This window comes from Corynebacterium sp. c24Ua_83 (assembly GCF_039907245.1).
In the GTDB taxonomy this organism is placed as follows: domain Bacteria; phylum Actinomycetota; class Actinomycetes; order Mycobacteriales; family Mycobacteriaceae; genus Corynebacterium.
In genome coordinates, this window is the sequence record NZ_JASBOI010000011.1 from 1 (window position 1) to 56,963 (window position 56,963).

Consider the following 56,963-nt stretch of genomic DNA (forward strand, 5'->3'; position numbering starts at 1 on the left):
GTGTACGTTATCGACGTACACACTCCCTTTTTTCATGCTCATTTCCGTATTGCTAAAGTCTGATTCATGAATACACAGCCAGCCTCCGCCACGCCCCTACAACGCTGGCTGCTACTAGCCACAGTCGGCGTAGGCATCACCATCATTACGATCGACAACACCATCCTCTACACAGCGCTCCCTAGCCTCGTGGAGGACCTCGGCGCATCCAGCACGCAACAGCTCTGGATCGTCAACATCTACGCCATCGTCATCGCCGGCCTACTGCTCGGCACCGGCACCCTCGGGGACAAGATCGGCCATCGTCGCATGTTCGTCGCCGGCCTCATCATCTTTGGCCTCGCCTCACTAGTCGCGGCGTTCGCCCCCAACCCTGGGGTTCTTATCCTCGGCCGTGCCCTGCTTGCCGTAGGCGGCGCCACTATGATGCCGTCCACGCTATCGCTTATCCGTCTTACCTTCACAAACCCGGCTGAGCTGAATCTCGCCATCGGAATTTGGGGCAGCCTCTCAACCGTCTCGGCCGCCCTTGGCCCTATCGCCGGCGGCCTGCTTTTGGAACTGTTCTGGTGGGGTTCCTGCTTCCTGATTAACGTCCCGCTTGTCATCGCAGCGCTCATAGCCGTGCCCTTTGTCGCCCCGAAGGATCAGCCACGACCCGACAAGCACTGGGACTTCATCTCCTCCTTCTACGCGATGATCACCCTGGTCAGCGCAGTCCTGCTCATCAAGGAGGGCAGCCACTCCCCGCAGAACTGGCCAGTCATCGGCGTGGCAGCCGTGCTGCTCCTCCTGGGCGGCTGGGCCTTTACGCGGCGTCAGAACGGGCTCGAGCAACCCCTGATCACCTTTGATATCTTCCGCTTCCCCGCGTTCCGTGCCGGCGCCCTGGGAGCCGCCCTGTCCATGTTCGCCCTCGCTGGACTGCAGTACGTCATCACTCAGAAGCTGCAACTCGCCGACGGCCTATCCCCGCTGCACTCCGGCGTGTACGTGACCTTCGCAGCCGTGGGCGCCCTATTTACCTCCATCTACGCCGGTGCCCGCCTCACTCGCTTCGGCATCCGACGCCTGATCGCCGGCGGGTTCGGCCTTGCCACGATCGGTGCTCTATGCGTGTGCCTTTATGGCTATTTGGATTCGACGCCCCTTCTTCTCAGCGGCCTATTCATTAAGGGCATGGGGCTAGGCGCGGTGATGGCGGTAGCCTCCATCGCCATGATCTCAGGCGTGCCGAGCCATCGCGCAGGCATGGCCTCCTCGGTAGAGGAAGTCAGCTACGAGTTCGGATCTTTGACCTCCATCGCGGTCCTCGGCAGCCTGGTCACGGCCTTCTATTCTGCGCTGATCACCCTGCCGGCCGGAGCCCCAGCAGAAGCGACGGAGAGTCTGCATGCCGCGGTGCACATCGCCCATTTCTCGGACGCCAGCTGGGCCGAACCGCTGCTAGCCGCCGCAGATACGGCTTACTCCCATGCCTTCGCAATGATTACCGCCCTGGTCGTGGTGGTGTTGGCGGTCGGATGCCTCTACACGGCGCGAATCTTGCGCGGCGTCACCGTGGAGCTGCAGGACTGATCTAGCGCCAGCTAGAAGTGGCTGATGAACTCCCGCTCCTTGCCACTCAGTGGGTCAGGGAAGCGGAGATTCTTGGCGATTAGGCCCATGGGGGCGGCAAAGTCCTCGTCCTCCACGTAGACCGGTCGGGGCGTAGGGGCGTCTATAGAAAAGAGCGCGGCTTCCGTGAGATCGGTGTACAGAGGGTCGTTCAGGATCGGCAGCCCCAGTGAGCGCAGGACGACGCGCAGCTGGTGGGTCTTGCCGGTGCGGGGCTCCAGGCGCCAGACCAGAACCTCGCGGCCGTCTCGATATTCGGTGCGCAGACCCGTGACCAGGGTAAGAGCATTGGGCGGGTCGTCGGTGAGGATGGTGCTGAGGTGCCCGCGTGTCTTGGACATGCTGTGTTCCAGGCGCCACGGGCGCTCCGGCGTGGGCGACTCCCACGAACGCCAGGCGGCCAGCGGGGCGATGGGAGCGAAGGGGGCTTCCTCCGGCAGGGGAGTAAGCGCCTCGTAGACCTTGTGGGGGATGCGGCGCTCGAACATCGTCTGGTAGGCGCCGCGGACCTCCGGGCGGGCGGTCATCAGGAGCACTCCGCGGGTCAGGCGGTCAAGGCGGTGAGAGGGGGAAAGCTCCGGAATGCCGAGCTGCACTCGAGCCTTGACTAGCGCGGTCTCAGTAATGTGCTGGCCGCGGGGGAGGGTGGCCAGAAAGGGGGGCTTATCCACCACGACGATATCCGCATCCTGGTGCAGCACCGTGATCTCGCCGGGGACGGGACGCTCCGGGGCGGGGTAGCGATAGAAATTGATGAAGCTTCCGGGGCGCAGAACGTCATCCGGGGCGAGCGCTTCTCCGGAATCCAGGCGCACTTCACCGGCGGCGAAGCGCTCTAAAACGGCACTAAAATTATCATCTTCTGCGCGGTGACGCTGGGAGGAAATAAGATGCCACAGAAAATCTTTTGCCACCCACGGCGTGTCGGTAGCTGGGGGAACAAGAATCCGCGTAGGATTTAGGCCCCTTTTTACTGGTAAAGGTCCCATCAATCCGTTATGCTACCCGGCATGGATATTGCTGCAATCACAGGTTCCCTGTCTAACCTGCTCAAGACCGATCTCGGCGCTGTTCTGCTGAACATCTTCCGCACGCTGCTTGAGTTCTTCTCCCCGTCCAACGCACCCGCTGCCGACGACGTTCCGCTGCCCGACACCCAGGCCTAGTACCTCTAACTAGAATCTAAATTCCCACCCAAAGGGTGCCCAATTAGTCCCGAAAATAGGGGCAAAAGGGCGCCCTTTCTGCATTGATTAGCGCTTTTGAGGATAATGGGAAGTGGTAGAGGATCAATCAAATAATGCCCTTGCAAGGAAGGATCGTTTCCCATGGCTACCACGAGCGATAAGGAAATCATCGTCGCAGTTGATGGCTCTGACGCCAGCAACGAAGCCGTCAGGTGGGCCGCGAACGCCGCCCTGAAGCGCAAGCAGCCGTTGAAGCTGGTTAGCGCTTACACCATGCCCCAGTTCATGTACGCCGACGGAATGGTTCCGCCGCAGGAGCTCTACGACGAGCTCGAGAGCGAGGCCGGTGACAAGATCGAAAACGCCCGCAAGATCGTCACCGACTTCAGCGCCGACGTCGAGGTCAGCTACCTCGTCAAGGAAGGCGCCCCGATCGATACTCTCCTGGACCTCTCCGAGACTGCGGAGATGATCGTCATGGGCTCCCGCGGCCTGGGCGGCCTCTCCGGCCTGGTCATGGGCTCCGTCTCCAGCGCTGTTGTCGCCCACGCCGAATGCCCGGTGGTGGTTGTGCGCAAGGACAACGACGTGACCGTCGACAACAAGTACGGCCCCGTCGTGGTCGGCGTGGATGGCTCCGAGATCTCCCGCCAGGCACTGAAGATCGCCTTCCGCGAGGCCGAGGCACGTGGCGCCCTGCTGCGCGCCGTGCACTCCTGGACCGACACGCAGATCCACACCACCTACGTTGGCCTGGTGGATGCGCAGAACCAGATGGATCGCATGATCGTCGAGCGTCAGAACATGATGGAAGACGAGTTGAAGGAGCTCATCAAGGAGTACCCGAGCGTACAGGTCGAGGAGATCGTCGAGCGCGAGCGTCCGGTGCAGTCCCTCACCGAGGCAGCCAAGGACGCACAGCTGCTGATCGTTGGCTCCCACGGTCGTGGCGGCTTCAAGGGCATGCTGCTGGGCTCCACCTCCCGCACCCTGCTGCAGTACGCACCGTGCCCGATGATGGTTGTCCGCCCGAAGGACAAGAAGCGCAAGTAAGCACGCGCAAAACAATAGCGCAAGATAATACAGATCCTGTAGAGTCCAATGGGCTCTGCAGGATTTTGTAGACTTATGCGCGTAAGCGCGCTAAAGGCCGACAGTCAGAGATGACAAGGATGACAAAGATAAGGAGAGAAGTAGATGGCAACGGCAGAGGATAAATCCCGCACGGCGGGCTCCGCGGCCTCTACTGACTCCTCGGCCAAGGCAGACGGTGCAAAGGTAGCCAAGAAGACCGTAAAAAAGACTGCCAAGAAAACCGGAAAGGCCACCAAGCAGACGGCCCGCTCCAGCCGTCGCAACCGGCCCGGGCCGCGCCAGCGCCTGCTGGCAAGCGCGACGAATCTGTTTACCACGCAGGGCATCCGCGTGATCGGAATCGACCGAATTCTACGCGATGCAGATGTGGCGAAGGCCAGCCTGTACTCCCTGTTTGGATCGAAGGACAACCTAGTAGTTGCCTACCTGCAGGAGCTGGATCAGAAGTGGCGCGACGACTGGCACGCGCTGGCGGACCAGCGCGAAAAGCCGGAGGATCGCATCATCGCGTTCTTCGACCTGTGTATTCAGCAGGAGCCAGAAAACAACTTCCGCGGTTCGCACTTCCAGAACGCGGCCAGCGAATACCCGCGGCCCGAGACCGACTCGGAGCAGCGCATCCGCGACGCGGCGATGGAGTACCGCCGCTGGTGCCGCGACACGATGGCCGAGCTGCTTACGGAACGCTTCGGCTATGCCTCGCAGACGCTGGCCGACCAGCTCATGGTGTTCATGGACGGCGGGCTTAACGGGGCGAAGATGTCCCGCAACACCGTGCCGCTGGAAACCGCCCGCGGCCTGGCGAAGCAGCTGCTGCTAACGGCACCGATGAGCTACAACATCTAGCTATTTCGCTTGGCCTTACGAGCCTGCTTCTTTTTCTTCTTTTCCTTCTTCCGCTCCACCAGCTGATCCTTCATCAGCTTGTGGTGCTCCAAGAACTCCTCCGAGTAGGGGATTTTGCGGTCCAGGATCCGCTGAATGGTGATCGTCTGGGTGGTGGTCCACAGGTTGTTACCCACCCAGTAGATCATCAACGCAACCGGGCCGACCGCGCCCAGGGCAATAGTGAATGGGGCAATCAACACGATCGGGCCGATTAGCCACATCAACTTCAGCATTCCGCGGGCCAGGCCTGAGTTGTGATCCACCGTGAGGTAATTCCGGTACATGGAATAGCCCCAGTTAGAAGTGGTGAAAATCGCCGCCAGAATGGCCATGGGGAACACCACCCAAAAGACCTGCTCCTGCGTGGTGTGGATTTCCGCGAACTGCGAATCCGACATCTGCACGTAGGCGGCCATGGGCACCCCGAAGAGCTTTGCGGAAAGCAGTGACTGGACTTCCTCGGCATTCAGAGGGCCAAAGCCGTTGACGGAAGCGTTGATTTCCGGATCCGGACTGGTGACGTGGATGAGCATGCGGTACAGGCCAATCAGGACCGGAATTTGGATTAGCGCGGGAATGCAACCATCGGAGAAGCGATATTCGTGCTCCTTCTGTAGCTCGCGTCGCCTCTTTCCCAGCTCTTTGCGCCCTTCCGCCGTTTTATCATCGCTGTATTCCTGCTCCAGCCGAAAAACCTTTGGACGGATGTTAATCAAAATACGGCTGGAATAAGACTGCCGGTAGACGAAAGGCAAAAGCAGCGACCGAACGGTGACGATCAGAAGCACAAGTGCCAGCAACCAAGATTGCGCTGCATCCCAGCCAAAAATATCGGCAAAAAGGTAATGCCATGCCTTCAGGAATAGGGCAACGGGATACTCGACAATCTTCATGGAGGAGAGCTTACCCGCCATGAGAGATAGCTGCGGGATACGGTAGGGTAGCGTCCCAAAACGTAGTAGCATGTGACGCATGGCGCGACACCGACGACAGGCGGAAACACGACTCGACCCGATTAGTGTTTTCGGCGAGATCCTCATCACCTTTGGTGTTATCGCCCTGCTTTTCGGTTTCTGGGATGTTTTTTGGACGGATGTTCAATCCGGACGCGAACAGGCCGCAGTCGCCCAAGAGCTGGATGATCAGTGGGATGAGAAGAACCCCCGCCCGCTGACCGAGCCGGCCGAAGGCGCTGCCTTTGCTCGCCTGTATATCCCTTCTTTCGGCTCGGACTTTAACTTCTCTGTGGTCAAGGGCGTGGCCGACGAGGACCTAAGCAAGGGGCCGGGCCACTACCAGGAAACCCAAGCCCCAGGTAAGCCCGGTAACTTCGCCATGGCCGGTCACCGCGTGGGGCGTGGCTCCCCCTTCAACGACCTTGGGCTGCTGAAAACTTGCGATTCCGTCGTGGTGGAAACCGCCGGTAGCTGGAATATCTACCGCGTGCTGCCGATCGACGTGGCCCCGGGCGATCGCTTGGCAGAGGCCGAGAAGTGCATGCCCCCAGAGCTGGCGCAGAAGATCTCTAGCGGTGAATACGCGGGCGTCAATGGGCGCTACATCACCACCCCGAACGACATCAACGTGATCAACCCCGTCCCCGGCCAGGATCGCATCGAGGTGCACCCCAAGGATGATGCGGCGTTGCTGACGATGACGACCTGTCACCCGCAGTTTTCCAACAAGGAGCGCATGATTGTCCACGCGGCGCTCGTCCGTTCGGAGCCGAAGAAGGGCGGCGAGGTGCCCGAGGAATTGACGGAGGGAGCTTAAATGTACGCGCTGCTGTGGCGTAACCTGCCCGGGCCCTGGTGGGTCAAGCTACTGATCGTCCTGGTGCTGCTGGTGGGCATCTTCTTCCTGCTCATGGAGGTTGTGTTCCCTTGGGTCGGGCCGATGATGCCCTGGACCGATGTGGGGGTCTCGGAGGGACTGCTGCGGGTCGCTGCTTTAGCTTGAGCCCGCGCGCCGCTGAGAGCTTGAGCGCCGCTTAGAGCTTGAGGTTCTTGATCGTCTCTTCAGCGATCTTCTGCGCCTTCACGGACTGCTCCTGTGCTGTGGTGACCACCACGGCCGTTTCGTCCTTCCACACCGCGTACACTGCGCCGGATTCCCCGTCGCCACCACGGCGCCCGCCGCTCCACCCTTCTGGGTCAAGAGCCTTGAGCGTGGAATCGATCGGCGCGGCATGGTCGACCACCGCGATCGCATCGGAGTTGGTGCGCATGTGACGCACCATCACCGTGGCCTGCGGGTAGTCCTCGTAAGACCAGAAAACACAGGCGGGAGGGTCGAAGCGCTCGTCCGTGCCAGTGCCGGTGAGGCGCTGGCCGTTGGTGTTCTGTAACCACTCGCCGTCCAGGTAGGGGCAAACCTCCTGGCCGCCTTGCCCCACTGGCTCCGGGGTGGCGTCAATCGGCAGCTCCGTGCCCTTGACCGGGTCGACGGTGCGTTCTGCGGAGGTTTCCGAGGTCGGCTCGTCGTCCTCCGCGCCCCCACAGGCGCTGATGCTAAAGGCCAGCGCGGTGCCTGCCACCAGCGCTAGGGATGCTCTTTTTATCTTGTGACGCCCCAACTTCGAAAAACCTCGAATCTCTTAAAACGAAAAGCGTTTACTTGCCCTGAGCCTTCTCAAACTTTTCAATAACGTCGGCGGAAATGCGGCCGCGCTCGGAGACCGCAACGTTGTTCTCGCGTGCCCATTCGCGGATCATGCGGTTGCGCTCCGGGTTGGTGCTGCGGCCGGTGGTTCGGCGCCCGGCACCACCGCGGGTCTTGCGGCGGGCAACCTGAATGTAAGGAGCCAAAGCCTTTTCAAAAGCCGCACGGTTCTTGGCGGACAAATCCAGGGTGTAATCAATTCCGTTGACGCTGAAATCAACGACATTGACCTCCTCCTCGGAAAGTGGGGCATTGTCCAGATCGTCAAAGAACTGGGTAATTTCGCGGCGTGCCATCGGGGCATTCCTTTCTTCCAAGTGTTTGTTGCATATAGCTTTCGGGCTGCTACCTGCGCTACTTAGTTAATAGATTTTCAAACACTAGTCTAACCCATTAAAGGCAAGTATCAATGATGAGCTTTGTTTAAAGCTAAATGAACTGTAAAGGCGCTGGAAAGGGTGGCGTCATTAAGAAAAGAATAAATAAAAAATACCCCCAGGTGTGTACCTGAGGGTAATAAAGCGCTTTAAGGCTTTTAGCGGGCGGAGTGCTTAGCCGGTTCGATGCGCACGTTGGAGGTGTGGATGCCCTCGCCCCACTTGGTGGTGGCGGCCTTGCCGAAGTGCAGCGGCTGGTTCGGCTTCAGCTTGCCGTCCGGAGCCAGGAAGATCCAGTTCGCGTCTACGGCATCCTTCGTCACGCGCACGACGGTGTAGCCGTGGGAGTCGAAGTCCAGGTACTTCACGTGGCGGTTCATGTTGGTGAAGGCGTACTCGACTGTGTGGGACAGCGCGTTATCCTCCGGCAGCTTCAGAATGTCGTCGATGTTGGAGGAGGTAACGGAGGTGCAGACGATCTCCACGCCGGCGGTGCCGCCGTTCGGGTAGGTGCCCGGCTTGGCCGGAATGTCGTTGGCCCAGGAGGAGTGAATGTCTCCGGTCAGCCAGACCGTGTTGCGGATCTTGTTGTCCACCAGGTACTTGATCACTCGGCGACGTTCGGCGGCGTAGCCATCCCACTGGTCGAAGTTGTAGGGCATGCCCTCTTCCGGCAGCCCCAGCAGCTGGGTGACGGCTTTGGTGGCCTCTGGATCCAGCGGCGGGATTAGAACCGGGCTGAACATCACGGAGTTGCCGATGAAGTTCCAGCGGGCAGTCGAGGTGGACAGCTTCTTGGTCAGCCAGCCGAACTGCTCGGAGCCCAGCATGGTGCGGGACTCGTCGTCGGTCTTGCGGGCAGCGGTAAAGCCGGGCTTTTCGTTGCGGTAGGTGCGCAGATCCAGCATGTTCAGCTCGACCAGGTTGCCGAAGGACAGGTTGCGGTAGATGTGGCCCTTCTCGGACAGCGGGGTGGCGCGGATCGGCAGCCACTCCAGGTAGGCCTGCATGGCGGCGTTGCGGCGGGCGATGAAGTCGCCCTCCTTGTCTGCCTGGTGGTTCTCCGCGCCGTTGGACCAGTTATCGTTGGCGACCTCGTGGTCATCCCAGGTGACGATCCACGGGCACGCAGCGTGCGCGGCCTGCAGGTCCGGGTCGGTGTGGTGCTGAGCATAGCGCTGGCGGTAGTCGGCCAGGGAGACGATCTCGTTGGCCGGCTCGTGCAGGCGGACGGAGCCGGTCTTACCGGTGTACTCGCCGCGCGGGTACTCGTAGATGTAGTCGCCGACGTGCAGCGCGTAGTCGATGTCGCCGCGGTTCGCCATATCGCGGTAGGCGCTGAAGAAGCCGGCCTCCCAGTTGGAGCAGCTAAATAGCGCGAAGCGCAGTTCGGAGACGTCGGCGCCCTTGGCCGGTGCGGTGCGGGTCTTGCCGACCGGGGAGGTCTGGCCCTTGCGGGGGCCGTCGACGGTGGTGAAGCGGTAGAAGTAGCCGGTGTAGGGCTTCAGGCCGCGGGCCTCTACCTTCACGGTCATGTCGCCGGCGGGCTCCGCCTTCGCGGTGCCGGAGGTGACGATCTGGGTGAACTTTTCGTCGCTGGCGACTTCCCACTTCACGTTCGTGGTCTGGCCCTTGCCGTCACCCGGGTAGTCGTTTTCGTTGGAGGTCACGCGGGTCCACAGCAGCACGCTATCCGGGTAGGGGTCACCGGAGGCAACGCCGTGCTGGAAGGCTTCCTTGCCCATCTTCTTGTTGATGGGCGGGTTCGGCTGCTTGGCGGAGCCCAGCGGCGCGGCAGAGGCGGTGGAGTTGGCGGCAACGGTGCCGATGCCGACGGCAGCTGCGCCGGCCGCGCTGGTCTGTAGAACCTGGCGGCGGGTGAACTGGCCGGACTGGGCAGGGGTGGAGTTTTCCTGAGGCTTGTTCGTCATAGCCTAATAAAACCACGCGCAAACGGGTTTCGCTGGGTGAGATCCCCCCAGCCTGAGCTAGCTCGGCTTAGCGGCCGGCCAAGCCCAAGCCCTACTTGCGCTTGGCCTTAATCTGGGCTTCCACCAGATCCAGCTCGTTGGATACGGAACGCAGCACACGCTTCGCCTGGCCGTCGTTCATGGAGCGGGAGTTCTCGACGGCCGTATCCAGGTCGTCCATACGCTCGGAGATGTCCTTGGCAAAGCCGGTCGGCACGCCATCGTCCAGGGACTTGCGGATCTTCTTGATGCGCGCCTGCTGCAGGCCGCCATCGCCCGGGAACTGGGCGGTTGCCTTGGTAGCCAGGCCACTGCGGCGAGCTGCGGAGCTGTTGGAGGCCTCCTGCAGGGCGGTCGCGCCACGGTAGAACAGCGGGATTGCAAAGGGGGCGGCTACGCGGGCAGCGCCGGCGATCTTCAGCACCTTCTTGGCGTTGAAGCGACCGGCCTTGATCTGCTCCAGTGAGGCCTTCGCCATCTTCTCGTTGTGCTTGCGCTGCGCCTTGAGCTCCTTGGCATCCATCTTGCGCACCTGCTTGGCCGTCTTGCGCAGGTAGGCCTCCTTGCGCTTCTCCAGCTTCGAGTCGGCCTTTACCTGTGCCTTGGCGCGAACCTTCGCTGCCTTCTCGATGGCCTTCTTTTCCTGACGGCGCTTGCGCATACCGCTGAGCAGTCCCATGTCACTCCGATGCGAATTGATCTGTCTTGATCTGTCTTACTGTTCAACCAGATTACTTAAGAAACATCTTTACTGTACTTGCTTCACTGTACTCCGACACCCCGGGGCGGAGGCTTAACTATTTGGGCGCTCAACCTTCTGGGGAGGCGCGCTGCCTGTCCGGGGGACGCGCTAGGCTTAGAAACTATTGTGAGCCTGCCTGAAGATCTTCCGCCACTCGGCCCTAGCGACCTCGTGGGCTGCCGCCACCGTGCGGTATTGCGGCGTCACAAGGAACAGCAGGAACCACCCGTCACCCCGCGCATTCACATTGCGCAGGACCTCGAGGCCTACGTGGAGGCCGTCCAGCACAAAGCCAACGCTGCGCTCCGGCGGGAGCAGGTATTTCGGCGCCTGCCAAACAAGCCGCGGATCGGCGACAAAGTGTTCCCCACGAGGGTGGATATCGACCCTAGCGAGCCGGACACCGCCGTCGAGCAGACTCTGGAGGCGCTGGCTTCCGGTGCTCGGCTGATCACCCGCCCCGTGCTGGCCGAAGGGCCTTTCCGGGTAGAGCTGGACCTGCTCGTCCGCGCGGACCGCGGCAAGGGGGTCGACGAGTTTATGCAGTACACGCCCGTCGCGATCTCCTCGCACTCTGTGGCACGCCGCGCGCGAGCCACGCAGATGGCGGATTGCCGGGTGACGGACATTAGCGCCCTGGGGTTGGCGGTGCCGGCGCCGATTGACTTCCGCCATCGCGCCGCCGCCGGGGACGCCCAAAAGGTGGCCATCGCCCACGTCGTGCTGCGGCAATGGGGTTTCGCCGCCAGCACCGTCGCACTGATCGGTCGCGCCGGGCCGGGCAGGCCACGTTGTTTCTTTTTTGACGCCCCCTCCGTCCTCCCCGGCCTGCAGGCCGCGTTGGAGGAACCGATCCCGACCGGCCCGCGCAGGATCAAGGAATGCCAGACCTGCGAATTCCACAATCACTGCCGAGCCCAGTTGCTGCAGGCGCAGGAGATCAGCCTGCTGCTGCCGGGGGATAAAGCCCGCAAGTGGCGAGAGAGGGGAATCGAAACTCTCCCGCAGCTGGCGGCCTCTGGGAACGGGGAGCAGGCAGAGTTGGCGCAGGCCTGGATGGATGGGCAGGTGGCTTTGCGCCGCCCGAAGAAGAACTGGCAAGAGCAGCCGGAACTCTGGGGCGGTAGCGCACGCAACGCCGTCGGGGGCTTGCGCGACTGGGTGGAGATTGACGTGGATATGGAGGCCCACCCCAACCGCGGCACGTTCCTCTGGGGCACCTTCGACGGCTCGCGCTATATCGGGTTCGGAGACTTCAGCCGGGACGGCGACGAAGGCCAACACGTAGCCGAATTCTGGCACTGGATGCAATCGCAGAAGGACCGCGCCCTGGAGAACGGAAAGAACTTCCAGGTGTGGGTGTATGCCGCGCAAGGGGAAAACTACTGGCTGCGCCACGCCGCCGAGCGCTATGGCGGGCGCCGCTACGCGGTCGCGGGCACAAACGTGAAGGTGACCATGCCCACGCTGGAGGAGGTGAATGCCTTCATCGCCTCCGAGCACTGGTGCGACTGCTTCGGCCTGGTGAAGAAGGCGCTGGCGCCCACGGACTCGCTGGGGTTAAAGACGATCGCTCCGCTGGCGGGGTTCGAATTCAGCCAGGCGGGCATCAACGGCAAGGCGGCGGTGGAACTGTTTGAGCAGGCCATCGGCGGATCCCGCAGTACGGCGCAGGCGGCCAGGCGTAAGCTGGAGCGCTACAACGCCGACGACTGCGTGGCGACCTCGGCGGTTCGCGCGTGGCTGCGCAGGGGCGCGCCGGGCTTGCGGGCGCTGCGGCGTCACTAAGCAGTCAAGAAGAAAAAGGGACAAGACATGACGAACTTCTTCGAACGCATCATGGCGCTCAACAGTCAGGGGCCGTACCGGGCCGAAAGGGTCGGGCCGGAGGACGCGCTGAAGGGCGGACGCACGCCCGTGCTAGAGAATCCGCAGCCGAACGTGGTTCTGGGCACGCCGCTGACCGGCCTGGAGGATAGCTACTGGGCCGAGGCCGACGGGCTGGAGCAACCCGCGCAGATCGTCCTGGGTCTGGGCTGCTTCTGGGGTGTGGAGCGCATGTTCTGGGGCGTGGACGGAGTGTGGGGCACCTCCGTGGGCTACGCGGGCGGATACACTCCGAACCCCACCTACCGCGAGGTATGCACCGGGCGGACCGGCCACGCCGAGGTGGTGCGGGTTGTTTTCGACGCTGCCGCGGTGAGCTTGGAGCAACTGCTGCAGATCGCCTTCGAGAACCACGACCCGACGCAGGGCGACCGGCAGGGCAATGACGTGGGCACGCAGTACCGTTCGTGTGTGTACACGCAGGATGCCGAGCAGTTGGGGCGCGTGCGGCAGGCCATCACAGGCTGGCAGCAGCGCTTTAGCGACGCGGGCTTCGGGGAGATCACCACGGAGGTTGCCGAGCTAGCGGAGATTGGCGACGGGCAGTACTACCTGGCCGAGGACGAGCACCAGCAGTACTTACACAAGCACCCCGACGGGTACTGCAACCACGGGCCTAACGGCGTGAGTTGCCCCGTCGGGGTACTAGGGGACTAGCGAGCCAGCGACTGCGGACTCTACTTGGGGAGGTTCTGGTTCGGAATGCGCCCCTCGGGCACGACCTTGCTGCCGTCCCAGCGGAAGGTGACGTCCGAGTAGTACTTACCAGCATTCACATTGGCATCACCAGATTCCTGCAGCGCCTCCCAGTCGCGCATGCGCACCGTGACGGAAGAATCCGTGGCGGACAGCACCTCGGCCTGCTGGGCTGTGTCTGAGCCCACCCCGATGTACTTGCCCTTGTGGAAGAGCATCAGCTGGGTCCGGAACTGACTATTGCCCTGTTGCGCCTGGGTGATCAGCGCGTAGCTGAGGTCGTTGCAGGGGTTGTAGTTCGACTCGCCCGTGGGCTTCCAGCCGAACTGGTTCGGCGGCAGCTTGCTGATGTTGTTCGTGATCTCCGGGGAGTCTGGCTGTTCGGAGCAGTCCTGGTTGCCGCCGTCAGAGCCGGCGTTACCATCGCCGCCCTCGGCATCCTCACCTTCGGCGGGGTTCGGCGCTGCGGCGTTTTCGGTGTTCGCCCCTTCTGCGTTCTGGTCCTTGCCTTCCTTGGGCGCTTCGCCCTTGTCGGCGGAGCCAGCGTCCGCGGCTTCCGCGTTGGAGGTGACTGGTGCCGGGGCATCTTCACCGTTATTTTCGTCGCCGCAGGCTGCGGTGCCCAACAGCAGGCCGGTCAAGGCGACCACGGCACCAAACTGGCGGGTGCGGCGTGCGCCGCGCGTGCGATGGGATGTGGGGGAGTGGTTGGAACGGATGGTTCGTGCGTGAGCCTTCATGGTTCTTCTCCAATCTCGGGTGGGTGTGTAGGTGACTTGTGGGCCAGCTGCGAAAGTCCAATCGAGCGCGAGTTGAGTGAGTGCTCGTTTAAGAAACCGTTCGCCGGGCCCGTTGCGTTTCTGGGGCCACACTTCTAGGGGTGCGTTTCTAGGGACGCAAAAGGCCCTGTATCAAATGGCCGGAAGATGCTTCCGGCGCTGATACAGGGCCAGCTCTATTTAGTTTTCAGTGCTGGGGAAGCGCCTACGCGGGCGCCCCTTGATGCAGCTTTACTTCTGTGCAGCCTCGTAGCGCTTTGCAACCTCGTCCCAGTTGAAGACGTTCCAGACAGCCTTCACGTAGTCTGCCTTAACGTTCTTGTACTGCAGGTAGAAGGCGTGCTCCCACATATCCAGCAGCAGCAGCGGGGTCAGGTTGATGGACAGGTTGCCCTGCTGGTCGGTCATCTGCTCGACAACCAGGCGGCCAGCGATGTGGTCGTAACCCAGAACAGCCCAGCCGGAGCCCTGCAGGCCCAGTGCAGCACCGTTGAAGTGCTCCTGGAATGCCTCGAAGGAACCGAAGTCGCGGTTGATAGCCTCAGCCAGCTCGCCGGTCGGCTCGCCGCCACCGTTCGGGGAGAGGTTCTTCCAGAACAGGGAGTGGTTGGTGTGGCCACCCAGGTTGAAAGCCAGGTCCTTGGACAGTGCGGTAACTACGCCAGCGATGGAGCCGTCCTTGCGGGCAGCCTCCAGCTTCTCGAGGGCAGCGTTAGCGCCGTTAACGTAGTTCTGGTGGTGCTTGGTGTGGTGCAGCTCCATGATCTCGCCGGAGATGTGGGGCTCCAGAGCGTCGTATGCGTAGTCCAGCTCGGGGAGTTCGTACTTAGCCATAGTTTCTAAAGTTCCTTTCACACGTCGGAAGTGCTTATGACAACAAGTGTGGCGCGAAAATATGGTTCCTGCAAGGTTTTCTATTAGGAACTTTTTATTTATTGACGCCACGTATCAAAAGTTCAAAGTCCAGAAATTCTTGTGGTGAGGGTGTCTGGACGTAGCGCTATGCTGGCCGTGGGCGTCAATAAAGAACGAAGGCACCTACAGGGCAACCAGAAGGAAGAAGGCCACAATGACTGCTCCACAACCGCACAATGACACCACCGGCGCCACCAACGGCACCACCACGCCACCGACCCCCGGTTCCAAGATCGTTCTCATCGGCGCGGGCGACGTCGGCATCGCCTACGCATACACCCTGGTCAACCAGGGTTTGACCGACCACCTGGCCATCATCGACCTGGACGAGCGCAAGACCTGGGGCCACGTACAGGACCTCAACCACGCGGTGCCGTGGTCGCACCATAACACCCGCGTTTCGGTTGGCACCTACGAGGACTGCCGCGATGCCGCAATGGTCTGCATCTGCGCGGGCGCGGCACAGAAGCCGGGGGAGACTCGACTGGACCTCGTTGCCAAGAACACCGCAATCTTCAAGACGATCGTCGGCGACGTGATGGAACACGGCTTCAACGGCATCTTCCTGGTCGCCAGCAACCCGGTGGACATCCTGAGCTACGCGACGTGGAAGTTCTCCGGCATGGACTCCAGCCGCGTGATCGGCTCCGGCACGATCCTGGATACCGCGCGCTTCCGCTACGCGCTGGGCCGCTACTTCGACCTCGCGCCGACCTCCGTGCACGCCTACGTGATCGGCGAGCATGGAGATACTGAGTTGCCGGTGCTTTCTGCCGGTTCGGTGGCGGGTACCTCCATCCGTCACCGGCTGGAGAAGATGGGTGAATCTGCTGACGAGGACGTCGACGAGATCTTCGTGAAGACCCGTGACGCGGCCTACGAAATCATCCAGGCCAAGGGCTCCACCAGCTTCGGCATTGGCATGGGGCTGGCGCGCATCACCCAGGCGGTGTTCAGCAACCAGGATGTCGTGCTGCCGATCTCCACCCTGTTGCAGGGCGAGTACGGATTCGAGGACATCTACATCGGCACTCCCGCGGTGATTAACCGCCAGGGCGTTCGCCACGCCGTGGAGCTACAGTTGGATGCCGAAGAAAAGGAGAGGTTCGACCACTCCGCGAACGTGCTGCGCAAGGTGATGGGCGAAGCCGGGCTAATCTGAGCTGGGCTGATTTAAGCGGGGCTGTTTTAAGTAAACAATAAGTGAAACTTGGAGGGTGCCCGGCGTGAGCGGATGCCGGTTGCAGGCCGGCGCACTAAAAATAGAGGGTATGAAAATTGTCGCCCACCGCGGAGCCTCCAAGGAACGCCCAGAACACACCCTGGCAGCCTATGAACTGGCCGAGCAAAGGGGAGCGGACGGCTTCGAATGCGACATCCGCCTGACCCGCGACGGGGAGCTCGTCTGCCTGCACGACCGCACCATCGACCGAGTGGCGGTGGACAAGCCCGCGAAATCCAACGGCGTGGTCAGCGAGATGACGTTGGCGCAGTTGCGGGAACTGAACGTCGGCACCCCGGAGGAGCCCGCGCAGGTGCTTACTCTGCGCGAGCTTCTGACATTCTTTAACGACGTGAACTCCTCGCGGATCGACGCCGGGCAGGAACATAGCCAGAGGGCGGGGGCGGCAGGCGCTGTAGAGGGGGCGTCACTAAAGAAAGACATCTTTATCGAGACCAAGCACCCGAACCGCTACGGGCCCAAGGTCGAGCACGCCCTGCACTACGAACTGCAGCGGGCGCACCTGGCGGAGAGCTCGCACGTGCACCTGATCAGCTTCAGCCCGCAATCGCTAGTGCGCTTCAAGATGATCAACCCGGCGGTTCACCGCATCCTGCTGCGGCGCGAGTACCAGCGCATGCTCAACCCGGGCCTCGAGGCACTGCATGTTGTGGACGCCCACGGCCTGTCGGTCGCACGTGGTCGGATTCGCCCCGACATCATCGGCCGCTTTGGCGATGGAACCTACGTGTGGACCGCCGATAAGGAAGACGAGGTGCGGTGGGCTACGCGCCAGGGAGTGACCTGGCTGGCGACGAACTACCCCGGGCGGGCGCGGATGTGGCGCGACAACGAGCTGGGGTTGGACAAGCCGGAGCCAGCTAGAGAAACCAGTGCTGCTGCATTTTCCTTGGTGCAGCCAGGTACAATTAACGACCGTGGCTAAGAAGAAAAAGAATCAAGATAACCTGCCCGAGGGCATGAGCCGCCGCCAGGCGAAGCTCGCTGCCCGCGCCGCGGAACGCGCGAAGCTGCAGAAGGACCCGCGCCCCTTCGACGGTTTCGCCATGGAGGCCGACCTGATCGCCCTGCAGGAATTCGTCCCCTCGGCGCACTTCGTTGCCGACGTGAAGGACGCGGAGCACAAGATCTCCATCGTTACCGTCCTGCCGGGTGCGGTCGCAGCGCTGCGCCGCTCGGAGGAAGACGGCGGCGAGGCCTTCGTTGCACTGCAGACCCAGCGCCGCGGTGACAACCCGAACCGTGACCTGGCATTCGCCCTGAACTGGGTAAAGCAGGCCGAGCCGGGCCAGTCCCTGGAGGTCGGCGTGGCCGACGGCACCGAGCCCGCCCTGGCGGACATCCTGAACAAGGACGCTGCCTCCGAGATCACCGTCGCCCAGGACTTCTCCTGGTGGCTGACCGAGGAAAACCGCAACAACCCGCAGATCGCCGCCACCCTGCAGCGCGCTAACGAATCCGTGCTGCCCTCCGAGCGCGTGGAGGCGGACATTAAGGGTGCCGCATGGTGGATCGACCCGTCCGACAAGGCGCACATCCGCTGGGTTCGGCAGGAGGGCGAGGAGGAACTGCTGAACGCTCTGGCCCGCCTGCACGCCGCTGGTGAGCTGCACCTGGGCGAGGGCTCCAAGTTCGCCGGTGTGTTCCGCACCCACGGCATCCTGGTTCCGGTGTGGGACCTGGACCGCAGCCGCGAGTCCGCTTCCTGGAAGGATGGCCTGGAGGCTCTGGATCCGAAGATCGCAGAAGCCCTGGCCAAGGATGCTCCGCTGACTGCCGACGAGCAGAAGGCCAAGCAGACCATCCAGTCCCGCGAGGTAACCATCCGCTAGCAGCGGCTGGCTAGTAGCTGACCAGCCCGGCTGGCTAGTGGGGCCGGCTACTGGCTAACGCAGCTCCGCGAACATCTCCTCTGCGCCGGCATCGTCCCACAGTGCGACGTTGCCGGCGTAAGTGTTTTCATAACCTGCAATCGGCACGGTCTCCTGCTTCGCCCCGCCGGCCATAGCCAGACCCAGCGAGGCGAGGTTCCACACGTGGTCGTCCTCGTTGACCGTCATGTTCGCGCTGAGGGCATCGGCGACCTTCAGGTTCTTAAATGGGTTCAGCAGCGTACCGGGGGACTTGATCTTCTTGGACAGCTCGGCCAGGAACTTGCGCTGGCGCTCCACGCGGTCCAGGTCTCCCTGCGCCGAGGCGTAGCGGGAGCGCACGTACCCCAGCGCGGTCGGCCCATCGAGTTCCTGGCAGCCGGCCTGCAGGTTGATGCCCGCCATTGGGTCATCCAGCGGCTCGTCCAGGCACATCTCCACGCCGCCGACCGCGTCGACAACATTGGCGAATCCGCCGAAGCCGATTTCTGCGTAGTGGTCCAGATGGATGCCCGTCGCCTTCTCCACGGTCTGCTGCAGCAGCGCCGGCCCGCCGAGGGAAAACGCCTGGTTGAGCTTATTCTGCCCATAGCCAGGGATGTCAACCCAGCTATCGCGCGGCAGGGAGAGCATGGTCGCGTCTCCGCCGAAGCGGGGAATGTGCACCACCATGATCGTGTCTGTGCGCCCCACCGAATCGTCGAGCTCCCCGGCCATCAGACGGTCGGCGTCCTCCTCGCTCAGCCCGGCGCGGGAGTCCGAGCCCACCAGGAGCCAGTTGGTGCCGGAGGTGCTCCCCAAGCGGCCGTCGTAATCCTGCAGGGCATCGGTGCGCTGGAGCTTCGTATCGATCCACACGGCCGCGCCGATGCTGAATGCCAGCACGATGGCCAGCAGTAGACCTAGCGCCTTGAAGAAGCCGAAGCGCTTGCGCTTCCTCGGCCGCGGGGTAGCCCGCCCGCGGGGGCGCCGAGTGGGGCGCGGGGGCTCGCCCCTGCCAGCACGGCCCCTGCCGGAGCGGTCGTCGGGGTAGCCGCCGAATTGCGGCTCGCCGAAAGGTTGACCCGGTTGGGGCTGTTGGCCCGGATACTGACCCTGATATTGGCCCGGCTGCGGCTGGTGGCCCCGGTTGGCATCGAGGTTGGCATCGCGTGGCGGGAGCGGCTCGGCACGGCGGTAGCGCGGCCCTTCGGGCTGATTCGGGATCTCGCGGCGCTGGGGCTCCCTGTGCCCGGGGGGCCCGGTGGGCTCGTTGTTGCTCGGAGGGATGACGCCCTTACGCACCGGCCGCCCGTAGCGATCCAGGATGGGCTTGCCGTGTCGATCCCGGGCGATCTCCATGCCTCCGGCACCGTCCGTGCCGCCGGAATTGTTGGCGGGGCGGCGGGGGCCGAAATTATCGCGAGAATTCATGGGGACAATAATAACGGGTTCCGGGGACATGGCTGGCGTCAATGCAGTGGTACAGCGGCGCTCGAAGGGCCTAACTGTGCACTAAAACAGCACAGCGTAGCCGACGAATGCGACGGTATCGATCAGCCCGTGGCCGATGACGAGGGGCCAGATCCGCCCGGTTCGCTTGAAGTACCAGAGGTAGATGACACCCATGATGATGTTGCCCAGCCCGGCGGAATACCCCTGGTAGAGGTGGTAGCTGCCCCGCAGCAGCGCGCTGGCGGCGAACACCCACACCCAGCTGATGCGCAGCTGCCGCAGACGTGTGCTGAGCCAAGCTACGACCACCAGTTCCTCGGCGAATCCATTGGCCCAGGAGTTCACTATCAGCAGCGGGATCCGCCACCAGGATTCGTCCAAGCCAGTGGGCACGACCTGCTTTGATAGCCCCAGGTGAACCGCGCCGAAATAAAGCGCCAGCCCAGGTAGTCCGATGATCGCGGCCAGCCCCGCCCCGTGCAGCCAGTCGCGGCCCCGCAGCCGCCAGCTGCGCACCAGCGCCGGGGTGGGCAGGTGCCGTAGCAGCAGGAATATCGCTAACCCGCCCCAGGCGAAGAGCACGCCACTGGAGAGCAGCTGCAGTATCGGATCCAGCCAGGGCAGCACCGATTGTGCCTGGTTGAGGGTGGCTTTCTGCTCGTTGAGCGCCTCCGGACTGACGGTTGCCTCCACCAGCCGGGCAATGGCGCGCAACCCCGAGGTGCCGAAGGTGATGCCCAGGACGAGCAGTAGCTCCCAACGCAGTACCGTGCGGTCGCTGGTGTTAGTGCTCATGACTGTGGCTGTTGTCGGGTTTGGCGCGGAAATCCAGGGCCTCTATATCGCCCGGAACCGCAACGCTGAGGCTTTCGGCGGGCAGGCGCGAGGCGGCGTCCATAATAAAGGCAGCGAGGGAAAGCAGCGTCGCTGCGCTCGTGCGATTGCCGACCGCACCCAGCATCAGGGCGATCGGCCAGCGGCCGGGCACGCGCTCGGGGGCGACGAGCGGCAGCGTGACGGCCGCCCAGCCCGTCAGGTTCCACAGGGTGCCCCAGGGTGTCCAGGCGGTTTGCGCCCAGAAGTTATCGGTGGGCTTGAGCTGGGAAAACGCTCCGGGAGGTGGCGGTGCGCAGGCGAGAGTCGGGGTGGCGATCACGTCGAAGTGCGGCCACGCCTGCTGTGGGTCTAGCCCGACTATCTGTTTTTCTAACTGTTGACGCCGCCATTTCGGCACCTGCCGGCCTTCCTCACGGAGCCAGGTAGTGATGGGCGACAGCGTGCCCGGTAGGTCCGCACAGCGGGCGGCGATGAGGTCGCGGAAGAGCTGGAAGGTGGCCGGGGGATAGGGGGCTGGCGCCTGGGTGACGGACTCGACGAGCGGATGCGTGGTGGCCAGCGCCGTGGCTGCGGCGGTGGCAGCGGCGATGTCCGGTGAGACAACGCTGCGGGTGTGGAAGGGCTGGTTGGTGTAGCCGATGCGCAGAGGCCGTGGCGGTTGAGCGGGCTCCAGGTGCAGCGTGTCCGTATCCGGCGCGGGCAGGCCGTAGGCGCGGGCGGTGGTGAGTAGGTCGGAGGCGATAAACCCCTGTGCGACCGGTGTAAAAGAGCCGAACCGGTGGTTGTGGGCGGGCTTCAACGCGGCGAGCCCGCAGCAGGCCGCGGGGATGCGGATGGAGCCACCGCCGTCGGTGGCGTGGGCGATGTTCACCAATCCACGGGCGACGGCCGTGGCCGCCCCGCCGGAGGAGCCGCCGACCATGATCGCAGAGTTCAGCGGATTGACGGGCTGAGGCATACCGACGGGCTCGGTATAGGCGGTGGTGCCGTACTCCGCGGAGGAAGACGCACCCACTAGCGTGGCCCCGCCCACCAGCAGGCGGTGGGCGGCCGTGTCGTGGTAGTTGGCCACGAAGCTGTGGTGAACCGAGCCCATCGTGGTGACCTCGCCCGCCACCTGCTGCAGGTCCTTGATCAGCACCTCCTCGCCGCCGAGGGGGAGATCCGGGTGACTGCGCAGGAAATCGTAGCTGTGGGGGTTGTCGTAGACGCGGGCCACGCCCAATTGTGCGTTGCTGAGCCCAGTATCGCGCCGGGCGCGGGCTAGGCGGGCGGCGAAAGTGTTGGGCTGGTCGGGCGTGCGGTTCATTGCTTCCCAAGGATATACCCGGGATATGGCCGGGGAGGCTTCGTCTCCGGGAATCGCAGGGAATCTAAATCCGGGAATGGCAGGGAATCCCCGGTGAGGTTCTCCACTAGACTGCGTTGCATGAGTGGTTCCACAAGTGATTCTTCTGTGCGCGTAGCGTTCCTCGGCCCCGAAGGGACCTTCACCGAAGAGGCGCTGAAGCAGTTTAAGCAGCTCGGCGCAGTACCGGAGGGTGCCACCGAGATTCCCGTCGCCTCCCCACGGGTGGCGCTGGACATGGTGCGCGACGGCGAAGCTGACTTCGCGTGTGTGGCACTGGAAAGCTCCGTGGACGGTCCGGTCTCGCAGACAGAAGATGCGCTGACCTACGGCAAGCCGCTGCAGATCTACCGCGAGGTGCTCGTACCGGTGGTGTTCTCTATCCTGGTGCGCCCCGGCACCAAGCTCGAGGACATCACGACGCTGACCACCCACCCCGTCGCCGAGGCACAGGTGCGCAACTGGGTGGCGGAGAACCTGCCTGACGTTTCCTTCGTCCCCGCCTCCAGTAACGGTGCGGCCGCGGCAGCAGTGAAGGCCGGGCAGGCGGATGCCGCCGCAGCGCCGGCCCGCGCGGGCGAGATCCACCAGCTGGATGCCGTGGCCGAGGGGGTGGCCGACGTCGCCGGCGCCCAGACCCGCTTCATCCTGGTTGGCAACCCCGGCAAGCCCACCGAGCGCACCGGCAACGACCGCAGCGGCATGGTGCTCTGGTTGCCGAACGTGCCCTCCAGTCTGCTGGACGCAATCGCCGAGCTGTCCACCCGCCAGGTGGACATGGCCCGCATCGGCTCCCGCCCCCGCCGTACTGGGGAAAAGGGCGAGGGTGCGGCCAACGGCAACTACGTCTTCCACATCGGCATCGTCGGCCACATCGAGGACGCCGCCGTGGCCGAAGCCCTGGCTGGACTGTACCGCCGTGCGGAGGACGTGCGCTTCCTGGGCAGCTGGCCCTCCGCGGAACCACTGCCGGTCGCGGAGACCTCTACCACCCATCCGCTGCATCGCCATGCGGGCAGTGCCCCGCCGAACTACGCTGAGTCCAGTAGATGGATTGAGGAACTCAAGTGCGGCCAGAAGGGTAGCTAGGCAATGGCACAATCGACACGTCTTTTCCTGGTCAGGCACGGCCAGACGACCTCTAACGCCATTCACGCTTTGGATACCGCGCTGCCCGGTGCCGACCTCACCGACCTGGGCTGGGAGCAGGCCGCAGAGGCCGGCGACTGGCTCAGCGAACGCACCCAGCGCCTGAAGATCGCTTCCTCGTTTGCTGCTCGCGCGCAGCAAACTGCCGTGGGGCTGGCCGGTGCGTTCGGTGGGGAGATCGTTCCTGCGGGCTTCTCCCGCGGGGAATCCTTAGATGACGCCACCGCCTCCGCCCGCGCGACGGATCACATTCAAGCTGCGCTGCAGCGGCTACCGCGGGTCTCTGAGATCCCAGCCGGGCAGTACGAGATGAAGAACGACGAGGACGCACACGAGGCCTACCACTCCATCCTGGGCGCCTGGATGCTCGGCCGGGTGGACAAGGCCGTGCCCGGCGGCCTATCCGGCGCGGAGGTGCTGCGCGAATACCTGGCCACGCTGCTGGTCGCACTGGCTGACAACGAGGCGGCGAACCGGGAGGCAGTACAGAACGGAGCTGAGCCCACCGATGTTGCGCTAATCAGCCACGGTGCCGTGATCCGCCTGGTCGCCCGCTTCCTGGGCGGGGTGGATCCGGAGTGGGCCTTCATGCACTACCTGGCCAACGGCAACGTCATTACCCTGCGCGTGCCAGACAACATTGCCGAGTTGGTTGACGTTGCGGTGGGCCGGCCTGGGGCGTCACAAAATAAGACAGAAACGAACAGGGCCGAAACAACGGCGGCGCGCTCCGGGGTGCTCGACAGTCTGGAGGGCTCTTTCGAAGTGCTGGGGTGGGGCGCGGCGACGCTCTAGCCCCAGCCGAGTTCGTGCAGGCGGTCGTCGTCGATGCCGAAGTGGTGGCCGAGCTCGTGGATGACGGTGATGGCGACCTGTTCGACTAGCTCTTCCTCGGTGTCGCAGATGTCCTCGAGGGCGTGGCGGTAGATCGTGATCTTATCGGGCAGGGCAGATGTGTACTCGGAGGTACGCTCTGTCAGCGCGATGCCCTCGTAGAGACCCAGGATGTGCGGGCTTTCGGGGTTGTAGCCCTCGGTGACGATGGCGACGTTGCTGACGTTATCCAGCAGCTCGCGGGGGATGCGCCGAAGGCCGAGGTCAACGAGCTCTTCGAAGCGCTCGGGAGAAACGTCGATGGCCATGGGAAGTGCCCGCCTACGGCGCCGGGGCTGGGTTGGCAGCGTTGTCGGGCCGTGCATCCCGGCGCAGCGGGTTGCGCTTCGGCGGGGTCTTCGGTGGGTGGCCGTCGATGGTGAATTCGCTGCGCACATCGCCGGCCAGGGCGGCGAATCCGCCGCCGGGGCGACCGAACGTCAAAGCGCAGTTCACGGTGCGTGAGCCCGCATCCCAAGATTGGCGCTGCAGCGTGGTCCAGAACGGCGTGAGCGTGGAGTTGTACAGCGCATCGTCGCCGCCCAGGTAATCCTTCGCGGCCTTGGTGCAGACCTTGTTCAGGAACTCGTTCTGCTTCTTCGTATCCGGCCACGCACCGGGGAACTGCTCGCCGAGGTCCACCACGGAGGTCACCTGCCAGGCGTGCGGCTCTTCGCACGGAACCTCGTTGGTCAGATCGCCATCGGCGCGGACGCAGCGGTTCTTTTCGAAGTAGCGCGACTGATCTTGCTTAGCGGCGAAGCCGGTGGTCTCGGTGGTGCGGCCGGTGGCGTCTGGAACCATCACGCCACACAGCATCGTGCGGTCGCCGTCGTTCCACGCGGACTGCGGGGGCAGGATCGGGGAGATGGAGTAGCGCCCCTCCGGGTCGAGCTTGCCCTCGAGGTACTGCATCGTCGGCCCGATGCAGAGCTCGTTGGTCAATTCTTCTTGACGCTTCAAGTCCGGCTGCTTTGCGGATGAGCCGAACTCGCTGGTGGGGTACTGGCCGAGGTCTTCACGGGAGCTGACCTCGAAGCGGTGAGGCTGCTCGCAATCCACGGTGGCGAAGCCGGAGTTCACACCGTCTTTGCCGGGCTTCCAATTCACACAGTCGCCGTTGCTGGCCTCGGTGAACGTAGTGTTGTTCACGTGCTGCCCCTGCTTTTCATCGGCCGGCACCAGCGGAGTGCTGCCCTCGGGGGCGACGAAGGCGAAGGCTGCGGCGCTGACACCACCGCACAGGGCGGAGAACAATGCGATGGTGAGGCTGCGTGCTCTGCGGCGGGTTTTCGCTTCGCTGGTGGTCATGGGGCTCGCTCTAAATCTGCTTCGGGGTTTTCGGCTGTATCCGACAGTAATTGTGAGGCCAGTCTAGTAGGGGTTGTGCCATAGGGGGGAACTGGGCAGACAACTACGAGGGCGAACCGGCTAAGCTAATCACCATGATTGATCTGAAGTTTCTGCGCGATAACCCCGATGTAGCCCGTGAATCCCAGCGCACTCGTGGGGAGGATCCGGCGCTGATCGACCAGCTGCTGGAGGCCGATTCCCAGCGCCGCGAGGCCATCAGCGCCGCCGACGCGGCCCGTGCGGAACAGAAGGCATTCTCCAAGGAGATGGGGCAGAAGATGCGCTCCGCCTCCGACAAGGAGAAGCAGGCCCTGCGCGAGGAGGGCAAGCAAAAGGCCGAGGCAGTCAAGAAGCTGGAGGAGGCCCAGTCCAGCGCCGAGCAGGCCGTCTACGACCTGCAGATGCAGATTTCCAACATTGTGGAGGAAGGCGCGCCGGCCGGTGGCGAGGAGGACTTCGTCACCCTCGACGTGGTGGGCGAGCCGCCGCAGTTCGACTTCGAGCCGAAGGATCACCTCGAGCTGGGCGAATCCCTGGGGCTGATCGACATGAAGCGCGGCACGAAGGTCTCCGGCGCTCGCTTCTACTTCCTCACCGGCGACGGTGCGCTGCTGCAGCTGGGCATGCTGCAGCTGGCGGCCCAGAAGGCCGTGGAGCACGGCTTTCAGCTCATGATCCCGCCGGTGCTGGTGCGCCCCGAGGTCATGTCCGGCACCGGCTTCCTGGGTGCCCACGCAGATGAGATTTATCACCTGGAAGAAGACGACATGTACCTGGTCGGCACCTCCGAGGTGGCGCTGGCCGGTTACCACTCCGAGGAGATCATCGACCTGTCCAACGGCCCGCTGCGCTACGCCGGCTGGTCCTCTTGCTTCCGCCGCGAGGCTGGTTCTTATGGCAAGGACACCCGTGGCATCATCCGCGTCCACCAGTTCGACAAGGTGGAGATGTTCGTTTACTGCAAGCCGGAGGAGGCCACGGAGCTGCACCAGGAGCTGCTGGCCATGGAGCGCGAAATGCTGGCGGCCATTGAGGTGCCCTACCGCGTGATCGACGTCGCCGGCGGCGACCTCGGCTCCTCGGCGGCCCGCAAGTTCGATACGGAGGCGTGGGTCCCCACCCAGCAGACGTACCGCGAGCTGACCAGTACCTCTAACTGCACCACCTTCCAGGGGCGCCGCCTGAAGACCCGCTACCGCGATGCCGACGGCAAGGCGCAGACCGCCGCCACCCTGAACGGCACCCTGGCGACAACCCGCTGGTTGGTGGCCATTTTGGAGAATCACCAGCAGGCCGACGGCTCCGTGGTTGTGCCGAAGGCGCTGCGTCCTTTCGTTGGTAAAGATATTCTGAAGCCCAGCGAATAGCCCAGCGAATCCGGCGCCTGCAGCGCCGACTCGGCCGTGAATGTGCCCCCGGCGCGCTGGCCGAGCCACAGTTTTAAGGATCCCAAGAGAGGTAACCACCACCCATGTCGTCGCTCGATAGCTTCAGCTTCCCCGATGGCTACCAGCCCAAGATCACCGGCCACAAGGAAGCCAAGGAGATCCCCTATGGCTTCCCGACGATCGGCGTCACCAAGCTGTGGTTCCGGTACATGCAGCACCTAGATTGCGCAGTCTACGGTGCGGAGAATATCCCCGCCGACGGGCCGGCGATGATCGCCGTTAACCACACTGGCTACTGGGACTTCACTTACGGGGGCATCCCGGCGCACGTGCGCGGTGGCCGCGTGGTTCGTTTCATGGCGAAGAAGGAGATCTTCGACGTCAAGGGCGTGGGCGCGCTCATGAGCTCCTACAACCACATCCCCGTCGACCGCGCGGACGGCCAGGCCGCGGTGGATCAGGCCATCAAGCAGCTGAAGGCCGGCGACCTGGTGGGCATCTTCCCGGAGGCCACGATCTCTCGATCCTTCGAGATTAAGGAGTTCCGCCAGGGCGCCGCACGCATCGCCTACGAGGCTGGCGTGCCGCTGATCCCGCTGACCATTTGGGGTTCCCAGCGCGTGTGGACGAAGGGCCGCAAGCCGATTTGGCGGCCGAAGGAAACCCAGCTGGTGATCACCGTCGGCAAGCCGGTCGAGGTCACCGAGGATGCCCAGGCCACCACTGAGCGCCTGCACCAAGCCATGGTCGAACAGATGGATCTGACCCGCCAGCGTTGGGAGGAGCGCTTCGGCCCCATGCCCGAGGGCGAATTTTGGGTGCCGGCCGCCCTCGGCGGAACCGCGCCGACGCTGGAGGAAGCCACAGTCCAGGACCGCGCCGATGCCGCGGCCCGTAAGGAAAAGCGCGCCCAGGAGAAGGCTGAGGCCGAGCGTCGCGCCGCCGCCGAGGCTCGCGAACGCGAGCAGGCCACGGGCATCAATAAGATCCTGGTGCCGCTGCGCCAGCGCATCAACCGTCTGCGCAAAAAGTAGGCCCGAGCGATGCAGGATTCCCCGTTGCTGGTGGTCAGCGACGTTGACGGCACCCTGCTCAACAGCAGGGAGCGGGTCTCGCAGCGGATGCGCCGCGCGGTGAATTCGATGCTGCGCGAAGGCACCGTCTTCACCATCGCCACCGGCCGCCCGCCGCGCTGGCTGATGCCCGTCTTCGAGCAGCTGCCCGTCCGGCCCGTCTGTGCCTGCGCCAACGGCGCCATTATTTATGACGCCGACCGGGATCAGATCGTGCACGCCGCGACCCTCGAGCCGGACCTCATCCGTACCCTCATCGCACAGCTCAGCGAGTCCGTCCCTGGAGTGGGCTTCGCCGTCGAACGGGCCGGAACCAGCGCCTTCGACCGTGCCGACGAGCTATTTTCCGTCTCGCCCGGCTACGACCACGCCTGGGATTCCACCGAGCATGCCGTCCAGTCCCTCGAAGAGCTCGCCGCTACGCCCGTGGTGAAGCTGCTGGTTCGGGATCCCAATCGAACCTCGGCCGAACTCTTTGCTGCGGTGCGGCCTTTTATTGACGCCACCCAGGCCAAAGCCACCTACAGCTATGAAGGGGGCCTGGTGGAGGTCGCGGCGGCGGGGATCTCCAAGCGCTCCGCGCTGGAATGGATTGCCGCACAGATCGGCGTAGAGGCCGCGCAGACCATCGCCTTTGGGGATATGCCGAATGACACGGAGATGCTTACCTGGGCGGGGCACGGCGTGGCGATGGGCAATGCCGAAGGGTCGTTGAAGGAAATCGCCGACGAGGTCACCCTGACGAATGACGAGGACGGCGTGGCTGCCGTCCTCGAACGGTGGTTTTAGGCAGCCATGTCCAAGCTAAGCGAAAACGTACGCCGGAAGGTAGCCCAGCTGCAGGTGCGCCACGAGGGGCTGAAGAAGCGCAGCTATGGATTCCTGGTCGGCCCGCTGACGCTGCTCATAGGGTGGCTGCTGGTGGTCGGCGGCATCCTCATTATCCCCACGCCCGGGCCGGGCTGGTTCCTGCTGTTCTTCGGCATCGGCGTGCTCTCCTTCGAGATGGCCTGGCCCAACCGACTGCTGGATTGGGGACTACGGAAATACGACAGTTTCGAGGAGTATTGGAAGCGGCAGGGGGCGGCGACCAAGAGCTTCATCGGCGTGGGCTTCCTGGCGGGCTGCGCCGTGGTCTTCAGCGGCATCTTCTGGGTGATGTGGAACACCGGGATGCTCGGCTTCGCTGAAGGCTGGCTAGGGGACTGGGTGGAGGAGCTGCCCGACTGGGCCGGGTTTAAAGAACCGCTTGCCTGAAATCGCTGCACCGGGCGGCACACCGAGGTGGCGTCATGACCAAAAACAGTGAGTTAGCGCGGTAACCTGGCAGGCATGACTGAGCAGACACAGAGCGGACAGAACTACGACCTCATCGTTGTCGGCAGCGGCTTCTTCGGCCTTACCGTGGCCGAGCGCGCGGCAACCCAGGCCGGCAAGAACGTGCTGGTGGTGGAGAAGCGTTCCCACATCGGCGGCAACGCATACTCCGAGGCTGAGCCGGAGACGGGTATCGAGATCCACAAGTACGGTGCGCACCTGTTCCACACCTCCAACAAGCGCGTGTGGGATTACGTCAACCAGTTCACGGACTTCACCGACTACCAGCACCGCGTGTTTGCAATGCACAAGGGCACTGCCTACCAGTTCCCGATGGGCCTGGGGCTGATCAACCAGTTCTTCGGCAAGTACTACAGCCCGGACGAGGCCCGCCAGCTGATCAAGGACCAGACTGACGGGCTGGACCCAGCAGAGGCCAAGAACCTCGAGGAAAAGGGCATCGCCCTGATCGGCCGACCGCTGTACGAAGCCTTCGTGCGCGACTACACCGCCAAGCAGTGGCAGACCGACCCGAAGGAACTGCCGGCCTCGAATATCTCCCGCTTGCCGGTGCGCTACACCTTTAACAACCGCTACTTCAACGACACCTACGAGGGCCTACCGGTGGAGGGCTACACCGCGTGGCTGGAGAATATGGCCGCCGACGAGAAGATCGAGGTGCGCCTGGATACCGACTGGTTCGAGATCCGCGACGAGGTCCGCGCGGCCAACCCGGATGCGCCGGTTGTTTACACCGGCCCGCTGGATCGCTACTTTGACTACGCCGAAGGCCACCTGGGCTGGCGCACCCTCGATTTCGAGACCGAGGTGCTGAACACCGGTGACTTCCAGGGCACCCCGGTGATGAACTACAACGATGCGGAGTTCCCGTACACCCGCATTCACGAGTTCCGTCACTTCCACCCGGAGCGGGGCGACAAGTACCCGAAGGACAAGACGGTCATCATGAAGGAGTTCTCCCGCTTCGCGGAGGAGGGCGACGAGCCGTACTACCCGATCAACACCCCGGAGGATCGCGAGAAGCTGGAGGCCTACCGCAAGCTGGCCGCGGCGGAGGCTGCGGAGAACAAGGTGTTGTTCGGCGGGCGTCTGGGCACCTACCAGTACCTGGACATGCACATGGCTATCGGAGCGGCGCTGTCGATGTACGACAACAAGCTGGCGCCGTACTTCGAGTCGGGCGAGCCGCTGGAGCAGGAGCGCGGGCACTAGGGGCCGGTTTTGGGGGTTACTCCGGCCAGATGGAGAACTGCTCCATTGCATCGGTCGCGTGGTGGGAGCGTAAATACTCGCGCATATATGGCAGCTCGTAATCGACGAACCCGTGGGCTGTTGGGCGGATTATCTCTGCCTCAATGAGGGGTAGCCGCCGGTCGCCGTGGTTGCGTTGTCGAGTGCGTGAAGGGTCCACGAGACCCCGACTTGTTCGGTGGTCTTTTCAAGCGCCGCGCGTACTTCTTCAATCGGCACCATTCCGGTTTCAATTTTGTTCGCGCGACGCAAGAAGGTCACAGGGTTACGACCTTCGTCAGCGGCAAGAAGTGGTTTCACAGCACCAGGAATGCCAGCCATCGCAATCGCAATCTCCCGGTCTTCGCGGACGAGATGTTGAATGGTTGTCCCGAACTCAATGATTTCGTCCATGTGGGCGTAGTGCAGCTCGTCCAGGGTGATAAGTAGGCCGACTGGTTCTTGGTTGAGTCGGGCGTCAAGCTCAGCCTGTCGGTCGAAAAGCTCGTCGAGTACCGACCTCAACGTCGGTGTGGGCGAAAAGGAGGGAATGGCTTCGGTCTCGAAGCCGAGGTAAGAGAGATCGATGCCGGAGAGGCGACGTTTGGGCTCGTCGGAAAGATCTTGAAGGAGGCTGAAGGCACGGTCACGAATGCGGTCGTTGAAACCACGAGTCGTGGTTTCGGAGATGACGTGTCATGAGTGCGTCTTCGCGACCGCTTCGAATTCATTTAACGAAACAGTCTTGCCGATACCCTTAGGGCCGGTAATGATGGAGATACGTTCATGGCTTCCGGGGCCATCCTGGATGGCGGCATCGAAATCGTGGAGGTATTCATCGCGTCCTGCGAGAACCAGCGGTGTCTTCCCAACTGTTGCGGTGAAGGGGTTCTTGGGTCGAGCTGAAGTGGACGGCATCTTGCCTCCTTACCATCTCTTACTATCTTTACTATCTTTACTATTTCGTCGCTAGATCGCGGTTTCTTCATTCAAAGAAAGCTGCACTAATATCGCACGAGTGTCGCGTGAGAAAACCCAAACAAAGGCAACCCAGCAAGAGCTATCGCCAGGGCGAGTGAGCAAGTTCCTCGCCCTGCCAGTGGCGCCAGTCCTACTGGTTCTCGTCGGGTCACTGGGTACCCAGGCTGCGGCGGTGTTGGTCACGGACATGCTTACTACTGTCGGCGCGCCGGGCGTATCGGGCCTGCGCATGACCGCCGCCGCCATCATCATGGTGGTTATCTTCCGCCCGAAGCTGTCCGGAATGACGCGCGCCCGTGCCCTCAACATCGTCGTTTACGGTATCGCCATAGGCATGATGAACATGATGGTTTACGCAGCCATCGCTCGCCTGCCCCAGGGCGTCGCCGTCACCATTGACTTCCTCGGCCCCTGTGTTGTGTCCTTCCTGGGGCTGACGATGTGGCGCTCCCGTCTGTGGGCCATCGCCGCGTTCGTCGGTGTTGCGCTTATCGCGCAGCCCTCCAATGACCTGGACATTGTCGGTATTGGATTCGGCGCAGTCGGCGCAATCTTCTTCGGCGCGTACACGCTGTTTGCCGCCCGTGTTGGCAAGACCGAGGGCGGCGGCATGCCCGATTTGGCGCTGTCTGTAGTTGTCGCCGCGCTTGTGCTCGCGCCGTTCTCTGCCTCCGCGGTGCCGCATGTGGACGCCACGATGTGGGGCATTATCGTCATCTCTGGTTTTATCGGTGCCGTTGTGCCCTATGTAGTGGATACAATCGCCGCCGGAATTGTCTCGGCGGCGGTCGTCGGCACGCTATTTGCCCTGGATCCGGTGATCGGCGCGATCCTGGGCTGGGCTTTCTCCGGCGACCAGCTCACCTGGTCCATGGTGGCGGGCATCGTCCTGATCGCGACCGCCGGCGCCATTATTACGTGGCGTGGAGCCCAGGAATCTCGGAAGCTGCATTCGTTGTCCGAAGTAGAGACCTAGCCAACTGGAGCTGTGTCGCACAAGCTCTTGCGACGGGCTTTCATGGATAATCGGATATATTCCAATGTCTTTAATGCCTATGCGGAGGTTTGTGTTCAGCAAATGAACGCTCAGCCAGTGAAAGCCAATACCAACGATGGGTTCGACGCCACCCGCCTAGCACGCATTCTGCTGCCGAAGCGCGGCGAACCACGCAACGTGCGCTCCCTGTATTTCGTGGAGAACGAGGCCACCACCCCCGGCCGCGTCAACGCCGTCTCCCGCACCGAAGCGATCCTGCCCGCGGGCAGCGAAACCTCCTTCGAGACCTACTTCAATGCCTTCCCCGCCTCCTACTGGCGCCGCTGGTCCCAGCTGGACGAGGTCAAGCTGCGTATCGAGATCACTGGTGAGGCTCGCGTAGACCTTTACCGCTCCAAGTACGACGGCTCCCGCATTGGCATCGAGGGCGCCCAGATCGAAACTGACGAAAACGGCCACGGTGTTGCCGAGTTCACCATCTCCCTGGCTCCGTTCGAGGACGGCGGCTGGATCTGGTTCGACCTGACCTGCGAGAAGGAAACCCGCCTGCACTCCGCGGGCTGGTACGCCACCGTCGAGGCCGGCGAACAGACCCTCGAAGGCGAGACGTTGCCGGCCGCTGAGCCGAGCGTCACTATCGGCATCCCGACCTTCAACCGCCCGACCGACGCGGTCGCAGCACTCCACGCTCTCGCTTCCGACCCCGAGGTCGACTGCCGCATCGAGGCCATCATCATGCCCGACCAGGGCGACAAGCATCCCGCCGACGAGCCGGACTTCGACGAGGTTGCGGAGCACTTCGGTGACCGCCTGCGCATCGTGCAGCAGGGCAACTTGGGCGGATCCGGCGGCTACTCCCGCATCATGTACGAGGCACTCCACGAGGAGCGGGGTACCGCCAGCCCGTACATCCTGTACATGGACGACGACATCGCCATCGAGCCCGATAGCGTGCTGCGCTCCCTGGCGGCCGCCCGCTACGCGAAGTCCCCGATGCTGATCGGTGGCCAGATGCTGAATCTGCAGGAGCGCAGCCACCTGCACACGATGGGTGAGGTTATCGACCGCGGCTCCTTCATGTGGACCGCCGCGCCCCACACCCACTACGACCACGACTTTTACCAGCACCCGCTGCGCGACCTGGGCGATGGTGCTGCTCACAACGCAGCAGGCCAGCCCATCGCGCCGGTGGCCCGGGACGTGGTGAGCAAGGGCTACGGCACTCCGAATAGTTCGGAGAACTCCAAGGATCTGCACCGCCGCATCGACGTTGACTACAACGGCTGGTGGATGTGCATGATCCCGCGTGTCGTCGCGAAAACCATCGGTCAGCCCCTCCCGCTGTTCATCAAGTGGGACGACGGCGAGTTCGGCCTGCGTGCGAAGGACGCTGGCTTCCCCACGGCCTCCTGGCCGGGCATCGCGATCTGGCATATGGCCTGGTCTGATAAGGACGATGCCATCGACTGGCAGGCATACTTCCACCTGCGTAACCGCCTGATTGTTGCTGCGATCCAACACGACGGCAGCCCGCGCGGCATTGTTGCCTCGATGGCGAAGGCCACCGCCAAGCACCTGCTGTGCCTGGAGTACTCCACCGTCGCCATCCAGAACGAGGCGATGAAGGACTTCCTGGCTGGTCCGGATCAGCTGTTCGACATCCTGGAGACCTCTCTGCCGCGCATCGCGAAGCTGCGCAAGAACTACTCCGACGCGGTCGTGATCCCGTCGGCCACCGACCTGCCCGCCGCGACGGGCGGACCGGCCCACCTCACGCGCATTCCGCTGAGCAAGAAGGCCAAGGTTGTCACGCTTGCCAAGGGGCTGCTGAACAACGCCAAGCCTGCCGACGCCCGTCACCACCACGCACCGCAGGTGAACCTCCCGCCCATCGAAGCCCGCTGGTTCAGTCTCTCCCGCGTGGACGGGGCGACCGTGACCACCGCCGATGGCAAGGGAGTGGTGTACCGCAAGCGCGATCGCGGCCAGATGCTGGCCCTGGCACGGGAGTCGATGCGCCTGCAGAAGCAGGTCGCGGATCGCTTCGATGAGCTCCGCGATGCCTACCGGGCAGCGCACCCGTACCTGACTAGCCGGGAAGGCTGGGCGCAGATTTTTGAGCCCGAGCGCGCGGCTGAAAACTAACACCCCATACTGAAACCGAGCCAGACCGAAGTTACTGAAGTTAAGGACAACGCAGAAACAATGAGCGCCACAAGCGTAAGCGGCGACCCGCTGGGCGAATCCGACCTGCTGGTCGCACTGCAAAAGCAGCTGACCGACAAGCCGGGTGTGCTGCCCACCGCCCGGGGCATGAGCCACTTCGGTGAGCACGCCCTCGGCTGGATGGGGTCCGCCGCCCTGGGCTACGGCCTGGCCGTCGCGCAAGGCAAGCCCGCCGACGGGCCGGAACGCCGCGGATGGCTGACCGTGGGCGTCAGCGCCTTCCTGGCGCACGCCGCCAGCGTGGTGCTCAAGCGCATCATCCGTCGCCCTCGCCCGCACGATCCGCGCATTAAGATCGGCGTGGGTACTCCCTCGAAGCTCAGCTTCCCGTCTTCGCATGCAACCAGTTCCACCGCCGCGCTCGTGGCCTTTACTCAGTCGGCGAACAACCGCACCGGGGCGCTGCCCCTCGTGGGCATCCCGGCGATGGCGCTGTCGCGCATGGTGTTGGGCGTACACTATCCCTCTGACGTCGCCCTCGGAAGCTGCATCGGCGCTGCCACGGCCATTGCCGTGCGCAGGGTTGTCGATGGGGACGTGGGGGCGTCACAAAGAAAAACAGTGAGGAGAAGAGTCAGTGAGCGAACAGCCTAGCAACGGCCGGCCGGAGCCGTTGATCGGCACGGAGCCGCACACGTCCGGGCTGGAAGATCCCAACCAGGCGACTAGCACCGCCACCGAAACGAAGAAGCTGCGCCCGCCGCGCAACCTGCCGGAGGCGATGATCAAGGCGCTGCGTCCGAAGCAGTGGGTCAAGAACGTGCTGGTCATCGCGGCTCCTGCGGCTGCTGGCGGGGAGCTGCTCTTCCACAGCCGCGTGCTGCTGGACGTACTGATCGCATTTATTGCCTTCTGCCTGGCGGCCAGCTCGATCTACCTGATCAACGATGCCCGCGATGTGGAGGCCGACCGTGCGCACCCGACCAAGCGCTTCCGCCCGATCGCGGCGGGTGTGTTGCCGGTGGGGTTGGCGTACGCGATGTCGGTGGTGCTGATCATTGCGGCGATTGGTGGCTCGCTGTTGGCCTCGTCGGGCACGAACTTGGCGATTGTTGTGGCGGTGTATATCGCGCTGCAGCTGGGCTACTGCTTCGGTTGGAAGCACCAGCCGGTGATCGACATTGCGCTGGTGAGCTCCGGTTTCATGCTGCGTGCGATGGCCGGCGGTGTGGCCGCTTCGATCCTGCTTTCGCAGTGGTTCCTGCTGGTCGCGGCGTTCGGCTCGCTGTTCATGGCGGCGGGTAAGCGCTACGCGGAGCTGAAGCTTTCGCTTCGCTCGGGCGCGAAGATCCGCAAGTCTCTGGAGAGCTACACCCCGACCTACCTCCGCTTTGTCTGGACCCTGGCTGCCACCGCCGTGGTGCTGAGCTACGCGCTGTGGGGCTTTGGCCTGGCGCAGACAGTCGAGTCCGGTGTGGCCGCCGTGTGGTACCAGGTCTCGATGGTGCCGTTTACCATCGCGATTCTGCGTTATGCCGCGGACGTTGACCGCGGTGAGGGCGGCGCGCCCGACGAGATCGCCCTCGAAGATCGCACCCTGCAGCTGCTGGCTCTGGCCTGGCTGTTCTGTGTGGCGATGGCGGTTTACATCGTGCCGCTGTTCTAGGTTTAACTCTCTGCTCTTTCTTTGTGACGCCGACTTCTCCTTTGTGGGGGAGTCGGCGTTCTGCACTTTCGGGGGTGCGTTGGATTTCTAGCTTGCTAGTTATGGGGTTGCAGTGGCGCGAGTGAAGCGAGGGGGGCATGTGATTAGGCGACTTTAAGGATGTGCTGAGAAGTTTCTAGGGGTGTAGCGTTTCGCGAAAGAGATTCGATCATTACGTTGAGTGCGATCGTAAAGATTTGGTAACGTACACGCATCCTGTGTTTCGAGGCGGACCTTTGGTGCGCCTCTCGTCATATACGTTTCAAGACATTTAGGACTACATGAACACGACTAAGAAGACCAAGGGTTTGGGCTCCAAGCTCACTGCGTTCCTGGTAGCTATTGCCACTGCGCTGGGCATGGCCGTTGTCACTGCACCCACTGCTGCTGCTGACAACCGTGGCCACCTGCGCCCGGGCTGCCACTGGAGCAAGCACAAGTACTACCTGCAGAACTGCTGGGTTTACTCCCCGGCGATGGGGCAGAAGATCCAGGTGCAGATCAAGCCCTCTTCCCGCGGCGGTAACGCTGGCGTCTACATGTTGGACGGCCTGCGCGCACGCCAGGACTGGAACGCCTGGGTTTGGTCGGGCAACGCTGTGAAGAAGTTCGTCAACGACGACGTGACCCTGGTCATGCCGGTCGGTGGCCAGGCTCAGTTCTACACGGACTGGGTGGGCCCGTACGGCGGTAAGGGTGGCCCGAAGAAGCCGCGTTGGGAGACCTTCCTGACCCGCGAACTGCCGGGCTACCTGCAGCGCAACTTCGGCGTGAGCCCGACCCGTAACTCCATCGTTGGCCTGTCCATGGGTGGCACTGCCGCAATGAACCTGGCCGCATGGCACCGCAACCAGTTCAAGCAGGCGACCTCCCTGTCTGGTTACCTGAACCCGACCTGGCCGGGTATGTATGCCGGAATCCAGTACGCGATGTCTGACGCTGACCAGGGTGCAAACATCTGGGACATGTGGGGCAGCCCGGTCGATCCGCGCCGCTTCCGCAATGATCCGACTGTTCAGGCTGGCCGTTTCCGCGGTATGCCGCTGTACTTGGCTGCCTCCGGCGGCGTGCCGTCTCGCGGCGAGAAGTTCCTGGAGAACCCGCGTGGTGTTGGTGCCGGCATCGGCCTGGAGTGGATGGCCCGCACCTCCACCGCGAAGTTCGAGATGGCTGCCCGCGCAGCTGGTGCTCGCCCGGTTGTGAGCTACCCAATCAACGGCCTGCACGCATGGCCGTACTGGGATGCGGAGCTGAGCAAGGCTCGTCCGCACATCCTGCGCGCGCTGGGTGCCTAATCTTAGGTCGTTCCAGCTTTAACTAAAGCCCAAGAAAGCCACTGTCCTGGTTACCGCCTGGGACGGTGGCTTTTTGTGTGTCCGAGGTGTGTGAGGTGCGTCGTTGAGGGCTAGGGTGTGGGTCGAGCCGGTGGGGTATTGAGGCTTAAAGGCGAATGGAGCGTAGGGGCGTCAATAATAAAAAACCTCAAGAGTCACATAAGTAACACTGGCAACATGGTAGGCTAACCCTCAAGTAAAACTTTAAATGTTCCGCGTGTTGTCCATGTGAAAGCGCTTTTGCTTGCCATAATTGCTCACGTGCTAGAAGCGCACCTGCGATATAAGAGTGAAGAGCTTTAGGAAATCCAGGTCGCGATAGACGTAAACGTGAATAGAGAATGGCCTGAAGAAGCGCCCGGTGGTGTTCGAAGCAGGAGGGGAACCTGCTTCGGCCGCAAAAACCGGCGCTTAGACACGCGCTAGACAAAGCTAGCCAAGCGAACCAACCAGACCACAGCAACCAAAGCTACACATACAACCAAAAAGCAACAGAAAGAATGAAGACTATGCGCCTAGCAGCGAACCTCTCCCGTCGCACTCGCTCCGCCAGCAGCCCCCGCCGTAAGAGCGCGGCGATCCTGGCCCTGCCGCTTTCCGTTGCGCTGGCAATGCCAATGATGCCGGCCGCCACCGCGCAGAGCTCCCTCGGTGGCTCCATGGGCCCGGGCTCCGGCACCAGCTACCTGGATCCGGACAGCGTACCGAAGCGCACCCCGCGCCAGGTCACCGAGCAGCACCTGGAGGGTCTGCCGGAGGGCGTGAGCGTGGACCGCGTCGAGTGGATCACCGAGCGCTGGGCCAACATCTTCATCAACTCCGCCGCCATGCCTGGCAAGCCCATCAAGGTGCAGATCCTGCTGGCCCGCGACTGGTACTCCCAGCCCGACCGCAAGTTCCCGACCGTATGGGCCCTGGACGGCCTGCGCGCCCGCGAGGATGAGTCCGGCTGGACCCTGTCCACCAACATCGCCAACCAGTACGCAGACCGCAACGTCAACGTGATTCTGCCCGTCGGCGGCGAGTCCTCCTTCTACACGGACTGGAACGAGCCGGAGAACGGCAAGCACTACAAGTGGGAGACCTTCCTGACCAAGGAACTGCCGCCCGTCCTGCGCGAGGGCTGGCGCGCCAACGAGGATCGCGCGATCACCGGCCTGTCGATGGGTGGTACTGCCGCAATGAACCTGGCCGAGCGCTTCCCGGAGATGTGGAAGTTCGTCGGCTCCTTCTCCGGCTACCTGGACACGACCTCCTACGGCATGCCGGAAGCCATCGCCTACGCCACCAACGACGGCAACGGCTACGACGCCAAGAAGATGTGGGGCGAGTTCGGCTCCCAGGACTGGATCGACCACGACCCGAAGCTGGGTGTGGATGCGCTGAAGGACATGACCGTCTACGTTTCCGCGGGTAACGGCAACGCGGGCAAGTACGACAAGCCGGGCACCATCCCGGGCATGCCCTCCAACATGGCCGGCTTCGGCCTTGAGGCTATGTCCCGCATGACCACCGAGACCTTCGTCAAGTACGCAAAGAAGGCCGGCGTGAAGCCGATCACGGCCTTCCGCCCCTCCGGCACCCACGACTGGCCGTACTGGCAGTACGAGATGATCCAGGCGTGGCCGCACATTGCGGACGCTCTGGGCATCCCGGAAGCTGACCGCGGCGCGAAGTGCAAGATTGGCGGTGCCATCGCGGAGAACATGAAGAACGCCCCGGAGACCCTCGGCGCCTGCATCTCCAATGAGTACGACGCCAAGAACGGCGGCAAGGTTCAGGACTTCCGTGGCGGCCGCGCCTACTGGTCCCCGAAGACCGGCGCCCACTACGTGTGGGGTCGCATCGGCGCCCACTACGCCTCCATGAACGGTCCGGACTCCTGGCTGGGTTACCCGACCTCCGAGGAGAACGTCATCTCCAACGGTCGCGGCCGCTACACCACCTTCGAGAACGGCGCGATCTACTGGACCCACGAGACCGGCGCCCACGCTGTGCCTAAGGACTTCATGGATGAGTGGGGCAAGACCGGCTGGGAGAACGGCCCGTTGGGCTACCCGATCTCCGAGCTGGAGAAGGTCGGCGATAGCTACATGCAGAAGTACCAGAACGGCGTGATCATCCGCGATAAGGACAACAAGACCAACTACGTCCAGGGCAAGATCGCCGAGAAGTACCTGCAGCTGGGCGGCGCGACCTCTAAGCTGGGCAACCCGAAGAGCGGCGAGCTGGCCATCAAGGGCGGCCGCTTCTCCGAGTTCGAGCACGGCAACATCTACTGGTCCCCGTCCACCGGCGCGCACGTGATCTACTACGGCAACGTGTTCGACGAGTGGGGTAAGCGCGGCTGGGAGCAGGGCAAGCTCGGCTACCCGATCAGCGACCACGAGGACATCCCGGCGGGCGGAACTCGGATCAAGTTCCAGCACGGCGAGATCCGCGAGGTCAACGGACGCGTTGAGGTGCTCTAACTGTGGGCGTCACAAAGAATAGGCAGTTTCGTGTGGCCGCCGGTGCCGCGTGTGCGGCGCTGCTCTCGCTGGCCACGCTGACGGCATGCGGCGGCGATGAGACGGTCGACAATTCGGCGGAGTCCACGACGGTGCCTTCGGTGACGGAGTCTGCGACCGCGACCGAGAAGTCCGACGACGACAAGGACGGCAAGGACGGGGCCGACGACAAGGACGGCGAGTCTGGTTCTTCGGAAGGCAATGACGCCCCAGAACCCGCCGGTGACCGTGATGGCGCCCCGGCACAGGACGGCGCCGTGGACGAGGTCGACGACATTCCATCCGGCACGCAGCGCAGCGATCAGGACAAGGACTTCCTGAAGCGCCTGAAGGATGGCGGCATCGATCTGGCGAAGGCCAACGACGCAGCGGAGATCGGTGGCCTGGAAGATCAGCTCATCGCGGCTGGTCACGCGCACTGCACCGCCGAGGGCGGTGGGCAGGCCGATGTGTACACCCCGTTGGCTGCAGGCCAGCTGGAGGCTAACGGCGTGATCGACGGTGATCCGAAGAAGGCCGAGGACGCTATTCGCGAGGCCGCGAAATCCGCGTATTGTTAGTGGTCACTCGTTTCCCATAACCAGGTTGTCCGCCATAGGTGGCGAGGGCAGCCTGGTTTTGCTTTAGAAGCTCTGGAAGTTTTAGAAGCTCTAGAACCCCTAGAGGAAGGTCTAGAAAGAAGCTATGAAGAAGGTTTTGACCATCCTGGCAGTGCTGGTCCTGCTCGCGCTCATTGTGGTGGGCGTGGGCAATTGGCTGCTCACCGGCGACGATGTTGATGGCCCGGGGCCGGGTAAGCCGACCTCTCCGCCCGCCCCGGAGGCGCAGAATCCGCCCGGATGTGTGGACGTGGAGGTGCTGGCCGCGCCGGGCACCTGGGAATCCAAGGCCGACGACGATCCGTTGGCGCCGCACGCGAACCCTAACTCGCTGCTGCTGAACGTCACCCGCCCGCTGGCTGACGAGTTCTCCCCGGACAAGGTGAAGGTGTGGACCCTGCCGTACACCGCGCAGTTCCGCAACATGAACGCGAAGCACGAGATGAGCTATGACGACTCCCGCAACCAGGGCTTCGAGCGGATGAAGGAGGAGCTGCGGGCGACGCACGAGAAGTGCCCAGCAACGTCCTTCATCCTGACCGGCTTTAGCCAGGGCGCAGTGATTACCGGCGACCTGGCGGGAGAGATCGGCAATGGGCGCGGCCCCGTGCCCGCCGACCGGGTGCTGGGAGTATCGCTGATCGCTGACGGTAGGCAGGAACTGGACAAGGGCAAGCTCGTTGGTGCGCAGGGCATCCGCGGCACCGGCGCGGAAATCGCGCTAAACCCGGTGAGCGGGCTGATCCAGACGATCGTGCCGGGCGCTACGATGCGCGGACCGCGCCCGGATGGATTCGGCGAACTGAACGATCGGGTGAACAACTACTGCGCCCCTGCGGATCTTATTTGTGACGCCCCAGCGGATCTGGGCAACGCTCTTGTGCGAGCCAAGGACCTGGTGGCCGCTAACGCTGTGCATGCGGAGTATGCGACAAACGGGAAGGTCGTGGAAGGCCAGACCGTCCCGGAGTACATCGTTGGATGGGCGCGGGATCTGATTAACGAGCGCGTGCAGTAGCTGCAGCCGCTTCGGCGGGCTCATGTTGAGGTTATTGTGGCCGTGTGCTCGAGCGGTGGGGGCACACGGCACACGGGAATGCGAAATTGCCGGGTAACAGCGGAGCACCCCGGTACGATGTGTTTCACAAGTGAAACTAAATGTTTATGGCGTTAGAGTTATGGCGCTGGAGCTAGGTAGCTAACCCGATACCGTTTGAACCGAGTGGATAAGTAGAGGAGACCCGCGTGGACATCACTGCAGCAATGGGCCAGTTTTACGACGAGCAGGGCGACATCAACGTCCCCGACCAGCTCACCCTTTCCGGCATGTGCGAAATGCTTTACACCATGGCGCAAATGGAGGGCACGGTAGATAACGTGCTGATCCGCCACTGGGACTTCAGCGACTCCCGCGAGGGCACGGTACACGAGATCACCCGCGCGCAGGTAAACACCCGCATCAAGGCCGTGTGCGTCCGCCTGCAGCAGGTCGCCAAGCCCGGCGACCGCGTGGCCATCCTGGCTAATAACTCCCCGGAGTACATGTACGCCTTCCTGGGCGCGATGTACGCCCGCATGGTGCCCGTTCCGCTGTATGACCCGAACGAGCCGGGCCACACCGGCCACCTGACCGCCGTGCTGGGCTCCTCCGAGCCGACGGTTGTGCTGACGAACAAGCGCTCCGCCACGGCCGTGCGCAAGCACTTCGCCTCTACTCCCACCACCGAGCGCCCCCGCGTGCTGACGGTGGACGCGCTGCCGGATGCGCTGGCCGACGACTGGCAGAACCCCATGGCCGCCATCATGGCGGATCCTTCGCTGGCGCCGAAGTCCAGCGAGGAGGCGTTCCTGCAGTACACCTCCGGCTCCACCCGCACCCCAGCGGGTGTGGTGCTCACCCACAAGTCGATCGTCACCAACGTGCTGCAGATCTTCAAGGCAGCGAATCTGCAGACTCCACTGCGCCTGAGCACCTGGCTGCCGCTGCACCATGACATGGGCGTGATCCTGTCCGCCTTCGTGATTATCCTGGGCCTGCCCTTCGACCTGATGTCCCCGCGCGACTTCATCCAGGATCCGACCCGCTGGGCCCGCCAGCTGAACCGCAAGAGCGAGGAAGAGAACGTCTACACCGTCGTGCCTAACTTCGCCCTGGAGCTGGCCGTGCGTTACGCCGACCCGGCGAAGGTCGCGGAGCTGGCTGAACTGGACCTATCTGCCGTCGACGGCATCATCAACGGTTCCGAGCCGGTCCACCACAGCTCCGTGCAGAAGTTCCTGGATACCTTCGAGCCCTACGGCTTCAAGAAGGAAGCCATGCGCCCGTCCTACGGCCTGGCCGAGGCCACGCTAATCGTCACCACCCCGCAGACCGACGAGCGTCCGCTGACGAAGTGGTTCAAGCGCGAGGAGCTGTCCGACGGCACCGCCGTGGAAGGCAGCGCGGACGACGCAGACAGTCTCTCCCTGGTCTCCCTGGGTCAGGTGTGCGAGCCGCAGACCATCGCGATTATCGACCCGGAGACCGGCAAGGAACTGACCGACGGCAACGTCGGCGAGATCTGGGTCCACGGCGACAACATGGCCGCGGGCTACCTGAACCGCCCGGAGGAGACTCAGGAAACGTTCCGCAACTCCCTGCCGGCTGCCAACCGCCTGGATTCCGACAGCCGCGCGGGCGACGCTCCCGAGGATAACTGGATGCGCACCGGCGACCTGGCCGTCATCGTGGATGGCCACCTGTTCATTACCGGCCGCCTGAAAGACCTCATCATCGTCGCTGGTCGTAACCACTACCCGCAGGACCTCGAGGCCACCGCCGACGAGGCCACCGAGCAGACCGCTCCGGCCGTCATCGCCGCCTTCGCCGTGGAGGCCGGCGGTTCCGCAAGCGGTGCTGCCGACGGCGAGTCCGTCGAGGGGCTCGTCATCGTCGCAGAGCGCGATCCGGACGCCAGCGAGGCCGGGGACGCGGAGGCGATCGAGGCCATGCGCGCGGCCGTCACTGCCACCCACGGTGTGCAGCCTTCCGATGTGCGCATCATCGCGCCGGGCACCCTGCCGCGTTCCTCCGCCAACAAGATCGCCCGTCGCGTGGCTGCGAAGGCGTATCTGGAGGGCACGCTGGGCGCTTAATCCATAAAGCGACCTCGGCGCGTTAAAATATAGCGCTACGGTGACTCACTCACGCCTTCCCTAAGGCATCCCGGCACGAAAGGAAACGCTACCTTCCATGGCAGACAACCAGCAGGGCGCCCCCACAGCTGACCAGCAATCCCGCCCCGCCACGATTCAGCAGATGCGGGAGTGGTTACGCACCTGGGTGGCGAACACCACCGGTTTGGATGCCGCGGAGATCTCCGACGAGCGCTCGATGCAGGACTTCGGCCTGTCTTCCCGCGACGTCGTGGTCCTTTCCGGCGACCTGGAGCGCCTGCTTGGCACGACCCTCGACGCGACGATTGCCTACGAGTTCAACACCATTGCCGCCCTGGCCGATCACCTGATGCAGGGCCGTGGTTCCGGCGCTGTTTTTGGTAGTGACGCCACCGCCTCCGCCGGCGCGGCTGCCAGCGCAGCTGGCCCGCTTCCACTGGGCCAGCGCGACATCGCTGTGGTTGGCATGGCGGGGCGCTACCCCGGGGCAGACAGTGCGGACGAGATGTGGGAGCTGTTCTCCAACTACCGCTCCGGCGTGGGCGAGCTGCCCGCGGGCCGCTGGTCGGAATACTCCCGCGACCCGGAGATGACCCGCCGCATGGAGCAGGCCCAGCTAACAGGCGGTTACATCGAGGACATCGCCTCCTTCGACGCGGAGTTCTTCGGGCTCTCCCCGCTGGAGGCTGCGAACATGGACCCGCAGCAGCGCATCATTCTGCAGCTGACGTGGGAGGCGCTGGAGGATGCGCACATTCCCGCCAATCAGCTGCGCGGCAAGCCCGTCGGCGTGTTTATGGGCAACACCAACAACGACTACGGCATGTTGATCTCCGCCGACCCGGCGGAGGCACACCCCTACGCGCTGACGGGTAACTCCAGCTCCATCATCGCCAACCGCGTGTCCTATGCCTTCGACTTCCGTGGCCCGTCCGTGGCGATGGATACGGCCTGCTCTTCGTCGCTGGTGGCAATTCACCAGGCGGTGCGCTCCCTGCGCGATGGTGATTCTGAGGTCGCTGTGGCGGGTGGCGTCAACCTCCTATGCAGCCCCTTTGCAACGGTGGCGTTCTCCGAACTCGGCGTGCTTAGCCTGACGGGCGGCATCCGTGCCTTCAGCGACGATGCCGACGGCATCGTGCGTTCCGACGGCGCGGGCGTGGTTGTGCTGAAGCGCCTGGAGGATGCGCGCCGCGATGGCGACAACGTGCTCGCCGTGATCAAGGGTTCGGCTGTGAACTCCGACGGCCGCTCCAATGGCCTGACCGCCCCGAACCCGGATGCGCAGGTGGACGTGCTGCGCAGCGCTTACGCTGACGCGCGGATTGATCCGCAGGCCGTGGACTACGTGGAGGCGCACGGCACCGGCACCATCCTGGGCGACCCGATCGAGGCCACCGCCCTGGGGACCGTCCTGGGCCGCCAACGCGATGTGGCCGAGCCTCTGCTGCTGGGCAGCGCGAAGACGAACTTCGGCCACACAGAGGCTGCCGCGGGTGTCGCGGGCGTGATGAAGGTCGTGCTTGCGATGCGCGAGGGCGTGCTGCCGCCGAGCCTGAACTACACCGGCCCGAACCCGTACATCGATTTCGACCGCGAGCACCTGGAAGTCGTGGAGGATCCACGCGAGTGGCCCGAGTACTCCGGGCGCGCCATCGCCGGAGTGTCCGGCTTCGGCTTCGGCGGCACGAATGCCCACGTGGTGATCGCGGCGCCGAACCCGGAAGAAGAGGCCGCGGCGGGCGTTGGGGCGGTCGGCGCAAATTCCGCAGCCCCCATCGGTCTGGACCGCGAGGACTCCGCGGGCGAGGCCCCGCGCGTGCTGCTGCCCGTCAGCGGACTGCTGCCTTCCCGCCGCCGTCAGGCCGCGGAAGCGCTGGCCGCATACCTGGAGCAGAACAAGGAATCTTTCACCAAGGCAGGCGATGAGGCCGACCAGCTACGCGGTGTAGCCCTCGCGTTGGCTGGCCACAACCACGGCCGTTCCCGTGGCGTGGTTTCCGCCGCTACTTTCGACGAAGCCATCGCCGGGCTGCAACGCATCGCCGCTGGCAAGCAGGGCGCAACGGTGAAGACCGCCGACTCGCCTTCGGCCAATGGCCCGGTGTGGGTCTTCTCCGGCTTCGGCTCCCAGCACCGCAAAATGGCCAAGGACCTTTACGAGCTCTCCGGGTTCTTCGCCGTCCGCCTGGACGAACTGGACCAGGTCGTGCTGGCGGAATCCGGCTGGTCCTTCGTCGAGATGGTGCTGGACGACGAGCAGAACTACGACACGGAGCGTGCCCAGGTGGGTATCACCTGTGTGCAGATTGCACTGAACGACCTCATGCGCGCGCTGGGAGCTAAGCCCGCTGCTGTTGTCGGTCAGTCGATGGGCGAGATCGCGGCGGCCTATGCCGTGGGTGGTATCACCGCCGAGGAGGCCGTGCGCACCGCCTGCCACCGCGCCCGCCTGATGGGCGAGGGGGAGCGCCTGCTGCCAGAAGACAAGCAGGGCGCCATGGCCGTGGTGGAGTTCGGTGTGGAGGAGCTCGCCACCTTCACCTCCGAGCACCCGGAATACGCCCAGGTGGAGCCCGCCGTGTACGCCGCGCCGGGCATGACGACCGTCGGCGGCCCGGCCGAGCCCGTGCAGAAGCTGGTGGAATACCTGGAGGGCGAGGGCAAGTTCGCCCGCCTGCTGAAGGTTAAGGGCGCGGGGCACACCTCGATGCTGGATCCGATCCTGGGCGAGCTGCACTACGAGATCAGCGACCTGGATCCACAGCCGATTCACACCCCGCTGTATTCCACCGTGGACCGTGGTCGCGTGTACCAGCCGGGCGAGGTTGTCCACGATGCTGAGTACTTCCTGCGCTGCACCCGCCAGCCCGTCTGGTTCTCCGAGGCGACGGGCAAGCAGTTCGACGATGGCTACCGCACCTTCATCGAGTTCTCCCCGAACCCGGTGGCCTTGATGCCGCTGATGAATAACTCCTTCGCGCACAACGCCAGCGATTCCAAGCTGATGTTCCTGCTCAAGCGCAAGGAGCCGGTCTCCCAGACCCTGCTGTCCACCCTCGCGGAGCTGTACGTGCAGGGCGCGGACCTGGATCTGAAGGCCCTGGCCGGTGGCCAGCGCGCCACCCTGCCGAAGGTGCCGGGCACACAGTGGAACCTGCAGCGCCACTGGACGAGCGCCCGCCCGTCTTCCGGTCCTGCTGTGGATCTTCCGGGCACCCGCGTGGATCTGCCCGACGGCCGCGTTGTCTTCAGCGTGCCGGCCGAAGATGTGCCGAGCATCGAGCTGCTGGCCGAAGCTGCGGCGGAGGTGCTGGCCGACGGCGCTACTGTGGCCGCCACCCGCGAGCACTCCCCGCTGCCGACGGCGGGGCAGCTGACGACCATCGCCGCCGGTTCCCTCGGCGGCTGGTCCCTGTCCGTTTATGCCGCCGACGCGCCCGGTGCGCAGTCGATGCCGCTGGTCGCGGAGGCATTCGTCGCTACTCTCGGCGGCGCGGTTGGGGCCCTGGGTGCTGTGGGTACTGACGCCGCCTCGGCATCTGCCTCCGCGAAGGCCAGCGAGGCGCCGAACGCCTCCGCCGCTGACGCTTCCACAAAGGAGAGCGCGGGCAACGCGCTGCCCGAGGTAGACGAGTCCGCTGACCGCTGGGATCCGAACTCCGGCGAGTCCGCCGGGGACCGCCTGCGCGCCATCGTCTCCGAATCCATGGGCTACGACATCGAGGACCTGCCGGGCGAGTTGCCGCTGATCGACTTGGGCCTGGATTCCCTGATGGGCATGCGCATCAAGAACCGCGTGGAGTACGACTTCGACCTGCCACCGCTGCAGGTTCAGGCACTCCGCGATGGCTCCGTGGACGACGTAATCGCACTCGTGGAGCAGATGATTGCAGAGCGTCACGCAAGCACTCCCGGCGTTGCGGACACTGCTGGCGCCGATGCTGCCGACAGTGTTGAGGTCGCTGCCGGGGGAGAAGGTGGCGTCACTAAACAAGGCGGTAGCGCAGAAGACGGCGCAGCGACCGACTACACCGCGACCGGCGGCGGCGTGGCACCACGCGACGCGAGCGAGCGCCTGGTGTTCGCCACCTGGGCAAAGGTCACCGGCAAGGCCGCCCAGGGTGTGACGAGCCAGCTGCCGAGCATCGACGAAGAACAAGCTCGGGGCATTGCGGAGCGCCTGACCGAACGCTCCGGGGCGGAGGTCAGCACCGACGATGTGCTGGCCGCTGAAACCCTCGAGCCGTTGAGCGAGAAGGTGCGCAGCAGCCTCGAAAGCGAAGTGGAAGGCAACATCCGCGTACTGCGAGCGCGCCCAGAGGGCAGCACCCAGCCTGCGGTGTTCCTGTTCCACCCAGCCGGCGGGTCCTCGGTGGTGTACGCACCGCTGATGCGCCGCCTGCCGGACGACGTTCCGGTCTACGGTGTGGAGCGCCTGGAAGGCGAGCTGGCGGACCGCGCGGCAGCCTACCTGGATGAGATTGTTGAGCTGGCCGACGGTCGTCCAGTCCTGCTGGGAGGCTGGAGCTTCGGTGGCGCCCTGGCGTACGAAGTCGCCCACCAGCTGGGCAAGCGTGCCGCAGCGGGCGAGACGAGCGCGGAGGTCGAGCGCATCGTGCTGCTAGACACCGTGCAGCCGAAGAACCCCGCCCCGGATACGAAGGAAGAAATGCACGCGCGTTGGGACCGCTACGCGGCTTTCGCGCAGAAGACCTACGGCCTGCCACTTGAGGTTCCGCACGAGCTGCTGGAACAGCAGGGCGAGGGCGTGATGATGCAGATGTTCCAGCAGTTCCTGACCTCCCCGGAGGCCAAGGGAATGGGACTGCCCGCGGGCGTGCTGGAGCACCAGCGCGCCAGCTTCGTGGATAACCGCATCCTGGAATCCCTGGACTTCCGTGCATGGGCGGACGTGAAGGCGCCGGTCACGCTGTTCCGCGCGGAGCGGATGCACGACGGCGCGATCGAGCTGGAACCAGCCTATGCCGAGGTGGCTCCGGACGGTGGTTGGGGTGTGATTGTCGAGGACCTGGAAATCGTCCAGCTGTGCGGCGACCACCTGGCTATTGTGGACGAGCCAGAGATCTCTAAAGTGGGACGTGTAATTGCCAAGCACATTGCGGACGGCGCTTAGCTGAAACACGAATGGCGACTAAATAGATAGCCCCTTAGTAGAAGGGGTTTGTCGAAAACGAAGGGACTTTCACTGTGACTGCTGCCGATGAGGGAGCAACCGCCGCCAACGGCACCGAAGCCACCGGCGCTACCGCTGAGAAGCTGGCGGAGCTGCACCGGAGGTTGGAACAGGCGCAGGACCCGGGCTCTGAGAAAGCCAAGGCCAGGCGCGATGAGGCCGGCCTCACCACGCCCCGCCAGCGCATCGACGCGCTATTGGACGAGGGAACGTTCGTGGAGATCGGCGCGCTGGGTCGTACCCCCGGCGAAGAGGATGCCCCCTACGGCGACGGTGTGGTCACCGGCTATGGTCAGGTCGGCGGCCGTACCGTGGCAGTGTACGCCCACGATAAGACGGTGTACGGCGGCTCGGTGGGCGAGACCTTCGGTAAGAAGGTCTGCGAGGTCATGGACATGGCCATCCGCATCGGCTGCCCAGTCATCGGCATTAACGATTCCGGCGGCGCCCGCATTCAGGATGCCGTGATGTCCCTGGCGATGTACTCCGAGATCTCCCGCCGCCAGTTGCCGCTGAGCGGCCAATCCCCGCAGATCTCCATCCTGCTCGGCCCGTCCGCCGGCGGTGCCGTGTATGCGCCCGTGACCACCGACTTTGTGGTGGCGGTCGAAGGCCGTACGCAGATGTTCGTGACGGGCCCGGCGGTCATCGAATCGGTGACGGGCGAGAAGATTTCGATGGAAGAGCTTGGCGGGGCGCGTCAGCAAGCCCGCAACGGCAACGTCTCCTACGTCGCAACCAGCGAGGAAGACGCTTTCAACTACGTCAAGGACCTGCTGGACTTCCTACCCTCCAGCTCCTTCGATGAGACCCCGGAGTTCTGGGCGCCGAACGACGAGCTCACCGAGCGCGACTTCGAGCTGAACGACATCATCCCGGACGATCCGAACGCGGGCTACGACATCATGGAGGTGCTCACCCGCATCTTCGACGACGACAACGTGCTGGAGGTGCAGGGCGACTACGGCTCCAACGTCGTCACCGCCTTCGCCCGCATCGATGGCCATGCGGTGGGCGTGGTGGCCAACCAGCCGATGGAGCTGGCCGGTTGCCTGGACGCCGAGGCTGCGGATAAGGCCGCGCGCTTTATCCGAATTTGTGACGCCTACAACGTCCCCCTCGTCTGGGTCGTGGACACACCCGGATACATGCCCGGCGTGGAGCAGGAAAAAGCCGGCCTGATTCACCGCGGAGCGAAGCTGGGCTTCGCCACGGTGGAGGCGACGGTGCCGAAGGTGACCGTGGTCGTGCGTAAAGCCTTTGGCGGTGGCTATGCCGTAATGGGTTCGAAGAACCTGGGCGCGGACATCAACCTGGTGTGGCCGACGGCGCAGATCGCCGTGATGGGCGCGGAGGCCGCCGTGGTGATGATGCAGGGCAAGGCCCTGGCTGCCATGCCAGAGGAGCAGCGTCCGGCGGCGAAGAAGATGTTCATGGACTTCTACAACGCGAACATGACCAGCCCCTATGTGGCGGCCGAGCGCGGCTATGTGGACTCCGTCATCACCCCGGATCAGACCCGTATCCGTCTCCGCCAGGCGATGCGCCAGCTGCGCAACAAGCAGGTGGTGGATACTCCGAAGAAGCACACCATCATGCCGATGTAGTCGGCTGCCCTAGAGGCCGATGTTGGTTCCCGCGGGCAGCTTCAGAGTGTCGGCCTTCACGAAGTAGGTGTGCATCGTGCCATTCGTCATCTCCAGGTGATCGGAGAGCGCGTCCGGCGTGCCGAGGCCGATCTTCTTAGCGGCTTCCTGCAGTTCCTTCGGCGCCATGTTTGCGTCGATGGGCAGCGGGATCAGCGGCAGCCCGGCCACGCGCGGCGTGACCTCCAGCGAGCTCACCACGATGTGGAAGTTCCCAGTCAGCGTGGTGGTCTGCCCCGGGCCGGTCCGCTGCCAGATGCCACCTTCCGGACCTGCTCCCGGGGTGGGGAACTGCACTGAAAGGTTCGTCAGAACGGCCCTGTTCGCGTCGATGCGCAGCGCTGGCTTCGGCCCTTGTGGGGTGGGCTGTTGAATCAGCGACATCTTCACGTGTCCAAGCAGGCGCGTGTTATCCGCCTTGATGATGTACGTCCCCTGCTGGATCGGCTTTTCGCCCTCGATCGGCCCCGGCGGGGTGAGATCCATCCGCAAGTTCTCTGGTACCTCGGGCGCTGGCGGCGGAGGTGGCAAATCCGGCAGCGGCGGCGGAGGCGGAAGCTGCAGCTGAGCCTCGGCGCTCGGCGTGGACTCGACAGCCAGCGCCGCCACCAGCCCGCACATCGACGCCGCCGCAACGACGGCCTTCGCAGCGCTGGAGCTGCCGCGTTTACGCTGCTTGCTCATCTACCTTCCTCTTCTTGCCTTTATTCTTGCCCTTGCCGTTCTTTCTGACGCCCTTAGGCGCCCTTTCTTCATCCGTCCACGACAGTGCCAGGGCTCCGCCGATAACGGCGCACAGGGTACCCAGAACGAAGCCGCCGATATTCGACATGGGCAGAGCCACGATGCCGAGGATCAGGGAGGCCACGCCCGTGAGCAGGCGAGTGTCCGGCTTGAACCACGTCATCAGTGCCGAGGTGATGAGCAAGGCACCGATCAGCAGCGTGGACACGCCGGAGATCGTGGACACCTGGATGACAATGTTCGATACCTCGAAGGACAGGTATGCCGGGACGATCATGATGATGCCCGACAACAGCATGAACAGGCCGGCTGCGAATGGACGACGACGGCGCCAGTTGCCGAAGCCACGGGTGTTCTTAAACGCGGGAACGTTCTGTCCTTCGGACTCGTTATATGCGGCGCCCTGTACTTCAGTGCCCTGGTCGGCGTCTGCCCCTAGGTCTGACTGCAGGTTGTCATCCAGGTCCGGGTCGTAGTTCGGATCCAGCTCGGTGGTTTGGTTGAGCTCTGGGTTCGTGTTGGGATCCGTGCCGGGGTTAGCACTCGGCATTGTCGTTTTCCACAATCGCGATCTTGCTGCCGCCGGCGGTCATCTTGTCCGCCGACAGAGAGGTCGCCTCGATGCCCTGCCCCTTAGCGGATAGGGAATCGGCAACGAGACCCCAGGCGCCGTCCGGTGCGTCCTTGTCGACCTTGCCCGCATTAATACCGATCTGCGGGTTCGTCAGGGTCAGGTCGCCCGACAGCTTGCGGGCGCCGATCAGCATGTTCTCGGCGGAGAAGTTCTGGCCGGGAACGGTCATTTGGAACTTCCTATCCCCAACGCCGGGAATCTTGATTGGTGCCGTCATGCAGACGTCGGTCACCTTGGCATCCTTGATACGCAGGCGGGAGATCGCCTGGTCGCCATTGTGCATTTTGTCGACGTCGGTGAAGAGGTCGAAGCCCTTACCGTCCAGCTCGGCGACGTGCATGTTGAAGATCGTGCCGGAGAGCGCCAGGTGCGCCGACACACCACCCTGGGCGACTGCGACGCCCATGCCTGCGGTGGCTAGCAATCCCACGCCGAGGATTGATGCGAAACGTAGTTTGCGAGTATGTCCCATGCGAGTGATCTTAAACACACTTACGGGCAAGTGGGAGGTTTTTTATCTAAAAAGATCTGATAGTTCTAATAATTTTTCTCGCAAACTCGGGGGCGCACGAGTTAATTGCTCAAGTGTTAAGAGCCTGCTGAGGGGGCAGGGGTTGAAACTAGGGGCGTCATTAAGAAAGGGCCTTATCGCGTTGCATGGCGGCGAAGGCGGTGACGAGGGCGATGAGAGTCAACAGCATCAACCACCCGATGAACAAGCCCCAGCCGTGGGCGAAGAAATAGCCGGAGACCCAGCCGATTAGGGAGGAGCCGAGGTAGTAGCTCAAGATGTACAAGCTGGAGGCTTCGGCGCGATCCTGCTGGGCGACCTCGCCGACCCACGCGCTGGCGATCGAGTGAGCGGGGAAGAAGGTTGCGGTAAAGATCAGCACCGCCACCAGCGTGGTGGGGACGGTCGGGATGAAGGCCAGCAAGAGGCCCGCAAGAGCCATGGTGATACAGGCAACCACGACCTTTGCCTGGCCATAGCGGTTCACCAACTTGCCCGTGCGCGTGGACGTCCACGTGCCCGACAGGTAGATGACGAAAACCAACGCGGCCAGGGATTCCGGCAGGCCGAAGGTATCAATCAGGCGGAAGGTCATGTAGTTGTACATGGAAACGAAGCTGCCCATCAGCAGGAAAGGCAACAGGAAGAGCTTCAGCAGGATCGGGTCGCGCAGGTGGTTGGCGAAGGCCTGCACCTCGTGGGACAGGGTGATCTTCTTCGGGGTGAAGAAGCGTTGCTTGGGTAGCACCCAAGTGGTCACGAGCGCCATCGAGAACGCGAAGAGTGCGCTGAGCAGGGTGGCTATGCGCCAGTCCGTGAACTCCAGAGCGATGCCCGGGATGAGCCTGCCGATCAGGCCGCCCAGCGAGTTGCCCGCAATATAGAACCCCATGATGCGAGGCAGGTAGCTGCGGTCGATCTCCTCGGAAAGGAAGGCCATGGTCACGGCCGGGACACCCGCCACGGCGAAGCCCTGCAGAAGGCGCAGTGCAATGATCGATTGGATTGAGGGTAAGGCGACCAAAGCGATGGAAAGGAGGGTGGCCACCAGGACGGACGCCTGGATTACGCGGCGCCGGCCGAAGCGCTCCGAAATGACGCTGAGTGGAATGACCATGAAAGCCAGGCCGCCCGTGGTGGCGGAGACGGTCAGCGCGGCCAGTGAGGGCGAAATGCCGAAGTCCTCCGACAATGCCGGGAGGACAGCCTGGGTGGCGTACAGAGCGTTGTACGAAGCTAGGCCCGAACACAAGGAGGCGATGAGGGCCATCTTGTAGCCCTTATCCTCTGGGGTGAGGGGGCGGATGTCCTTTGCGTCTGCGGTGTTCGCGGCATCTGCGAGGGTGTTCGTCACCGAGCAAGCTCCTTCCTGTGTCCGGGTGGCTCTCTAGGGACCCAAGCTCACAATTGATGTTTCTAGTGTGACGCAACCAGTATCAATTCACTAAATGCAATAAATAGTTCTAGCTGTCCCGGAAAGTGCATATGCTGAGGTGTGGGCGTCAACAACAAGAAAGGCACACAGCGTGAAGGACCTAACGTGGTTCCTGGACCTAGCCGAAACACAAAACATGGTGGATACATCGCTGCACCTGGGGATCAGCCAGTCTGCTCTCTCCCGACGGCTATCGGCGCTGGAAAGAGAGCTTGGCACGGAGCTGTTCGACCGCAACGGCAGACACCTCGCGCTCAACGAATGCGGAGCCGCGCTCGCCACGAACGCCCGCGAGGCTAACGAGGCATGGCAGCGGGGAGTCGACGAAGTACACCGGCTGATGGACCCGGAGCGGGGTACCGTGCGCGTGGACTTCATGCACTCGCTGGGAACGTGGATGGTGCCGCAGCTGTTGCGGGAGTTTAGGAACGCGCACCCGCAGGTGAGATTCGAGTTGGTGCAGGGCGCCGCACGTCCACTGACGGATCGCGTGATCGCCGGAGAATCCGATGTGGCGATGGTCGGGCCGAAACCTCATGCGCTGGTGGAAGCCGGCGAAGTGCGTTGGCAGCAGCTGGCCACCCAGAGGCTGGCGATGGCGGTGCCAACGAACCACCGTTGGGCAGGACGCACAAGCATCAGCATCGCAGAGGCCAAAGACGAACCCATTGTGGCTATGCTGCCGGGATACGGAACGCGGATGCTGCTGGACGATCTGGCGGCCGCGGCGGGTTTCCGGCCGCGCCTGGTGTTTGAGTCGATGGAGCTTACCACGATGGCGGGGCTGGTAAGCGCCGGTCTGGGCGTGGCGCTGCTGCCGATGGGGGATCCGAACCTGGTGGTCGCAGGCATAAGAATGCTCCCCCTCGAGGAAGACCGCGAGAGGGAGCTGGGGATGGTCTGGAGCGCGCGGGCCCGGTCGGCTCCCGCCGCCGAGGCGTTCCGCGCGTTCGTCGTGGACCAGGCGGTCCGGCGTGACGGCCGGCTGCGCTTCGGCTAGCGCCCGAGCTTAAACGCCGATGGTGCCGAAGTCGTCCTTCCAGGCAACCACGGTCGCCGGGCGGGCGATGGAATCGCCGCCATCCGGCCAGTGGGAGGTAGAGGTCTTGACGGTGGCCTCTTCGTCCTCACCCGGGTGCTGAACGTTGACGATCACGCGCTTGTCGAAGACCAGCGGGCCACAGGTCTCGGCGCCAGCCGGGACAGTCAGGAACTGCTTGGTCAAGCCGCGGGTCTCGCCCTCCAGGGCGACGGCGAACAGGCCGTCGTTGGACTCCAGGGCGTTGCCGTCGGTGGAGACCCACAGGTTGCCGAAGGAGTCGAAGGTGACGTTGTCCGGGCAGGAGATCGGGGAGACCTTGGACTTGTCGAAGCCGCCGAAGTAGGTCTCGGCCTCGTCCGGGTCACCACACACCAGCAGCAGGTTCCACTTCAGTTCCTCGCCGGTGAAGTCGTCCTCGATCTCGAGAACCATGCCGTTCTTGTTCTCCTTGACTGGGGCGTACTCCTTGACGCCTTCCTTGTTCTTGCCCTCTTCTTGCGTGCCGCGGTACTTGTTGTTGGTCAGAGCAGCGTAGACCTTGCCGGTGGTCGGGTGCGGCTCGACGTCCTCCGGGCGGTCCATCTTGGTGGCGCCGACCTTGTCGCCAGCCTCACGGGTGAAGATGATGACTTCCTCGGCGGACATGCCGTCGACGTGGGACTCTGCGGAGCCGTCCTCCTTGACGGTAACCAGCTTGATCCACTTGCCGGTGCCGTCGAACTTCTCGCCCTCCGGTGGGTTGTTCTCGTCGAAGTCATCGTTGTTGCCCTCGAAGGTGGCAACGTACAGGGTGCCCTCGTCCAGGATCTTCATGTTCTCCTCGCGGTCCTTGTCGGAGTTGCCGCTGCGCACCTTGCGGGAGGAAACGAACTTGTAGATGTACTCGAAGCGGGAGTCGTCGCCGGAGTATGCAACTACGGTGCCGTCGTTGGTGACGTGGATGTTGGCGCCCTCGTGCTTGAAACGGCCCAGGGCGGTGTGCTTAACCGGGGTGGACTTCGGATCCCACGGGTTCACCTCAACCACGTAGTTGAAGCGGTTCGGCTCGTTCGGCTCCTTGGTCACGTCGAAGCGGTCGTAGTGCTTCTCCCACTGACGAGCGGTCTTGGCATCCTCGATGCCGTAGCGGCTCAGGCGCTCGCGCTCCTTCTCGTCCTTAACGTTCTCGCCACCGGCGAAGTACTGGTCAACATTCTCCTCGCCGGAGAGGATGGTGCCCCACGGGGTCACGCCACCGGAGCAGTTGTTGAAGGTGCCCTTGACGATCTTGCCTTCCTTGTCGTCAGAAGTCTTCACCAGGTCGTGGCCAACGATCGGGCCACGCAGCTCGAACTCGGTGGTGCCGGTCAGGCGACGGTTGTACTTGCCCATGACGGGCTTCAGCTTGCCGTCTTTATCGTTGCCCTCAACCTCGACGATAGACATGCCGTGGTTGGCCAGCTCGATGTCCACGTGCTCCTTGGACGGGTTGTCGATGTCGTAGTCCGGGAACATCTGCTGCGGGGTGGTGTACTCGTGGTTGGAGATCAGCAGGAAGCGGTTGTCCTCGCCCTCGATCGGCAGCAGAGCGGCGAAGTCGCAATTGAAGCCGTACTGCTTGGCGGCCTGCTCGGCGGTCTGCTTGTCTACGTCGAACTCCTCGGCGCCCTCAACCACCGGGTCGCCCCAGCGGATAACAACGTCGGACTTGTAACCAGCCGGTACAACGACCTCGTCCTTGGTGTTCGGCTCGACCATCTCGAACTTCAGGCCGTCCGGCGCGTCTGCGCTGTTGCCGGAGCCGCCCTTGTTCTCGCCGTTGCCGCCCTTGGCGCTGTTGCCCTCACCGTTGTCGTCACTGCAAGCTGCCAGGAAGGAAGCGCCGCCAACGGTGACCATAGCGGCACCACCGGCGCGCAGTGCGGTGCGGCGCGAGAAGGTGCCCTGGATCAGGTCCATGAAGTAGTTGTTGTCGGACTTGTTGTTCACCGGCTTGGAGCAAGCGTCGCCGCACTTGTAAACGCAGGTGCGGTGGGAACGGCTGGACGTGAAGTCCATCTTCTTCAGCAGGTTGCGACCCTTAAGGCCCATGGGGATCTCTCCTCAGTGTTCGTCAGTCTATGTCGGAGTTCGTCAGCAGCAGTGTGCAGATTGCTCACAAGACTCTAAGCAACGCGAAAGAACCTGACGTAGCGCGAAGATGTACGTCAGGTTAATTCAACTGAAAGGCTGTTTACCTACTACTTGCTGAACATTCGGCCCATGCGCTTCATGCGCGACAGCCTGCGCAGCCGCCCGAGGCGGAACATTCCGCGCCAGCCGAATAGCAGAAGGCCGCTCATCACAGTGGCAACGATCATGAAAGACCAGTGCGGC

At 63.5% G+C, this 56,963-nt stretch carries 51 protein-coding genes (1 of these 51 running past the window's edge); 30 read left to right on the forward strand and 21 right to left on the reverse strand.

Features of this window, described 5'->3' with window-relative positions; all coding sequences use genetic code 11:
- The first annotated feature begins 66 nt into the window (after positions 1 to 66).
- Positions 67 to 1,578, forward strand: coding sequence for an MFS transporter (locus tag QKE30_RS07595; RefSeq protein WP_239202035.1), 1,512 nt, complete (start codon positions 67 to 69; stop codon positions 1,576 to 1,578).
- An 11-nt stretch (positions 1,579 to 1,589) separates the two neighbouring features.
- Here the strand turns inward: QKE30_RS07595 and QKE30_RS07600 are convergent, their stop codons facing one another.
- Positions 1,590 to 2,531: a pseudouridine synthase gene (locus QKE30_RS07600; protein ID WP_347934522.1), complete on the reverse strand. Its 942-nt coding sequence runs from the start codon at positions 2,529 to 2,531 to the stop codon at positions 1,590 to 1,592.
- 96 nt (positions 2,532 to 2,627) lie between these two features.
- Between QKE30_RS07600 and QKE30_RS07605 the strand changes: the two genes are divergently transcribed.
- The 3 genes from QKE30_RS07605 to QKE30_RS07615 all read left to right on the forward strand — a co-directional run bounded on the left by QKE30_RS07605 (position 2,628) and on the right by QKE30_RS07615 (position 4,745).
- The gene (locus QKE30_RS07605) at positions 2,628 to 2,783 is read left to right on the forward strand and encodes a hypothetical protein (RefSeq protein WP_239202031.1); all 156 of its coding nucleotides are present in this window, start codon (positions 2,628 to 2,630) and stop codon (positions 2,781 to 2,783) included.
- A 162-nt stretch (positions 2,784 to 2,945) separates the two neighbouring features.
- Positions 2,946 to 3,857, forward strand: coding sequence for a universal stress protein (locus QKE30_RS07610; protein WP_035005928.1), 912 nt, complete (start codon positions 2,946 to 2,948; stop codon positions 3,855 to 3,857).
- Positions 3,858 to 4,001: 144 nt separating this feature from the next.
- Entirely contained in the window at positions 4,002 to 4,745 is a 744-nt protein-coding gene (locus QKE30_RS07615; RefSeq protein WP_070488444.1) for a TetR/AcrR family transcriptional regulator, read from the forward strand.
- On the opposite strand, the gene yidC is transcribed toward QKE30_RS07615, so the two are convergent.
- Positions 4,742 to 5,680 (reverse strand): membrane protein insertase YidC, encoded by a 939-nt coding sequence (gene yidC, locus QKE30_RS07620; RefSeq protein ID WP_239202029.1) that lies wholly within the window; start codon positions 5,678 to 5,680, stop codon positions 4,742 to 4,744. The genes QKE30_RS07615 and yidC overlap by 4 nt on opposite strands.
- A 79-nt stretch (positions 5,681 to 5,759) precedes the next feature.
- Between yidC and QKE30_RS07625 the strand changes: the two genes are divergently transcribed.
- Both QKE30_RS07625 and QKE30_RS07630 read left to right on the forward strand, forming a co-directional pair.
- Positions 5,760 to 6,560: a class E sortase gene (locus QKE30_RS07625; protein WP_239202027.1), complete on the forward strand. Its 801-nt coding sequence runs from the start codon at positions 5,760 to 5,762 to the stop codon at positions 6,558 to 6,560.
- Positions 6,561 to 6,746: a hypothetical protein gene (locus QKE30_RS07630; protein ID WP_239202025.1), complete on the forward strand. Its 186-nt coding sequence runs from the start codon at positions 6,561 to 6,563 to the stop codon at positions 6,744 to 6,746. It abuts the gene before it with no gap.
- A 31-nt stretch (positions 6,747 to 6,777) separates the two neighbouring features.
- On the opposite strand, the gene QKE30_RS07635 is transcribed toward QKE30_RS07630, so the two are convergent.
- The 4 genes from QKE30_RS07635 to QKE30_RS07650 form a co-directional block, all read right to left on the reverse strand.
- Positions 6,778 to 7,323, reverse strand: a complete 546-nt coding sequence (locus QKE30_RS07635; protein WP_239202023.1) for a DUF2020 domain-containing protein — start codon at positions 7,321 to 7,323, stop codon at positions 6,778 to 6,780.
- 76 nt (positions 7,324 to 7,399) lie between these two features.
- Complete coding sequence (locus QKE30_RS07640; protein WP_035005917.1) at positions 7,400 to 7,744, reverse strand: Lsr2 family protein; 345 nt, start codon at positions 7,742 to 7,744, stop codon at positions 7,400 to 7,402.
- Between the two features lie 239 nt (positions 7,745 to 7,983).
- Positions 7,984 to 9,756 carry an alkaline phosphatase D family protein gene (locus QKE30_RS07645; RefSeq protein ID WP_239202021.1) on the reverse strand — a complete coding sequence of 591 codons (1,773 nt, stop codon included), beginning with the start codon at positions 9,754 to 9,756 and terminating at the stop codon, positions 7,984 to 7,986.
- 91 nt (positions 9,757 to 9,847) lie between these two features.
- The gene (locus QKE30_RS07650) at positions 9,848 to 10,474 is read right to left on the reverse strand and encodes a DUF6474 family protein (protein WP_035005910.1); all 627 of its coding nucleotides are present in this window, start codon (positions 10,472 to 10,474) and stop codon (positions 9,848 to 9,850) included.
- Positions 10,475 to 10,663: 189 nt separating this feature from the next.
- Here QKE30_RS07650 and QKE30_RS07655 point away from each other — a divergent pair, with 189 nt between their 5' ends.
- Positions 10,664 to 12,325, forward strand: a complete 1,662-nt coding sequence (locus tag QKE30_RS07655) for a TM0106 family RecB-like putative nuclease (protein ID WP_239202019.1) — start codon at positions 10,664 to 10,666, stop codon at positions 12,323 to 12,325.
- Between the two features lie 51 nt (positions 12,326 to 12,376).
- Positions 12,377 to 13,081, forward strand: a complete 705-nt coding sequence (gene msrA / locus QKE30_RS07660; protein ID WP_193393332.1) for a peptide-methionine (S)-S-oxide reductase MsrA — start codon at positions 12,377 to 12,379, stop codon at positions 13,079 to 13,081.
- 20 nt (positions 13,082 to 13,101) lie between these two features.
- Here msrA and QKE30_RS07665 read toward each other — a convergent pair whose 3' ends face one another.
- Complete coding sequence (locus QKE30_RS07665; protein ID WP_239202017.1) at positions 13,102 to 13,860, reverse strand: LppP/LprE family lipoprotein; 759 nt, start codon at positions 13,858 to 13,860, stop codon at positions 13,102 to 13,104.
- A gap of 270 nt (positions 13,861 to 14,130) precedes the next feature.
- Entirely contained in the window at positions 14,131 to 14,733 is a 603-nt protein-coding gene (locus QKE30_RS07670; RefSeq protein WP_239202015.1) for a superoxide dismutase, read from the reverse strand.
- A 235-nt stretch (positions 14,734 to 14,968) separates the two neighbouring features.
- Between QKE30_RS07670 and QKE30_RS07675 the strand changes: the two genes are divergently transcribed.
- The 3 genes from QKE30_RS07675 (at position 14,969) to QKE30_RS07685 (ending at position 17,889) form a co-directional block, all read left to right on the forward strand.
- Positions 14,969 to 15,976 carry an L-lactate dehydrogenase gene (locus tag QKE30_RS07675; protein WP_239202014.1) on the forward strand — a complete coding sequence of 336 codons (1,008 nt, stop codon included), beginning with the start codon at positions 14,969 to 14,971 and terminating at the stop codon, positions 15,974 to 15,976.
- A gap of 109 nt (positions 15,977 to 16,085) precedes the next feature.
- The gene (locus QKE30_RS07680; RefSeq protein WP_239202010.1) at positions 16,086 to 16,982 is read left to right on the forward strand and encodes a glycerophosphodiester phosphodiesterase family protein; all 897 of its coding nucleotides are present in this window, start codon (positions 16,086 to 16,088) and stop codon (positions 16,980 to 16,982) included.
- The gene (locus tag QKE30_RS07685) at positions 16,975 to 17,889 is read left to right on the forward strand and encodes a DUF5926 family protein (RefSeq protein WP_239202007.1); all 915 of its coding nucleotides are present in this window, start codon (positions 16,975 to 16,977) and stop codon (positions 17,887 to 17,889) included. Before QKE30_RS07680 ends, QKE30_RS07685 begins: the two co-directional genes overlap by 8 nt.
- Positions 17,890 to 17,943: 54 nt before the next feature.
- On the opposite strand, the gene QKE30_RS07690 is transcribed toward QKE30_RS07685, so the two are convergent.
- From QKE30_RS07690 to QKE30_RS07700, 3 genes are all read right to left on the reverse strand, one after another.
- Positions 17,944 to 19,341 carry an LCP family protein gene (locus tag QKE30_RS07690; protein ID WP_239202006.1) on the reverse strand — a complete coding sequence of 466 codons (1,398 nt, stop codon included), beginning with the start codon at positions 19,339 to 19,341 and terminating at the stop codon, positions 17,944 to 17,946.
- An 81-nt stretch (positions 19,342 to 19,422) separates the two neighbouring features.
- Positions 19,423 to 20,157 carry a type II CAAX endopeptidase family protein gene (locus QKE30_RS07695; RefSeq protein ID WP_239202004.1) on the reverse strand — a complete coding sequence of 245 codons (735 nt, stop codon included), beginning with the start codon at positions 20,155 to 20,157 and terminating at the stop codon, positions 19,423 to 19,425.
- Positions 20,147 to 21,508 carry an amidase gene (locus QKE30_RS07700; protein WP_239202002.1) on the reverse strand — a complete coding sequence of 454 codons (1,362 nt, stop codon included), beginning with the start codon at positions 21,506 to 21,508 and terminating at the stop codon, positions 20,147 to 20,149. The genes QKE30_RS07695 and QKE30_RS07700 overlap by 11 nt, the downstream gene beginning before the upstream one ends.
- A gap of 120 nt (positions 21,509 to 21,628) precedes the next feature.
- Here QKE30_RS07700 and pheA point away from each other — a divergent pair, with 120 nt between their 5' ends.
- Together pheA and QKE30_RS07710 are read left to right on the forward strand one after the other, a co-directional pair.
- Positions 21,629 to 22,636 (forward strand): prephenate dehydratase, encoded by a 1,008-nt coding sequence (gene pheA, locus QKE30_RS07705; RefSeq protein WP_239202000.1) that lies wholly within the window; start codon positions 21,629 to 21,631, stop codon positions 22,634 to 22,636.
- Positions 22,637 to 22,639: 3 nt separating this feature from the next.
- On the forward strand, positions 22,640 to 23,491 hold the full coding sequence (locus tag QKE30_RS07710) for a histidine phosphatase family protein (protein WP_297667177.1): 852 nt from the start codon (positions 22,640 to 22,642) through the stop codon (positions 23,489 to 23,491).
- On the opposite strand, the gene QKE30_RS07715 is transcribed toward QKE30_RS07710, so the two are convergent.
- The gene (locus QKE30_RS07715; RefSeq protein WP_239201998.1) at positions 23,488 to 23,838 is read right to left on the reverse strand and encodes a metallopeptidase family protein; all 351 of its coding nucleotides are present in this window, start codon (positions 23,836 to 23,838) and stop codon (positions 23,488 to 23,490) included. The two genes, QKE30_RS07710 and QKE30_RS07715, sit on opposite strands and share 4 nt — an antisense overlap.
- A 13-nt stretch (positions 23,839 to 23,851) precedes the next feature.
- Positions 23,852 to 24,880 carry a septum formation family protein gene (locus QKE30_RS07720; RefSeq protein ID WP_239201997.1) on the reverse strand — a complete coding sequence of 343 codons (1,029 nt, stop codon included), beginning with the start codon at positions 24,878 to 24,880 and terminating at the stop codon, positions 23,852 to 23,854.
- Positions 24,881 to 25,014: 134 nt separating this feature from the next.
- On the opposite strand from QKE30_RS07720, the gene serS reads away from it, so the two are divergent.
- From serS to glf, 5 genes are all read left to right on the forward strand, one after another.
- The gene (gene serS, locus QKE30_RS07725) at positions 25,015 to 26,289 is read left to right on the forward strand and encodes a serine--tRNA ligase (protein ID WP_239201996.1); all 1,275 of its coding nucleotides are present in this window, start codon (positions 25,015 to 25,017) and stop codon (positions 26,287 to 26,289) included.
- 104 nt (positions 26,290 to 26,393) lie between these two features.
- Positions 26,394 to 27,344 (forward strand): lysophospholipid acyltransferase family protein, encoded by a 951-nt coding sequence (locus QKE30_RS07730; RefSeq protein WP_239201995.1) that lies wholly within the window; start codon positions 26,394 to 26,396, stop codon positions 27,342 to 27,344.
- A 9-nt stretch (positions 27,345 to 27,353) separates the two neighbouring features.
- Entirely contained in the window at positions 27,354 to 28,172 is an 819-nt protein-coding gene (locus QKE30_RS07735; protein ID WP_239201994.1) for an HAD family hydrolase, read from the forward strand.
- A gap of 6 nt (positions 28,173 to 28,178) precedes the next feature.
- Complete coding sequence (locus QKE30_RS07740; protein WP_239201993.1) at positions 28,179 to 28,640, forward strand: TIGR02611 family protein; 462 nt, start codon at positions 28,179 to 28,181, stop codon at positions 28,638 to 28,640.
- Positions 28,641 to 28,715: 75 nt separating this feature from the next.
- Positions 28,716 to 29,933, forward strand: a complete 1,218-nt coding sequence (glf, locus tag QKE30_RS07745; RefSeq protein ID WP_347934523.1) for a UDP-galactopyranose mutase — start codon at positions 28,716 to 28,718, stop codon at positions 29,931 to 29,933.
- Positions 29,934 to 30,062: 129 nt separating this feature from the next.
- On the opposite strand, the gene QKE30_RS07750 is transcribed toward glf, so the two are convergent.
- Entirely contained in the window at positions 30,063 to 30,365 is a 303-nt protein-coding gene (locus QKE30_RS07750; RefSeq protein ID WP_347934524.1) for a hypothetical protein, read from the reverse strand.
- Between the two features lie 282 nt (positions 30,366 to 30,647).
- Entirely contained in the window at positions 30,648 to 30,869 is a 222-nt protein-coding gene (locus QKE30_RS07755) for a hypothetical protein (RefSeq protein ID WP_347934525.1), read from the reverse strand.
- A gap of 157 nt (positions 30,870 to 31,026) precedes the next feature.
- Between QKE30_RS07755 and QKE30_RS07760 the strand changes: the two genes are divergently transcribed.
- The 11 genes from QKE30_RS07760 to QKE30_RS07810 all read left to right on the forward strand — a co-directional run bounded on the left by QKE30_RS07760 (position 31,027) and on the right by QKE30_RS07810 (position 50,203).
- Positions 31,027 to 31,908: an EamA family transporter gene (locus tag QKE30_RS07760; RefSeq protein ID WP_239201990.1), complete on the forward strand. Its 882-nt coding sequence runs from the start codon at positions 31,027 to 31,029 to the stop codon at positions 31,906 to 31,908.
- Between the two features lie 102 nt (positions 31,909 to 32,010).
- The gene (locus QKE30_RS07765) at positions 32,011 to 34,074 is read left to right on the forward strand and encodes a glycosyltransferase (protein ID WP_347934526.1); all 2,064 of its coding nucleotides are present in this window, start codon (positions 32,011 to 32,013) and stop codon (positions 34,072 to 34,074) included.
- A gap of 60 nt (positions 34,075 to 34,134) precedes the next feature.
- A complete protein-coding gene (locus tag QKE30_RS07770; protein WP_239201986.1) occupies positions 34,135 to 34,749 on the forward strand; it encodes a phosphatase PAP2 family protein in 615 nt (204 codons plus the stop codon).
- On the forward strand, positions 34,733 to 35,761 hold the full coding sequence (locus QKE30_RS07775; RefSeq protein WP_035005858.1) for a decaprenyl-phosphate phosphoribosyltransferase: 1,029 nt from the start codon (positions 34,733 to 34,735) through the stop codon (positions 35,759 to 35,761). Before QKE30_RS07770 ends, QKE30_RS07775 begins: the two co-directional genes overlap by 17 nt.
- 320 nt (positions 35,762 to 36,081) lie before the next feature.
- Complete coding sequence (locus QKE30_RS07780; protein ID WP_297667159.1) at positions 36,082 to 37,095, forward strand: alpha/beta hydrolase family protein; 1,014 nt, start codon at positions 36,082 to 36,084, stop codon at positions 37,093 to 37,095.
- A 539-nt stretch (positions 37,096 to 37,634) separates the two neighbouring features.
- A complete protein-coding gene (locus QKE30_RS07785) occupies positions 37,635 to 39,605 on the forward strand; it encodes an alpha/beta hydrolase-fold protein (protein ID WP_239201982.1) in 1,971 nt (656 codons plus the stop codon).
- A 2-nt stretch (positions 39,606 to 39,607) separates the two neighbouring features.
- Positions 39,608 to 40,204: a DUF732 domain-containing protein gene (locus QKE30_RS07790; RefSeq protein ID WP_239201980.1), complete on the forward strand. Its 597-nt coding sequence runs from the start codon at positions 39,608 to 39,610 to the stop codon at positions 40,202 to 40,204.
- Between the two features lie 124 nt (positions 40,205 to 40,328).
- Positions 40,329 to 41,261, forward strand: a complete 933-nt coding sequence (locus tag QKE30_RS07795) for a cutinase family protein (RefSeq protein WP_239201978.1) — start codon at positions 40,329 to 40,331, stop codon at positions 41,259 to 41,261.
- Positions 41,262 to 41,488: 227 nt separating this feature from the next.
- The gene (locus tag QKE30_RS07800; RefSeq protein ID WP_239201976.1) at positions 41,489 to 43,378 is read left to right on the forward strand and encodes a FadD32-like long-chain-fatty-acid--AMP ligase; all 1,890 of its coding nucleotides are present in this window, start codon (positions 41,489 to 41,491) and stop codon (positions 43,376 to 43,378) included.
- A gap of 97 nt (positions 43,379 to 43,475) precedes the next feature.
- Positions 43,476 to 48,536: a polyketide synthase Pks13 gene (pks13, locus tag QKE30_RS07805; protein WP_239201974.1), complete on the forward strand. Its 5,061-nt coding sequence runs from the start codon at positions 43,476 to 43,478 to the stop codon at positions 48,534 to 48,536.
- A 74-nt stretch (positions 48,537 to 48,610) separates the two neighbouring features.
- Complete coding sequence (locus tag QKE30_RS07810) at positions 48,611 to 50,203, forward strand: acyl-CoA carboxylase subunit beta (protein ID WP_239201972.1); 1,593 nt, start codon at positions 48,611 to 48,613, stop codon at positions 50,201 to 50,203.
- Positions 50,204 to 50,212: 9 nt separating this feature from the next.
- On the opposite strand, the gene QKE30_RS07815 is transcribed toward QKE30_RS07810, so the two are convergent.
- The 4 genes from QKE30_RS07815 to QKE30_RS07830 all read right to left on the reverse strand — a co-directional run bounded on the left by QKE30_RS07815 (position 50,213) and on the right by QKE30_RS07830 (position 53,485).
- Positions 50,213 to 50,926, reverse strand: coding sequence for a hypothetical protein (locus QKE30_RS07815; protein ID WP_239202039.1), 714 nt, complete (start codon positions 50,924 to 50,926; stop codon positions 50,213 to 50,215).
- On the reverse strand, positions 50,910 to 51,536 hold the full coding sequence (locus QKE30_RS07820) for a DUF6114 domain-containing protein (RefSeq protein WP_239201971.1): 627 nt from the start codon (positions 51,534 to 51,536) through the stop codon (positions 50,910 to 50,912). The genes QKE30_RS07815 and QKE30_RS07820 overlap by 17 nt, the downstream gene beginning before the upstream one ends.
- Positions 51,523 to 52,092 (reverse strand): DUF6230 family protein, encoded by a 570-nt coding sequence (locus QKE30_RS07825; protein WP_239201970.1) that lies wholly within the window; start codon positions 52,090 to 52,092, stop codon positions 51,523 to 51,525. The genes QKE30_RS07820 and QKE30_RS07825 overlap by 14 nt, the downstream gene beginning before the upstream one ends.
- Before the next feature lie 160 nt (positions 52,093 to 52,252).
- Complete coding sequence (locus QKE30_RS07830; RefSeq protein ID WP_239201969.1) at positions 52,253 to 53,485, reverse strand: MFS transporter; 1,233 nt, start codon at positions 53,483 to 53,485, stop codon at positions 52,253 to 52,255.
- 172 nt (positions 53,486 to 53,657) lie between these two features.
- Here QKE30_RS07830 and QKE30_RS07835 point away from each other — a divergent pair, with 172 nt between their 5' ends.
- Complete coding sequence (locus QKE30_RS07835; protein WP_293818166.1) at positions 53,658 to 54,566, forward strand: LysR family transcriptional regulator; 909 nt, start codon at positions 53,658 to 53,660, stop codon at positions 54,564 to 54,566.
- A gap of 9 nt (positions 54,567 to 54,575) precedes the next feature.
- Here QKE30_RS07835 and QKE30_RS07840 read toward each other — a convergent pair whose 3' ends face one another.
- Both QKE30_RS07840 and QKE30_RS07845 read right to left on the reverse strand, forming a co-directional pair.
- Positions 54,576 to 56,678, reverse strand: coding sequence for a PhoX family phosphatase (locus tag QKE30_RS07840; RefSeq protein ID WP_239201967.1), 2,103 nt, complete (start codon positions 56,676 to 56,678; stop codon positions 54,576 to 54,578).
- A gap of 149 nt (positions 56,679 to 56,827) precedes the next feature.
- Positions 56,828 to 56,963 carry the final stretch of a DUF3054 domain-containing protein gene (locus QKE30_RS07845; protein WP_239201966.1) on the reverse strand. 350 nt of this gene lie beyond the right edge of the window, so only the last 136 of its 486 coding nucleotides appear in the window; its start codon lies beyond the right edge, outside the window; it ends in the stop codon at positions 56,828 to 56,830.

Excerpts from the sequence above, each read along its gene's own strand:
- QKE30_RS07710 (WP_297667177.1), top strand. The coding sequence starts at position 22,640 with ATGGCACAATCGACACGTCTTTTCCTGGTCAGGCACGGCCAGACGACC.
- QKE30_RS07720 (WP_239201997.1), bottom strand. The coding sequence starts at position 24,880 with ATGACCACCAGCGAAGCGAAAACCCGCCGCAGAGCACGCAGCCTCACC.
- serS (WP_239201996.1), top strand. The coding sequence starts at position 25,015 with ATGATTGATCTGAAGTTTCTGCGCGATAACCCCGATGTAGCCCGTGAA.
- QKE30_RS07640 (WP_035005917.1), bottom strand. The coding sequence starts at position 7,744 with ATGGCACGCCGCGAAATTACCCAGTTCTTTGACGATCTGGACAATGCC.
- pheA (WP_239202000.1), top strand. The coding sequence starts at position 21,629 with ATGAGTGGTTCCACAAGTGATTCTTCTGTGCGCGTAGCGTTCCTCGGC.
- QKE30_RS07680 (WP_239202010.1), top strand. The coding sequence starts at position 16,086 with ATGAAAATTGTCGCCCACCGCGGAGCCTCCAAGGAACGCCCAGAACAC.
- QKE30_RS07765 (WP_347934526.1), top strand. The coding sequence starts at position 32,011 with ATGAACGCTCAGCCAGTGAAAGCCAATACCAACGATGGGTTCGACGCC.
- msrA (WP_193393332.1), top strand. The coding sequence starts at position 12,377 with ATGGCGCTCAACAGTCAGGGGCCGTACCGGGCCGAAAGGGTCGGGCCG.
- QKE30_RS07815 (WP_239202039.1), bottom strand. The coding sequence starts at position 50,926 with ATGAGCAAGCAGCGTAAACGCGGCAGCTCCAGCGCTGCGAAGGCCGTC.
- glf (WP_347934523.1), top strand. The coding sequence starts at position 28,716 with ATGACTGAGCAGACACAGAGCGGACAGAACTACGACCTCATCGTTGTC.
- QKE30_RS07740 (WP_239201993.1), top strand. The coding sequence starts at position 28,179 with ATGTCCAAGCTAAGCGAAAACGTACGCCGGAAGGTAGCCCAGCTGCAG.
- QKE30_RS07735 (WP_239201994.1), top strand. The coding sequence starts at position 27,354 with ATGCAGGATTCCCCGTTGCTGGTGGTCAGCGACGTTGACGGCACCCTG.
- QKE30_RS07780 (WP_297667159.1), top strand. The coding sequence starts at position 36,082 with ATGAACACGACTAAGAAGACCAAGGGTTTGGGCTCCAAGCTCACTGCG.
- QKE30_RS07625 (WP_239202027.1), top strand. The coding sequence starts at position 5,760 with ATGGCGCGACACCGACGACAGGCGGAAACACGACTCGACCCGATTAGT.
- QKE30_RS07825 (WP_239201970.1), bottom strand. The coding sequence starts at position 52,092 with ATGGGACATACTCGCAAACTACGTTTCGCATCAATCCTCGGCGTGGGA.
- QKE30_RS07840 (WP_239201967.1), bottom strand. The coding sequence starts at position 56,678 with ATGGGCCTTAAGGGTCGCAACCTGCTGAAGAAGATGGACTTCACGTCC.
- QKE30_RS07690 (WP_239202006.1), bottom strand. The coding sequence starts at position 19,341 with ATGAATTCTCGCGATAATTTCGGCCCCCGCCGCCCCGCCAACAATTCC.
- QKE30_RS07715 (WP_239201998.1), bottom strand. The coding sequence starts at position 23,838 with ATGGCCATCGACGTTTCTCCCGAGCGCTTCGAAGAGCTCGTTGACCTC.
- QKE30_RS07785 (WP_239201982.1), top strand. The coding sequence starts at position 37,635 with ATGAAGACTATGCGCCTAGCAGCGAACCTCTCCCGTCGCACTCGCTCC.
- QKE30_RS07670 (WP_239202015.1), bottom strand. The coding sequence starts at position 14,733 with ATGGCTAAGTACGAACTCCCCGAGCTGGACTACGCATACGACGCTCTG.
- QKE30_RS07675 (WP_239202014.1), top strand. The coding sequence starts at position 14,969 with ATGACTGCTCCACAACCGCACAATGACACCACCGGCGCCACCAACGGC.
- QKE30_RS07645 (WP_239202021.1), bottom strand. The coding sequence starts at position 9,756 with ATGACGAACAAGCCTCAGGAAAACTCCACCCCTGCCCAGTCCGGCCAG.
- QKE30_RS07700 (WP_239202002.1), bottom strand. The coding sequence starts at position 21,508 with ATGAACCGCACGCCCGACCAGCCCAACACTTTCGCCGCCCGCCTAGCC.
- yidC (WP_239202029.1), bottom strand. The coding sequence starts at position 5,680 with ATGAAGATTGTCGAGTATCCCGTTGCCCTATTCCTGAAGGCATGGCAT.
- QKE30_RS07665 (WP_239202017.1), bottom strand. The coding sequence starts at position 13,860 with ATGAAGGCTCACGCACGAACCATCCGTTCCAACCACTCCCCCACATCC.
- QKE30_RS07650 (WP_035005910.1), bottom strand. The coding sequence starts at position 10,474 with ATGGGACTGCTCAGCGGTATGCGCAAGCGCCGTCAGGAAAAGAAGGCC.
- QKE30_RS07750 (WP_347934524.1), bottom strand. The coding sequence starts at position 30,365 with ATGGACGAAATCATTGAGTTCGGGACAACCATTCAACATCTCGTCCGC.
- QKE30_RS07615 (WP_070488444.1), top strand. The coding sequence starts at position 4,002 with ATGGCAACGGCAGAGGATAAATCCCGCACGGCGGGCTCCGCGGCCTCT.
- QKE30_RS07595 (WP_239202035.1), top strand. The coding sequence starts at position 67 with ATGAATACACAGCCAGCCTCCGCCACGCCCCTACAACGCTGGCTGCTA.
- QKE30_RS07770 (WP_239201986.1), top strand. The coding sequence starts at position 34,135 with ATGAGCGCCACAAGCGTAAGCGGCGACCCGCTGGGCGAATCCGACCTG.
- QKE30_RS07795 (WP_239201978.1), top strand. The coding sequence starts at position 40,329 with ATGAAGAAGGTTTTGACCATCCTGGCAGTGCTGGTCCTGCTCGCGCTC.
- QKE30_RS07820 (WP_239201971.1), bottom strand. The coding sequence starts at position 51,536 with ATGCCGAGTGCTAACCCCGGCACGGATCCCAACACGAACCCAGAGCTC.
- QKE30_RS07755 (WP_347934525.1), bottom strand. The coding sequence starts at position 30,869 with ATGCCGTCCACTTCAGCTCGACCCAAGAACCCCTTCACCGCAACAGTT.
- QKE30_RS07730 (WP_239201995.1), top strand. The coding sequence starts at position 26,394 with ATGTCGTCGCTCGATAGCTTCAGCTTCCCCGATGGCTACCAGCCCAAG.
- pks13 (WP_239201974.1), top strand. The coding sequence starts at position 43,476 with ATGGCAGACAACCAGCAGGGCGCCCCCACAGCTGACCAGCAATCCCGC.
- QKE30_RS07605 (WP_239202031.1), top strand. The coding sequence starts at position 2,628 with ATGGATATTGCTGCAATCACAGGTTCCCTGTCTAACCTGCTCAAGACC.
- QKE30_RS07610 (WP_035005928.1), top strand. The coding sequence starts at position 2,946 with ATGGCTACCACGAGCGATAAGGAAATCATCGTCGCAGTTGATGGCTCT.
- QKE30_RS07630 (WP_239202025.1), top strand. The coding sequence starts at position 6,561 with ATGTACGCGCTGCTGTGGCGTAACCTGCCCGGGCCCTGGTGGGTCAAG.
- QKE30_RS07695 (WP_239202004.1), bottom strand. The coding sequence starts at position 20,157 with ATGAGCACTAACACCAGCGACCGCACGGTACTGCGTTGGGAGCTACTG.